Genomic DNA, 42,031 nt, shown 5'->3' with positions numbered 1-42,031 from the left:
ACGGGAAAGTCGAACGGTTCCACCGCACCCTGACCGACGAATGGGCCTACGCCCGCCCCTACCGGTCAGAACACGAGCGACGAGCCGCCCTCCCGGCATGGCTGCACTGGTATAACCATCACCGCGGCCATACCGCACTCGGAGGCAACCCACCCGCCACCCGCGTTCCCAACCTCACGGGGCAATACAGCTAGCGCCGCCTGGCGATGTAGACCACGTCCGTGGCCCACTTCGACATCGGCGAGGCCAGCGCCGCGTCGGCGGCCTTCGAGGCCCAGCCCCACGGCGCGCGGTAGCAGCCCTGCGTGAACAGCGTGAAGCCCTGCACGCCGACCAGCTCGAAGCCGTGGCGCGCGAACAGGTCCCGCATCTCGTGGTGCGAGAGCTCCTGGAACCACGTGCTCGCGTCCAGCCGCCCGAAGGTCTTGCGCAGGTGCCGCAGCGACGAGGCGTTGCCGTGGTTCTCCACCAGCAGCAGCCCCGCGTCCGCGTTCGGCAGCGCCATCGAGGCGAAGTCCATCAGCTGGTCCCGCAAATGCAGGTCCACATTGAGCACGAACCGGAACGCCGTCACCAGCGCCGGCCGGCCCGGATCGACCTCGGGCGCGGCCAGGCCCGGCCGCACCAGGTGCGCGTACCCGGGCGTGCCCAGCTCGCGGCCCTTCTGGAGCATGGCCTCCGAGGTGTCGTAGCCGTGCGAGACCGCGACCATCCCCGCGAGCATCCGCGACACGCGGCCGGTGCCGCACGCGAAGTCGTGGTGGGTCGGCTTGGTCCCGAACGCGTTCGGGACGAACCCGCGCAGCCAACCGGCTTGGCGGTTGGAGACGATCGATGAGAACGTCCCCGGAGCGTACGTGCGCTCGGCGTACTTCTCTACCGCGGTCGGATCCTGGAACACCTCGGTGTAATTGCTGGCCACGAAGTCCCTTTCGAAGTCAAATCCTGTGGCGGTAGCGCAGCAGCGCCACCGCCCACGAGAAGCCCGCGGCCGCGAGCGCGGCCGCCGTCCACAGCGGGCCGAGCGGTGCGACCGCCAGCGGCAGGACCCCGAATCCGAGGCCGGCCGCGAACAGCGCCCGCCTCGTCAACGCCCCGAACGGGTGCAAGCCGAACGTGCGCCACAGTTGCGCGAGTGGAATCAAATTATTGACCAGAACGGCCGCCGACCACGCGATCGCCGCGCCGACGACCCCCATGGAAGGGATCAACACCAGGTTCAACCCGACATTGACGACGAGTGAAATCGAGACGTCGATCAGCTGCCACGAGGTCTTCCCGGCCATCGCCAGCATCGAGTCGACCACGCCGCACGCCGAGCTGACCATCATGGCGGGCAACAGGATCCACACCACCAGCCGCGCGTCCCCGCTCACGTACTCCCCGCCGAACAATCGCAGGTACCAGTCGGCGAGCAGGCCCACCCCGAGGTACACCGGCCATGTGAGCGCCACGATCCACGCCGTCGACTCCTGGTACAGCGACCGGGCCGACGCGGGCCTCCCGGCCGCCATCGCCGCGGCCGCGCGCGGCTGCACCGACTGCCCGACCGCCCCCGAGGCCATCTGCCCCACGATCACGAACCGCGTGGCCACCGTGTACACCGCCGCCGGGCCCAGCCCGGCCAGCGCCGCCACCATGATGATGTCGAGCCGCTGCAGCCCCAGCTGGGCCACGCCCGCCGCGGCGCGCGGCGCCGTGAACCCCCAGAACGCCCGGGCCGAGACCCGGTCCGGGAACCCCTGATCCGGCCGCGACCTCCGGTGGCGCCGCGCCAGATACCAGGCCGCCGCCAGCGCCGCGGGCAGGTACGGCAGCACCCACGCGAACGTGATCGTGAACGGCGAAGCCGTGCCCGCCAACGCGATCGCACCCAGACCCGCCAACTGCGCGACCGTGCGCCCGAACTTGTCGATGAGGACCGAAGGCCCCATCAGCCGGTACCCGCGCGTCGCCGCGAGCAGCGCCTCCATCGCGACCGACGCGGGCAGGAACACCGCGATGAGCCGCACCAGATCCGGGCTCTGGAACATCGGCGCCGCCAGCAGCATCCCGAACGCCGTCGCCATCGACACGATCGCCGCGGGCCACAGCCCGAGCTTCAGCACCGACCCGACCGCGCCGTCGCGCCCGTTCTGATGCAGCCGCGCCACCCAGTACACGAGCCCCGTGGGCGTCCCGAGGCGGGCGATCGCGCCCGCCAGCAGGAACACCGAGGTCGCCGCGAAGAACGCGCCCGCCTCGGCCGGCGAGAGCGCCACCGCCGCCAGCCACGTGACCGCCAGGCCCCCGAGCCCGGAGACCGCCGCGCCCACGAGATTGACCAGCCCGCCGCGGGCGGTGCCGCGCAGCTCCTCGCGCCCGGCCTCCTCCGCGGTGAGAGCGGCCGCTACCGCCGCCAACTCGGCACGCTCCCGAGCCAGTCCGCGAGCCGCTCGTCGTAAGGCCCGTAATGCGCCGTCAACTGCTCCCGCAGCGCCGCGGACATCGGGGAGGGACGCCCGCGCGCGTTGTGCCGCGCGAAGGCGAACTCGGTGACCCAGGGCAGGCCCAGGAACCGCAGCACCCGCTCGAAGGCGTCCTCCGGTCTGGAGAAGAACTCCCCGGAGTCGATCACCAGCACCCGGTCCCGGCCCACCTGCTCCGCGAGCGGCTCGAGGTAGTCCGTGTACCGCCCCCGCGCCGTGTACGCGTGGTGCTGGTGGTCGAAGCTGTAGAGCGAAGGATCGGCCCGCAGCCGCTCCTCCACGCCGTCGAGCCGCGTCTCCTCGGCCGCAATAGCCTCCTCGAAGTCCGCGATCGGCTCGAATCCGCGCGCCACCTCGTGCGCGTGGTGCGACCACGCCCGCTCCACCGGGTCGCGCACCAGCACGATCACCTTGACCCCCGGCAGGTCCCGCGCGAAGCGCGCCGCCGCCAGCGGGTGGTACAGGTAGTACGGGCTCGACTCGAAGCCGATCGGCGCGAGGCCGGTGTGGTCGGCGATCCGCCGCGCCGCCGCCTGCGTCGGGAAATGCCCCCGGTACCAGGCCATGCCCTTGTCGTAGCCCGTGTCGAAGTAGTGCACGCCCTTGTGGAACACCGGCTTCAAGATCGCCGGATGCTGGGCCAGCGCCCGGTACAGCGACGTGGTGCCGCAGCGCTGGCCGCCGCAGATCAGCAGCCCCGGCAGGATCCGGGACGAGGCCGTCAGGCGCCCGAACGTGCGGGACGAGTGCCCGACGACGGCCTTCAACTGGCTCGGGAAGCGTTCCCGGAGCGTCCGCTGGGTCACGACTGCCCCCCTGCTTCAGAATTGGTGCGCTGGCGGGCGATGTGGCGCAGCAGCGTCGGCAGGAGCCAGCGGCCGAGGGCGCCGAGCGCCGCGCCCGCGCGTTCGGCCTGGTCGCCCATGTAGCGGGCGGCGAGGTCCACGAGGTACAGCAGCGCGGTCGGCTCGGCTTCGCCGGGCGCGATCCCCATGGGCGCCAGGACGGCCGGGGCGTCGGCGACGAGGCCGAGCACGGCCGTGGTCGGGTCGGCCCCGCGCGTGACGATGTGGTCCTGGAGCCGGTAGTGCGCGGCGTCGAACCCGTAGGGGACGCCGGTCTCGAAGCGCTCGAGGTCCCACAGGTACACCAGGGACTCGGTCTCGCGGGTGTTCCACGGCGACCAGTCGCCGTGCCACGCGCCGAAGGTCAGCTCGGTGCCCGCGTACCGGTCGAGCAGGGTCTCGCCCGCGGTCTGGAGGGTGTCGGCGTCCGTCTCGCCGTGGGCGGTGAGGTCCTTGAGACGCGTGCGCAGCCGTGCGGCGTAATCGGATTCGCCGAGCGGGGAGCGCACGGTGCCGCAGGCGTCGGCGAGCTCGCGCATGGCGGCGACGCGGCGGTTGGTCCCGAGGTCGGCCGGGGCGTCCCAGGACGGGAGCGCAGAGGCCACCATCAAGGTGTGCCCGTTCCAGTTCCCGGCGTGCAGGAGCCGCGGCACGCGCAGCAGCTTGAGGTCGCAGAACTCGCTGAGTCGCCTCGTGGCGTTCGCCTCGGCCGCCACCAGCTCGCGGGTGAGCGGGTTGACGCCGAGTTTGGCGAACGCCACCGTGGCCGCGTCCCCGTCGAGGATCTGCAGCACCGGCTTGCGGTTCGCCCGTGCCGGTCCGATGTGGATACTCAAGTGCACTTCGTGGCCGAGCACGGCCGCGAGGTGGTCGTCGATGCCTTCGGCGCCGCCGACCTTGATCCGGTGCGGCAGCAGCATCCGGTCGAGGCCGAGGCGCAGCGCCCACACGGCGGCGTCGCGCTTGAGGCGCGCGCCGCGCGCGGCGGGCCGGGCGTAGCGGTGGAGCGCGGCCGCGGCGACCTTCCGGTCGGCGGCCGGGATGAGCACGCGCGGCTTGCGGCGACCCGGCACCACGATGTACGGCCGCGGCGCGTCGCCATGCGCCGCACCGGGATACAGCTGATCGAGCACCTCCGTGAGATACGTGGCGCGCCGTCGCAGGTCGTCGCTGGTCTTCAAGGCTCGGCTCATCGGTTCTCCGTCTCTGGGCCGTGGTGTGACACCTCGGGCAGGCGGCCCGCGGCGAGGAGGACGTAGCTGAGCAGGGTGAACAGGAGGGGCGTGACGAGGGCGTTGTAGTAGAACATCGTGATCAGCGAGAAGCCGACGACGGCGCTCCCCCCGACGCCGACCGCGGTGTGGTCGTGGCGGAACCGCCACAGGACCGCGAGCGCGAACCCGAGGTACGTGACCGTCCCGAGGATGCCGTGGGCGAACATGACCTGCCAGAGCTGGCCGTTCCCGCCGAGCGTGCGCCCGCCGCAGCGGGGGCACTCGGGGGTGGGGCCGACGGCGATCGACTCGCCCGAGCCGAGGGTCTTCCGCGTCGACCCGAAGCCGATCACGGGGGAGTGCTCGATGACGAGCTCGGCGGCGCGTTCCGAGGAGAACGCGCGGCCCTCGTCGGAGTGCCCGTTGTCGAGCCGGGTCTGCACCACCGTCCCCAATGGCGTCAAGACCACCAGCAGCACCGCGGCGCAACCGGCGCCGCCGAGCGCGAGCATCCCGCCGGGCCGCCCGGAGACGAGCAGCCGGAGCGCCGCGAACACCGCGATCGCGGCGAGGCCCAGCCACAGGCCGCGGTTCATCGAGTACACGGCGGGCACGAGCGAGGCGACCAGCAGCACGAACGCCGCGACCCGCCACTTCGTCCTCAGCGGGGTGCAGAACGCCGCGACGACGAACCAGACCGCGGTGATCGCGAAGTTGTTGCCCCACGTGTTGGTATAGCCCCAGGGCGCGGCCGGGCGCGGCGTCTCGTAGCCGAGGAAGTCCATGGTCTGCGCGGCCGCCGGGTGCACGAGCGACTGGACGAACCCGTCCTTCGCCACGGCCTTCGGCAGCAGCGCCTCGACCGGGGACGTGTACTCGAAGGAGCCGAGGAAGGTCCCGAGGAACCCGCCCGCCACGGTGACCGCGAACAGCCACGCGAGCAGGCGGATCAGCGTGTCCCGCTCGAGCTTTCCCTCCACCAGGAGGTTGAACGCCCACAGGGCGATGAGCGTGCAGCAGCAGTAGAAGCCGAACCGGAAGGTCGCTCCGGGCAGGCTCGAGAACCAGGTCTCGCGCACGGTGCCCGGCGGGTCGAAGCCGAGGTTCGCGAGGCTCAGGGTGACCGCGAGCAGGAACAGCAGCCACCAGCCGAACGCGGGCGGGACACTGATCGACCTGCGGCGCACCAGTTTCACCGCTGCGACGGCGGCGACGAACGGGATCACGAGGACCCCCATGCCGAGCGCCCACCACAGCGGGAAGCCCGCGAGCAGCCAGGTGAGCGAGGCGCCTTCGCCCGCGCCGCGCGCTTCCGGGTCGATCCGGCCGCGCCCGGCGGAGCGGGCGGCCGCGAGGAGCGTCATCGCGACTCAGCTGAAGGGAACGCAGCGGGCACGACCGGCATCACCTGCGTCGTAGCCTCCTGCGAGTTCATCAGCGCCTTCCGCTCGACCGCCCCGTCCTCGACGGGCTCGAGCGAGTCCGTGGGCGTCTCGTCCTGGGAGACCTCGCCCGGCGCCGGAGCCTCCCGCCGCGCGGTCGGCAGCGGGACCGTGTTCATCGGCCCGAGCCCGCTCGGCAGCAGGACCGCGCCGAGCAGCGGCGTGTCGATCTGCCGCATCGCCAGCGCGGCGGCGGCGGTCTCGCCGATCGCGTCGCGCCCGGACTGGACGGCGAGGATCACCGCGTCCGCGTGCCCGGCGAGCAGCTGCGCGTCCGCGCTGCACGACAGCGGCGGGGCGTCGACGACCACGAACCGCCCGGCTTCGGCGAGCTTCGAGAAGGTCTCGGCGGCCGCTTCGCTGGTGGGGCCGGCGGCCCGGGCGGCGGCGCCGGGGCCGATCACGCTGAGGCTCGGCTGCCTCGGCGCGGCGTGCGTGGCCACGCCGAGGTCGACCCGGCCGGACCAGACGTCCGCGAGACCCGGTACCGAGTCCGTGCCGAACAGCTCCGGCAGGCCCACGGTGGTGCTCGGGTTGGCGGCGACGGCGGTGACGCGATCGCCCGCACGGGCCATCGCGGTGGCGAGGTTCGCGGCGACGACGCTCGCGGCGGGCCCGGGGGCCACGCCGGCGACGACGATGACGCGCTGGTGGTGCGTCAACTGGGAGGCGACCACGTTGCGAAGCTGGGAGAAGACCCGGCCGCCGGGGCTGTAGGCCCCGAAGACCTCGCGGCGCTGGAACTTCACGGCCGGGGGCACGGAGGCCAGCACGTCGAGTTCGCACCGTTCGACCAGGTCGGTCGGGTAGGCGACCTTGCGGGCCAGGCGGTGACGGGCCCAGGCGAGGATGAGGCCGAGCGGCAGGCCGAGGCCGAGCGCGGCGGCGAGGTTGAACATCGCGTTCGGGCTGACCGGGGTTCCGGGCACGGAGGCCTGGTTGATGACCCGGCCGGGGGAGATCGCGCCCAGCTGGGCGTCGAGTTCGGCGATCTGGGCCTCCAACTCCTCGGCGTCCTGCCGCAGCCCGTCGAGTTCGGATTCGATCGCGGACCGGCCGTTCTCGCCGGAGTACATCTGGGACAGCTCGTCCTCGGCGGCGGCGATATCGGCCTTGACCCCCTTGAGCGCGGCGGTGGCGCCGGCGATGGCGCTGTCGACCGATGCGGTGGCCCCGGAGCGGCGGTGCTCGAGATAGGCCTCACTGAACGCGATGGCCCCGGCCTGAGCGGCCTTGGGATCTCCGGCGCGGTAGGCGATCTCGAGCACGGCGGTGTTGGGCGGCACGGTGACCGACACGCGCGAGACGAGGCCGTCGGGGTCGTCCGAGCCGAGCGCTTCGGCGGCGGCGGCGGCGACCTCGGTGGACTTGACGAGCTGGGCTTCGGTGTCGAGGTTGACCTGCCCGGCGGTGCGGGCGCCCGCGACGGCGGTGTCGCTCGCGGTGGGCAGTACCAGGATCGAGGAGGTGGACTCGTAGACTTCCTCGCTCAGCGAGGTGTAGGCGAATCCGCCGGCCAGCGCCGCGGCCACCGTTCCGATGATGAGCCACCAGGAACGGCGGACGATGACGCCGTAATCGGCGAGCGTGCGGGCGGCAGGGGTCCTCAACGCGAAGGCCTTTCTCGTTCTCGGTATCTCGGTTGAGTAACGAGCGACGCGACCTTGAGGTGACGGGCGCGACGCGCGCCCGCGCCGCGGCGGAGGTTGCGTTTGCGGGAGGAAGCGAGTAAAAACCATTACGGTCGCTAATATGGAGGATTGTGGCGATTCGTCGAAGATCACATTGGATGAAAGAGGGTGAATGATGGGCGACACTGACACGCGCCAGAGCCTGCGGGCGGGCCGCGGCATCGTGACCGCCCTGGCGGTGCTCCCGCTCCTGTTGGCGGGCTTCGTGATCGGCTACGGGGTCGGCGCGGGCGGGGACCGCCTCGGCGACACCGTCGGCGAGGCCTGGCAGGACGGGAACGGCACCTTCGACCACGAGCCGCTCGCGGCCTCCTTCACGGCCACCGAGTTCGCGAACCCGGCGCCCCAGTCGCCCTCGGTGCTGCCCGTCGGCTTCTCCGCCGACCTCGGCATCGCCGTCGCGCACCTCCAGTTCTTCGTCGACGAGGCCACGCTCCGGCCCGATCACACGGCTGAGCTGCGCCTGCCCGTCGTCGTCCCGCCCGATGGCGAGGGGATGACCGTCGAGGTCGTCTCCGTCCACCCGGTGAGCTGCCTGTGCTCGCTGACGGCCGCCACCGCTCCGCCGTACGGGACCGTGTGGGACGCGGTTGAGGTCGACGCCGGCGCGACAGAGGTCGTCTTCGACGTGACGGGCGCGATCGACGCGCCCGGCCGCTACGGATTCGCGGTGACCTCCCCTGACCGCGATGCGTACCTCGAGCTCGCGGGCACCGCATTCGGCGCCGGACCGAGCCTGCGCACCATCTCGCAGGTGCCGCCGGTGAGCCCGGTGTCGCCGAGTCCGGACCCGACCACGCCCTCACCGGACGCGCCTTCCGGCCCGACGCTCCCGCCGTATCCCAGCGCCGGCCAGTCGCCGACCCCGCCCGCCTCCGGCCCGCCGCTGCGGCCGGAGTCCGGCCAGGCCGAGGACACGCTGTCCGAATGCTCCACGGACGAAAAGCTCGTGCCCGAGTGCGGGGCCCTGATCGGCGCCGCGGCCGGGGGGAAGACCTCGCTGGACAAGGAAGACGCCTTCCTCGATTTCGAGGCCACAGTAGAGCGAACGCAGCAGATCTACCACGCGTATGAGCGAGCCGACGAACGGCTGTTCCCGACCAGCGAGCAGATCGGGCTGACCGAGGATCCGGAGCACCCGCGGACCCTGTTCATCAACTGGAAGCCGCAGATGGCGAAGTGGGCCGAGATCGCCGAAGGCGACCCGGAGGTGGACGCCTACCTCGACCGGCTCGCCGCGCACATCAATGCGAACTTCGACAAGCCGTTCTTCTTCACCGTCCACCATGAACCCGAGAACGACGTCGTGCAGCAGCCCGGCTCGGGCATGGAGGCCTCCGACTACCCGGCCATGTACCGCTACGTCATCGAACGCCTGCGCGCGAACGGCGTGGACAACCTGGTGTCGGTCATGAACTACATGGGCTATCTCAAGTGGGTCGAGATGCCGTGGCACGAGGAGCTGTACCCCGGCGACGACGTGGTCGACTGGATCGGGCTGTCGGGCTACGGCCAGGCCCTCAAGGACGACGGCCGGTTCGACTTCGGGGAGCTGCTGGACACGACCCACCCCGAATTCGGCTGGCCCGGTTACTACCACTGGGTCGCCGAGCAGCATCCGCAGAAGCCGATGATGCTCGCCGAGTGGGGCGTCTTCACCGACGACCAGCATCCAGGCCATCAGCAGACGGTGTTCGAAGCCGCGATGGAGCAGATGGCGCACTATCCGCGGCTGAAGGCGATCGTCTACTTCTCGTCCCCGAACGCCGAGGGTCGCAATTCCGAAGTGGATCAGGATGCGGAGGCGCTGGAATCCTTCAGGGCCTTGATGCGCTCGCCGTATCTCAACGTGAGACTCGATCTGGGTTTCGCCGAACCACCGAATTAAGGGAACGGCCGCGGAAAGATCAGCCCACTGGCGGCGGCGCCTTCGGGTGGCGCTTGTACGGCGACACGAACCGGTCGCCCGGGATCCAGAACCGCCAAGCGGTGTCGGCCGCCTTCGTGATGCCGGTCCGCGGACCGGCCGCCACGGCCGCCGTCCCGCCGCCTTGACGCACCGCGCCGATCATGTCCCTGCCGTCGTCTTCGCGGTCCCAGCCGAGCGCCTGCGCCAGCCGCGCCGGACCGCGCGCCAGGTCCCGGTCCGGGACCTTCGCGCCGCGCCGATCGCGTGCCGCCTCGAGGCCGTCCATGACCTCACCGGCCCGCAGCAGCACCGCCGCCCCCGAACCGTCCGGGCCGCACACCAGGTTCGCGCAGAAATGCATCCCGTAGGTGAAATAGACGTACAGGAACCCGGGCGGGCCGAACATGACCGCCGTCCGCTTCGTCTGCCCGCGAAAGGAATGCGAGGCCGGATCGTCCTCGCGGTACGCCTCGACTTCGGTCAGCCGCACGGTGACGCCGTTCGCGGTCACGGTGCAGCCCAGCAGCTCCGGGGCCACCCGCACCGAATCGCGCTCGAAGAACGAGCGGTCGATCACCCCGAGGCTTCGCGCCGGAGCAGAGCGACGGTCTCCTGCGGTCACGCGCAACCAGTCGGCGCTTCCGCGGCCGCCGGTACCTTCGCCGCGATCACCGTCGACAGATCGTTCAGCACGTCCACCGGCTGCTCATTGGACTCCGGCACGTTCACGGCCACCGGCACCTGCCGGTCGAGCGTCGTCCACTCCACGCCCGCCTCGTCCGAATACCAGCAGACCCCGTTGAGCTTGTAGACCAGCGCCGTGTCCTCTACCGCGACCGGCTCGACCCCGCAGGTCGCCAGCACCGCCGGATCGCCGTAGGCCATGACGGCCTCGGCCGCGCTCGCGCCGCCCTCGCCGCCCGACACCGGGCGCGCCTGGAGGCCGCCCGCGGTCTCAGGCGCGGTCGCCGTGAGCGCGAGGCAGATCACCGCGTCCTCCTCGCTCAGTGCGGGCACCTCGACCGACACCGGCGACAGGTCCTGCGGCGCAGGATCCTCGGCCCGGGGGGCGATCGCGTTGAACACCAGCACGCCAGCGACCACCGCGACCGGCACCGCAACCGCGGTCGCCACGATCGCCGGAAGCCGCGACTTCTTCTCGGAACCCACCAGGACCGCGCTCCTCAGTCGTTGAGAATCGAACAGGTCAACGTGCGGGTTATGCCCGGCACCCGCTGGACTTTACTCACCACCAGCGTCCGGAGATGGTCGGCGGAGGCGGCCTCGGTGAGCACCACCACGTCGTACGGACCGGTCACGATGTCGACCCGGATCACGCCCTCGATCGCCGACACGCCTTCGGCCACGTGATCGGCCATGCCGACCTCGGTCTGGACCAAGATGTACGCCTGCACCATGTGACAGGCCTCCTCCGGAGAACGGGCAGAAAGGGATCGTGGGGCCTAACCCGACACGGGCGGGCCTGACCGCATCGCGATCGCCGTTGAGCGAAGATTACCCAGTGATCCACCGACCTTCAAATGCCCGAGGAATGATCCGCACGTGAGTGAGACCGTCGCCGAGGTCGGCGAGTTCCGCCTCATCGAGCGCTTCACGCGCCATTTCGCGACCACGCCCGCCGTCGTGCTCGGACCCGGCGACGACGCCGCGGTCGTCACCGCCCCCGACGGGCGCGTGGTCGCCTGCACCGACATGCTCGTCGAAGGCAACCACTTCCGCCGCGACTGGTGCTCCGCCGCCGACGTCGGCCACAAGGCCGCCGCCGCCAACCTCGCCGACATCGCCGCCATGGGCGCCCGACCCACCGCGCTCCTCGCCGCCGTCGCCGCACCGCAGGACCTCCCCGCCGAATGGCTCGAAGGCCTCGCCTCAGGTCTCGCCGCCGAAGCCGCCGCCGTCGGCGCGGCCGTCATCGGCGGCGACACCACTCGCGGTGAACTCCTCACCGTCACCGTGACCGCCCTCGGCGACCTCGAAGGCCGCGACCCGGTTCTGCGCTCCGGCGCGAAACCCGGGGACGTGCTCGCGCTCGCCGGCCGGATCGGCTGGGCCGCCGGAGGCCTCAACGTGCTCTCGCGCGGCTTCCGCTCCCCGGGCGCCCTCGTCGGCGCCTACCGCAGGCCGCAACCGCCGTACCCGGCCGGACGTGACGCCGCCCTCATGGGCGCGCGCGCCATGATCGACGTCTCCGACGGGCTCCTCGCCGACGTCGGACACATCGCCGACGACTCCGGCGTCGCGATCGACGTCGACACCGCGGCCCTTCCCGTTCCCGAGGCCATGCGCAACGCCGCCGAAGCCCTCGGCGCCGACGCCCGCGGCTGGCTCCTCACCGGCGGCGAAGACCACGCGCTCGCGGCCGTCTTCCCGCCCGACGTGCTCCTCCCCGAAGGCTGGCGCCGCATCGGCACGGTCAGCGAAGGCGCCGGCGTCACCGTCGACGGCCACCGCTGGACCGGCCCGACGGGCTGGGACCACTTCGCGAAGGACTAGCGGTCCTCCGGGCACGACAAAGCGCCGCCGGGGCACAGCCCCGGCGGCGTAAGACTTCGCGGCGTCAGCCCTTAGCGGGTGACCTTGCCGGCCTTGATGCACGAGGTGCAGACCTTGGCGCGGCGCTTGTTGTCACCGGAGCCAGTCGCGATGCGGATGGTCTGCAGGTTCGGGTTCCAACGACGACGGGTCTTCTTGTGGGACCACGGGACGTTGTTGCCGAAGCCCGGGCGCTTGGCGCAGACTTCACACACGCTCGACATAATCCAAAACTCCTGCATTGACGTTCATTCGGCCCACCCCGACGGCGGGCAACCCGGTAATTCTAACGGACCCGGCGGACCGCCGACCATCCAGGTGGCGGGACCTGCGCCACAGCCGCCGGGGCTTCGTCCCCGGCAGCCGGGCCGACCCGGGGCCGGGTCCGGTCCCACCTGGGCGGAACGCCTGTGCCGCAATCGGACCCAGGCCCGTATCGCGCCGGTTCGTCGGTCCTCCCAGGACGCTCCGCGGCGGCTCTGTGCTGTGGCGGCTGCCGCGGTCGGCTACCGTTGGTGACTCTAGGATGGGTTCAGATCCCGTAGGCTGGCCGCATACACATGATGTGCCGATGCCCATATCTTCTTTGGTGAGTCGAACATGAGCCACACCCCGCAGCAGCCTGCCGACGGCTGGCAGCCGCCGCAGCAACAGCCCCCGGTGTACCGCCCGAACGAGCAGCCTCCTCAGGAGGACGCGCCGTGGTCGCCGGAAAGCCAGCGCATGGCGCAGTCAGGCCAGCAGGGCCGCCCGGTCGAAGAGGACGGGACCGTCAAGTACGTCGGCGGCCCCGGCCAGCCCTCGCCGCAGCAGTTCGGCCCGCCCCCGGGTGTCCCCGTCTCCCCGTTCGACGCGCCGCCGCAGCAGAACTTCCAGGGCATGCCCCCGCAGGCCCAGCAGCCCTTCCAGGCGTCCCCGCCGCCCCAGTCGGTCTCGGACCCGTTCGGGCCCTCCGGCGGGTACCCGGTCTCGGGCATGCCGGTCTCCGGGATGCCGCCCGTGTCCTCGATCCCCGCGTCCGGAATGCCGGTCTCGGGCATGCCCGTGTCGTCCCCGGTCGGCCAGCCGCCGTTCGGCGGCGGCCAGTTCGGACCCCAGGGCGGCCAGCTCGTCCCGGTCTCGGGCGGCGGCGCCCAGCCGTGGGGCGCCCCTGACACGATCCAGCGCAAGAACAAGAAGAAGGGCGGCAAGGGCCCGATGTGGCTCATCGTCGCCGGCATCGTCGTCGTCGCGCTGGCCCTCGGCGTCGGCGGCTTCATCCTCTTCAACCCGCTTGACGGCGACGGGGGCGGAGGCGACCCGACCGGCACCATCTCCAGCGGTGCCGCAGAGGAGCCCACGGGAGTCTCGGTGTTCGCCGACGCCTCCGGTATCAGCATCCTCGCTCCTCCGAACTCGGCAGCGGCGGAGAATCCGCCCGGCGGCTTCACCGCGGCGACCGGACTCGTCCTCGGCGACGCCGGACCGACGGTCTTCATCGGTGCGCTCGACCCGGCCGCAATCGGCGCGGGCGAGGACGTCTCCTACAACGACCTGGGCACCAATCTTCAGGCGCTGGCCGCGACCTGGGCCGGTGGCGCCCCGGTGAACCCTGTGGCCGCTCCGTACCGGGTCGACGCCCGCGAAGCCATGTTCAACACCTTCACCGTCGGCGAGATGACCGTGATGACCGCGGTCATCGAGAACGGCGACGGCTACGTGGGCTTCGTCGGCTCGGCCACCGCCGACCAGGTCGAAGCGCTCGATGCGGCCCGAAAGAGCCTCAGCTTCGGTTCGTGACCAGCGCATAGGCATCGACCGGCCCGCACGTGAACACGTGCGGGCCGTTTCGTTTCCCGCGCGGCTCGGCCACTTGCGCTACCGCTGGACGCCGCGGGGGCGTATTCTCATGGCCCGTGGCCGAAATCCCTGAAACCGGACGCCAGGTCCTCGACGCCGACATCATGCGCGAGTGGGCGGCGCGCGGCATCGACACGTTGACCCGCCACCGGCGCGGCGTCGACGAGCTCAACGTGTTCCCCGTGGCCGACTCCGACACGGCGACGAACATGGTCGCGACGCTCCAGGCGGCCTTCCAGGGCGCCACGCCCGGGCTCCGCCTCGAAGCGCTCCTCGACGAGGCCGCCGGGCGCGCCCTGCTCTCGGCCCGCGGCAACTCCGGCGTGATCCTCGCGCAGATGCTGCGCGGCCTCGCCGACGTCTGGAACAGCGACGAGATCGACGCGAAGGGCTTCGCCGCCGGACTGCGCTCCGCGACTGACGCCGCGACCGCCGCCGTCGCCGTGCCCACCGCCGGCACGATCCTCACCGTCGCCGAGGCCGCCGCCTCCGCCGCAGGGAAGGCCGCCCCGTTCGGACTCGTCTCCGCCGCCCGCGCCGCCGCCGAGGCGGCCGCGGAGGCCGTCGCGGCCACGCCCGGCCAGCTGCCGGCACTCGCCCGCGCCGGGGTGGTGGACGCGGGGGGCCTCGCGCTCACCGTGATCCTCGAAGCGCTCGTCGAGACCCTCACCGGCTCGGTCTCGACCGGCGCGCTCGACCTCCTCGAACGCCACCGCGTGCGGGCCGTCTCCGAGGTCGAAGAGGTGCCGCGCGAGACCGGCTCCGAGGTCTACGGCTACGAGGTCCAGTACCTCCTGGAAGCGAACGCGGCGGCGGCCGCCGACCTGCGGCACAGCCTCACCGCGCTCGGCGACTCGGTGGTCATCATCGGCTCGCGCGCCGCCAAGGACGTCACCACGTTCAACGTCCACGTGCACGTCAACGACATCGGCGCGGCGATCGAGGCCGGGATCGAACGCGGCCGCGTGCACCGCATCTCCGTGACCCGCTTCGACGACACCCTCGGGGGCCACACGAGCGCCCGCATGCACGCCGCGCCCGCGCGCCGACCGGTCCCGGAGGCCGAGGCGCCGGCCAGGGCCCTCGTCGTCGTCACCGCCGCCACGCGGATGCGCGAATTCCTCGCGGGCGAAGGCTGCCGCACCGCGACCGCCGCCACCGTCGGCGCCGAGCTCGCCGTGGCCCTCGCCGACGGCATCGGCAGCGCGGTCGTGCTCGCCGACCGCCCGGACGCCGAGCGCGCCGCGCACCGCGCCGTCGAATCCGTTCGGAGCGAAGGGCACCGGGCGACCGTGCTCGCCACCGGCACCCTCGTGCAGGCGGTCGCGGCCGTCGCCGTCCACGATCCCGAGCGGCAGTTCGACGACGACGTCGCGGCCATGGCCGAGGCGATCAAGGCCTGCCGCACCGGCGAGCTCCGCTCCGGGACCGAGGGCATCGCGGTCGTCGTCGGCGAGGCGGACTTCGGCGTGTTCGACACCGCGCACGAAGCGGCCCGCGAACTGGCCGACCGGCTCTGCTCGACCGGAGCGGAACTCCTCACCGTCCTGCCCGGTGCCGGTTCGAACGCCGGGATTGTCACAGCCTTGAGCGATCATGTGCGTGAGGCGTGGCCGCTCGTGGAGATCCAGCAGCTGCCCGCCGGAGACGACGAACCGCTGCTGCTGCTAGGAGCCGAATGACCATTGGGCTGGACACCCGGCTGCGAGAAGTCCTGGGCAAGAAGACGTCGGAGGCCCTCAGCGAGGGACTGGGCCTCGACACCGTGGGCGACCTCCTCGGGCACTACCCGTTCCGCTACGCCCAGCGCGGCGAGCGCACGGACCTCGGCGCGCTCGAGATCGGAGAGGAGGTCACGGTCGCCGCGCAGGTGCGCGCCGCCATCCCGAAGTCGTTCGTCCCCAAAGGACGCGGACGCGGCGGGAGGCCGGGCGGCAAACCCCGCGACCTCCTCGAAGTGATCGTCGCCGACGAGGCCGGGCGCACGCTCACCCTCACGTTCTTCAACCAGGCCTGGCGGGCGAAGGAACTCGTCGCCGGACGCTGGGGCCTGTTCGCGGGCAAGGTCGCCCAGTTCCGCGGCCGCCTCCAGCTCAACTCGCCGCAGTACCAGCTCCTCGCCGAGGACGCCGTCACCGGGCCCGCCGACAGTGCGGCGAGCGCGATCGAAGAGTTCGCCGGGACGCTCATCCCCGTCTACCCCGCCACCGCCGAGATCCCGACCTGGAACATCGCCAAGGCCATCCACACGGTCCTCGACATGGTCCCGGACCCGCCCGACCCGCTGCCGCGCTCGCTGCGCGAAAGGCTGAGCCTCCTCGGCTACGGAACCGCGCTGCGCCAGGTCCACCGCCCCGACTCCCACGAGGCCCTCGGCGCGGCCAGGAGACGCCTCAAATGGCAGGAGGCCCTCGTCCTCCAGGCCGTCCTCGTGCGCCGCAAAGCCGAGGCCGCGGGTGAGGCCGCCACCGCCTACCCGCGCGGCGGCGTGCTTCCCGAGGCCTTCGACTCCCGTCTCCCGTTCGCGCTCACCGAGGGCCAGCGGCGGGTCGGCGACGAGATCGCGGACGAACTCGCGGGGGAGCACCCGATGCACCGGCTCCTCCAAGGCGACGTCGGCTCCGGCAAGACCCTGGTCGCGCTGCGCGCCATGCTCCAAGTGGTCGCCCACGGCGGCCAGGCCGCCCTTCTCGCACCTACCGAGGTCCTTGCGGCCCAACATCACCGGTCCATCGTCGAGATGCTCGGCGACCTCGCCCGAGGGGGCGAGCTCGGCGCACCGCCCGAGGCCACCCGCGTCGCGCTCCTCACCGGCTCGGCCACGGCGGCGCAGCGCCGCACCGTGCTCGACGAGGTGAAGACCAACACGGCCGGGATCGTCGTCGGCACGCACGCGCTCCTCTACGACGGCGTCGACTTCGCCGATCTCGGCTTCGTCGTCGTCGACGAGCAGCACCGGTTCGGCGTCGAGCAGCGCGACGCCTTGCGCGCCAAGGCCGACCGGCCGCCGCACACCCTCGTCATGACCGCCACCCCGATCCCGCGCACCGTCGCCATGACCGTCTACGGCGACCTCGAGACCAGCCGACTCACCGAGCTCCCGGCCGGCCGCACCCCCATCGCCACGCACGTCGTGCCCTACACCGACCAGCGCTGGATGGCCCGCACCTGGAACCGCGTCCGCGAAGAGGTCGCCGCCGGACGCCAGGCCTATGTCGTGTGCCCCCGCGTGGGTGAAACCGACCAGAAGACCAACGGCGGCGACGAGGCCGCGGCCTTCGCCGAAACCGACGGCGACAAGCGCCCGCCGCTCGCCGTGGTCGACGTGATCGAGCAGCTCCGCGGCAGCGCCCTCAGCGGCCTGCGGCTCGGCCTCCTGCACGGCCGCCTCGACGCGGACGAGAAGGACCGCGTCATGCGCGGCTACGCCGTGGGCGAGATCGACGTGCTCGTGGCGACCACCGTCATCGAAGTGGGCGTCAACGTGCCCAACGCCACCGCCATGGTCGTGCTCGACGCCGAACGCTTCGGCATCTCCCAGCTCCACCAGCTCCGCGGCCGCGTCGGCCGAGGCTCCCACCCGGGCCTGTGCCTGCTCGTGAGCGAAGCCGCCGAAGGCTCCTCCTCACGCGAGCGCCTCGACGCGGTCGCGTCGACCACCGACGGGTTCGCGCTGGCCGAACTCGACCTGGAGCAGCGGCGCGAAGGCGACGTGCTCGGCGCGGCCCAGTCCGGCATGAAGTCGCACGTGAAACTCTTGTCGCTGTTGAAGGACGCCGACATCATCGAGGCGGCCCGCGCCGAAGCGACCGAGCTGATCGGGGCAGACCCTGAGCTCAAAGGCGAGCCGGGCCTGGCCGTGCTCGTCGACGACCTCGCGGCCGACCGCGGTGAGTTCCTGGAGAAGGGCTGACCGGGAGCGACTCGGGAGGGGCCGGGCGCCTTCGCCGCGGCTCGGGGCCGACACGTGCCGCATCGGGCCGCACCGTTCCAAGGCGACTTCCGCGGACGCCTGCGGGGCGCCCGCCTCGCTCCTCGGCGCGACTGCGCCTCCACTGCGGCTCGCGCCGCGCCGGATTATTGTTGTGGCAAATGACTAGGATCATCGCCGGCAGCCTCAAGGGCCGCCGCCTCGCCACGCCCCCGGGGGACCGCACCCGGCCCACCTCCGACCGCGTCCGCGAAGCGCTGTTCAACTCGCTCGCGCCCGGCGGCGACCTCGACGGACTGCGCTTCGCCGACCTCTACGCCGGCTCCGGCGCGGTCGGCCTCGAAGCGCTCTCGCGCGGGGCCGCGTCGGCGCTCTTCGTCGAGTCGCACGTGCTCACCGCGAAGCTCTTGCGCCGCAACATCGCCGATCTCGGTGTGACGGGCGCGGAAGTGATTTGCGCCCCTGTCGAGAAGGCCCTCCAGAACGGCCCGGCCGAGCCGTTCGACATCGTCTTCGCCGACCCGCCCTACGCGGTCACCGACGCCGCCATCGCCGATGTACTGGAAGCGCTGGTCGCGAACGGATGGCTCGCCGAGGACGCCGACGTGGTGGTCGAACGCGGCGGCAAGGACGCCTCCGTCCCGTGGCCGGACAAGATCGCAGAAGACCGCGTCCGGCGCTACGGCACCACGGCCCTTTGCTACGGTCACGCCCTGTGAAACCTGAAGCTCGCATCGCCGTGTGCCCCGGTTCATTCGATCCGGTGACCTACGGTCATCTCGACATCTTCGGACGCGCCGCCCAGCTGTACGATGAGGTCTGGGTCGCGGTCTTCCACAACGCCTCCAAGAACGCTCTCTTCAGCGTCGAGGAGCGGGTGGAACTCCTCCGCGAGACCACCACGGACATCCCCAACATACGAGTGGCGTCCTTCCGGGGGCTCGTCGTCGACTTCTGCCAGAAGCACGGCGCCGGTGTACTCGTCAAAGGCGTCCGCGCGGTCTCGGACTTCGACTACGAACTGCAGATGGCCCAAATGAACTACGGGTTGCGAGGCATCGAGACGGTCTTTATTCCGACCAACCCCCTGTACTCCTTCCTGTCGTCCTCGATGGTCAAGGACGTGGCGAAATGGGGCGGCGACATCTCGCCCTACGCGCCTGAAATCGTCCAATCGCGACTGATCGAGCGTTTGGGGCAGGATTAGCCACGTTTCACACCCTCATCCGGGACAATGTCCCCATGACTGACATCGACGGGAGCAAATCGGTGGGTGCGCTCGACCGGATCGAAGAGATCATCGCCTACGTGGAGCAGGCCAAGGCCGTGCCCATGTCCCGGGCCTGCAAAGTGGACCGGGCCGAGATGATCGCCATGCTCGAAGAGCTCCAGAACGAACTCCCCGGCGACCTGCGTCGCGCCGAGGCCATGCTCCAAGAGCGCGACAAGATCATCGACGCCGGCGAACGCGAGGCCGAGCGGATCATCACCGAAGGCGAGACCGAGCACGCGCGGCTCGTCTCCCGCCACGAGATCACCGTCTCCGCAGAGCACGAGGGCAACCGCATCATCGCGGAGGCCCGCGGCGAGGCGCAGCGGCTGCGCGACGAGGTCGACGAGTACGTCGACACGACGCTCGCCAACTTCGAGCAGTTCCTGCACCGCGCCCTCTCGGGCGTGGAGCGCGGCCGCGACAAGATGCACACCCTCCGGGAGATCGGCACGTTCGCGCCCTCGCCGCAGGAACCCGTCGAAGAAGAGAAGCCGCTCCCGCAGCTCTAGCGCAGGCGCCGACCGGCCACGGCCGGCGCTCCCGCGCGCCTGCAAGCAGGGTGAGGCAGCGCGGATCCGTATGAGTGCGAGGCGGCGTGGATCCCCGCACCCCCGGCAAGCAAGACGCGGTGGCGCGGGTTCCGGTGCGAGGGCGGGCGCGCCCACCTACCCGCCCAGGGTGGGTAGGTCCCGTCGGCGCCAAGTCTCGCGCCCGGGTCAGACAAGAACGCCCCTTCCGCCGGTCGTGTGTCGGCGAGATCACTCGGTTCTTCCGCCGCACTCGTGCCCGCAATGGCCGCCTAAGCGCGAGTCACGGTGCCCGCAACCTGGGTTGGGGCCGCTGCCGCCGTTGATGTAGCATTACCGGTCGGCCTCGATCGAGGCGCACCTCCCTATCGAAGGACCGCAGAACACCCATGACGAAGACCGCTCTGGATCCCGCCGCGCCGCTGGTGTTCGACACCGCGGAGCTGCGCGGCGCGGGCACGACGATGCACGTCGCGCGCGAGATCCCCGCACCCGAGGCCTACGGCCTCGAAGCGGTGTACGCGGTCCCCAAGGGTGCGGTCCTCGACCTCGACATCCACCTCACCGGCGTCAGCGAAGGCGTGCTCGCCACCGGCCAGGTCGAGGCGGTCGCGGAAGGCGAGTGTGCGAGGTGCCTCGCACCGGTGCAGGACGCTCTCAGCGTCCAGGTGCAGGAGCTGTACGCTTATGAAGGCTCCGTCACCGAAGCGACCACAGAAGCCGACGAGATCATGCGGCTCGAGGGGGATCTGCTCGATCTGGAGCCCGCGGTCCGGGACGCGCTGGTGCTGGCGATGCCAGTCACCCCGCTGTGCCGACCTGACTGCCCGGGATTGTGCGCCGAATGCGGCGTGCCCTGGGACGAACTGCCCGACGACCACGTTCACGAGACCGTGGACCCCCGTTGGGCGGGCTTGGAGAAGCTTCGACTCGCCGACAATGACGGCGAATCGAAATAGCACAGCGTAAGCGTATAGGTATGGAGTTCTGAAGTGGCTGTTCCGAAGCGTCGTATGTCGCGCAGCAACACCCGACACCGTCGGTCGCAGTGGAAAGCTGCCCCGATCCAGTTGATCGAGTGCCCGCAGTGCCACGCCAAGAAGCGCGGCCACCAGGTCTGCGAGACCTGCGGCACGTACAGGGGCCGTCAGGTCCTCGAGGCCTAAAGTCCTCCCGCACATGGGCGACAAGGCAGTACAACATTTCGAAGCGGTGTTCGGGGTCCGAGATATCGACCCCGAACTGCTGCGTCTCGCCCTGACACACCGGTCCTACGCCTACGAGCACGGCGGCCTGCCCACCAATGAGCGCCTGGAGTTCCTCGGGGACTCCGTGCTCAGCCTGGTGGTCACCACCGCGCTCTACCAGGATCACCCCGACCTGCCCGAAGGGCAGCTCGCGCGCCTGCGCGCGTCCGTGGTGAACATGAAGGCGCTGGCCGGAGTGGCGCGTCGCATGGGCGCGGGCGGCATCGGCCCGCACCTCCTGCTCGGCAAGGGCGAGGAGACCTCGGGCGGGCGCGGCAAGAACTCGATCCTCGCCGATGCGGTGGAGGCGCTGCTCGGCGCCGTCTACCTGCAGTACGGCGTGGAGACCGCCAAGGTCGTGGTGCACCGGTTCTTCGATCCGCTCATGGAGGCCGCGGCCGGTCAGGGCGCCGCCCTGGACTGGAAGACCAGCCTCCAGGAGCTGACGGCCGACTCCGGACTCGGCGTGCCCGAGTACCGGATCAGCGAGTCAGGTCCCGACCACGCCAAGCAGTTCACGGCCTGGGCGGTCGTGGCGGGCGAGGAGTTCGGCGAGGGCTCCGGCGGTTCCAAGAAGGACGCCGAGCAGATCGCCGCTCAGCTGGCCTGGCAGGTGCTGTCAGAACGCCTCGGCGTGAAGCAGCGCTAAGCAGAACGTATTCGCGGGGGGCGGAACCGGTTTTCGGTTCCGCCCCCCGCGTTTGCGCTGCGGTCGAAACCCCCGTCCACAAACCCCCACCCGCCACGAGAGGGGAACGTAGCCTCCAGCGTGGCGCGGGGGTATGACAAGACCCGGGGGCAGCGGCCGTCGTGTCACCCGAAAGTGTGGCTCAACGCTGGCATTTCGGGCAGTAGTGGGCCGATCGGTCGCCGATCACTTCGCGTTTGATCGCCGTGCCGCAGCGTTTGCACGGTTGGCCCGCGCGGCCGTAGACCGCGAGTTCGCGGGCGAAGTACCCGTTCTCGCCGTTGGCGTCGACGTACAGCTTGTCGAACGAGGTCCCTCCCGCGTCGAGCGCCTCGGCGAGCACGTCCTTGACATGGCCGATCAGTTCCTTGGCCTTGCGCTTGGAGATCGAGTCGCCGGTCCTCCTGCCGCGCAGCCGGGCGCGCCACAGCGCCTCGTCGGCGTAGATGTTCCCCACGCCGCTGATCCAGCCCTGGTCGAGCAGGGCCTTCTTGACCTCGATGCGCCGCCGCAGGAGCTTCTCGACGCAGGCGTCCGCGTCGAACTCGTCCTCGAACACGTCGGGGGCGATGTGCGCCAAGGTGGCCGGGACCGGGCCGTCCATCTCGGCCAGTTCCAGGAACCCGAACGTCCGCTGGTCGACGAACCACAGTTCGCGCCCGTCGGCGAAGCGCAGCCGGACCCGCAGGTGCTTGTGCGCTTCGCGCTCGTGCGTGATCACCAGGAACTGGCCGCTCATGCCGAGGTGACACACGAGGGCCCTGCCGTCGTCGAGTTCGAGCCACATGAACTTGCCGCGGCGCCCGCTGCCGGTGATCTGGAGGCCTTGCACGTGCTGGCGGAAATCATCGATGCCGGGGGCGTGGCGGCGCACGGTCCGCGGATTGTAGACCTCGACGGCCTGGATGCGCCCGCCGCGGAAGGCCTGGTCGACCCCACGGCGGACGGTCTCTACTTCGGGAAGTTCTGGCACCGTACAAGTATGGGCCTCCGGGAGGACGGAGCCGCCGCGGCTCAGCTGAGCTGCGGGTGCTTCTCCCTGACGGTGTCGATCCCGTAGTTGATGGCGAAGGCGATGGCCGCGAGCCGCGAGTTGACGCCGAGTTTGCCGAGCACGTTCTGGACGTGCGAGCGGACGGTCGACACCGAGACGCCCATCTGCGTGGCCATCTGGGCCGTGGGCTCGCCCCGCACGATGCGGCGCAGCACGTCGTCCTCTCTCGGCGTCAGGTGGTGCGCGAGTTCGAGTGCGTCGTGCTCGCCGAGGAGCGGCGCGGGCTGGAGTGCCGCGCGCAGGAGCTGCGGATCGTAGTAGGGCGGACTCAGGAGCCCGCGGTCGATGGCGTCGAGCAGGTCGCCCGGCATGATGTGGGTGTTGGCTATCCCCGCGGCCGAGACCGAGACGGCTTTGCGGAGGACTGAGCCGTCGTCGCGGTCGGTGATGAGGAAGAGCGGTCGCTTGCAGTCGGTCAGGACCCGGTTCCGGGAGACCGCCTCGAGTGCGACCAGGCAGCAGTCGATCTGCGCATCCGCCGCCACGAGCGCTTTCGCGGTCCTGGCCTCGACTGGGATGTCACCGCGTCGGTGGAGCAGGGGTCGAATGCTGGCGGAGAAGACCTGATTCGGGTCGTACAGCATGACACGCACGGTTGGCACCTCGTCCTTCAGGTTTTTTGGTCGCCTCCCCAGATGCGCGCCTCAACGGGCGGCCATCCCAGCATGACTGTTGGTAATCATTCAGTCCAGCGTTGAGTCGGATGGACGACAGTAAGAGGTTCCAGCGCAGTTCACCTGCGATAATGCTGGGTCTCTACCCGAAATTCTGGACCCAGTAGAGGGTGCCGTCGCGGTCGGCGACGCCCACGCCGAGCACGCTGTAATCGCAGTTGAGGATGTTGGCGCGGTGCCCTTCGGAGTTCATCCAGCCCTCCATCACGGCGGCGGCGTCCGGGTATCCCGCGGCGATGTTCTCGCCGACGCCGCCTTCGTAGCCCTGCTCGGCGGCCCGTTCGGTGGGGCCGCGGCCGTCCTGCGAGGTGTGGTCGAAGTAGTCGTTGACGGCCATGTCCTCCGCGTGGAGGCGGGCGGCCGCATCGAGGCGGGAGTCGCGTTCGAGATCGCCGCAACCGGCTTCGGCGCGTTCGTCGCTCACGAGGTCGGCCACGGCGGCTTCGAGGTCGGCGTGCGGACTGGATTCGGCCTCGTCCTCGCCGCCGCCCGATCCGCCGTCGTCGGCTTCGGTCGGCGCTTCGGTGGTCGCCTCGGGCGTCTCGGTGGTGGGGACCTCCTCGGCCTCCTGCGTGCGCATGCCGGCTTCGCCGGGCGCTTCCTGCACGGGGGTCTCGGGGGTGGAGGGGTCTTCCGCGTGGGTGGTCCCGACTACGGCGGTGGTGGGGGCGTCGTCCGAGGCGGCGAGGCCGTCGAGTGGCGATCCGAGTGCCCACAGTGAGGTCGCGCCCGCTGTGAGGCCGAAGATCGCCGGGATGAGCATGAGCATCCGGCGGCGGTGCTCGGCGCGGTCGCGGTGGCGTCCGCCCTGGAGTCTTCGCATGGGGGTACGGCCTCGTCACGTGGGGTTACGTGTAATTCGTTCGGATTTTCCGGGACCCTACCAGGTTCGCGCGGACCTTGCACGGACCAGATGGGCCGCGTTCGGGCGTGAGGCACCCCCCTCAGGTGTGACCCCCGTCGAATCCAGTGGGCAAAGCATGTGCAAAGCTTGACGAGAACCGTCGATCAGGCGGATGATGTCAGGAGACGGCCAGTGTTCACGAGCCGTGCTCCACTGGTCCGGCTAGGGGCAATCGGCCCCAGCGGCTAAAAAAATTCACTCAGCAAAATGCGACGTTTTCATGGTGCGTACGCCAACGCCACCAGTCGACGTGATCGCAAGGAGAAACCATGGCGAAAGCCCTCTACGGCCACATCGGCCAGGCTCCCAACAAGCGCCTGCTCGAAGAAGTGGTCCAGCTACGCGCGCGAGTACGCAACCTCGAGTCCGAGCTTGCCGAGCTGCGGGCCCGCGAGGACGAGATCGAGCACGATCATGTCGAGGAGTTGATGCGGCTGCAAGAGCCCGCGTTGACTTAGGTTTCGTCTCGCGACAACGGAACATCAGCGCGCCTGCTGCGGGACAGCCGGCGCGCATTGTCATGTCCAGGCACGGTCACGCCCGCCGGACCTCCTGAAACCCCTGCCGATCCCTCCCCGGTTCGCCCTGTTTGGGGCCTTTGATATACCACGCTCCGCGACGGCGGCCTTGTAGGCTGGGACGGTCCCCACACCCGAACCGACGCACATCAGCCCGGAGCGACCGTTGTACCTGAAGAGCCTCACGCTGAAGGGCTTCAAGTCCTTCGCCTCGGCCACGACCCTGCGTTTCGAACCGGGGATCACGTGCGTCGTGGGTCCGAACGGCTCCGGGAAGTCCAATGTCGTCGACGCCATCGCCTGGGTCCTCGGCGAGCAGGGCGCGAAGTCCCTGCGCGGCGGCAAGATGGAGGACGTCATCTTCGCGGGCACCACCGGCCGCCCCGCGCTCGGCCGCGCCGAGGTCACCCTCACGATCGACAACTCCGACGGCGCGATCCCCATCGACTACTCCGAAGTCTCGATCACCCGCCGCATGTTCCGCTCCGGCGAGGGCGAATACGAGATCAACGGGGACCGCTGCCGCCTCCTCGACGTGCAGGACCTGCTCTCCGACGCCGGCATCGGCCGCGAGATGCACGTCCTCGTCGGCCAGGGCAAGCTCGACTCCTATCTGCACGCCCGGCCCGAGGACCGCCGCGCGTTCATCGAAGAGGCCGCGGGCGTCCTCAAGCACCGCAAGCGCAAGGAGAAGGCCCTCCGCAAGCTCGAAGGCATGCAGGGCAACCTCGACCGCCTCGCCGACCTCACCGGCGAACTGCGCCGCCAGCTCAAGCCCCTCGGCCGCCAGGCCGAGCTCGCCCGCCGCGCCCAGGCCATCCAGATGGACCTGCGCGAGGCCCGCCTGCGCCTCCTCGCCGACGACCTCACCTCGCTGCGCGGCAACATCGCCAAGGACCTCGCCGACGAGGAGGCCCTGCGCGAGCGCAAGGAGGTCCTCGCCGACGAGCACGAGCGCCTCACCGTCCAGGTGAACGAGGTCGAGGCCGCGCACGCCGCCGACAAGCCGCGCCTCGCCCGCCTCCAGGAGACCTGGTACCGCCTCCAAGCCGTGGCCGAGCGCCTGCGCTCGACCGCCCAGCTCGCCGCCGAGCGCCGCCGCTACCTCTCAGAGGACGCCGGGGACGACCGAGCCGGGCGCGACCCCGAGGTCCTCGAGACCGAGGCCGAGCGCATCCGCGAGCAGGAGATCGAACTGCGCGAGTCCATCGCGGAGGACTCCGAGCGCCTCTCGTCCGCTGTGGAGGCCCGCGAGGAGACGGAGGCGGCGCTGTCCGAAGCCGAGCAGCGCATCGTCACCGCCGTGAAGGCCGCCGCCGAGCGCCGAGAAGCCCTTGCGACCCTGCGCGGCCGCGTGGACTCCCTGCAGACCCGCACGGCCGCCGCCGCCGAGGAACTCGAACGCGCGAACATCGCGCTCGCCGAGGCCCGCGAACGCGCCGAAGCCGCCGCCGAGGCCCACGCCGAAGCCGAGGCCGAGAACGAAGCGGTCGAGTCGAACACCGAGTTCGACGAGGCCGTCGCCGAAGCCAAGGCCCGCGTCGCCGCCGCCAAGGCCGAAGCCGACCGCCTCCAGGCCGCCGAGCGCGAGGCCGACCGCGAGGCCTCGCAGTGGGCCGCCCGCGAAGAGGCCCTCGCCGTCGGCCTGCGCCGCAAGGACGGCGCCGCCGCGCTCCTCGCCCGCGACGACGCCATGCCCGGCGTCCTCGGGTCCGTCGCCGCGCTCCTCACCGTCGAACCCGGCTACGAGGCCGTGCTCGCCGCCGCGCTGGGCCGCCTCGCCGACGCCATCGCCGTCGCGAATCCCGCCAGCGCCGCTGAAGCGCTGCAGTTCCTTCGCGACGAGGACGGCGGCCAAGCCGGATTCCTGGTGGCAGGTGCCCGGTCGCATGTGGATATCCCGAGCGAATGCAAGGCCGTCGCCGACACCGTCTCGGCCCCGGCCGAACTCGCCTCCACCGTCCGCGCCGTGCTGGCGGGGATGGTCGTGGCCGACGACCTCGACGCCGCCCGCGCCATCGTGGACGCCTACCCGCAGCTCACCGCCGTCACCCGCGCGGGCGACGTGCTCGGCGCCGCGACCGCGTTCGGCGGCTCCGCGAAAGCCCAGTCCTATATCGAGATCCAGGCCGCCGTCGACGAGGCCCGCGACCGCAAGCTCGGCTCTGAATCCCTGGCCTCCCAGCTGCGCGAGCAGTACGAGGCCGCCCGCGGGGCGCACGCCGAAGCCGAGGCCGCCGCCGAGGCCGTGCGCACCGCGCAGCGCCAGGCCGAGGCCGCGCACAGCGTGGTCGCCCGCCGCCTCGCCGAACTCGGCGCCGCCGCCCGCAGCGCCGAAGCCGAGGTCGCCCGCCTCCAGCAGGCCAAGGACCGCGCCCAGGCCGCCCGCGAGACCGACACCGCCGGACTCACCGAACTCGAAGCTCGCCTTGACGCACTCGAATCGCTCCCCGCGATCGAGGAGCCCTCCACCGACGAGCGCGACGTCCTCTCCCGGGCCCTCGACGCCGCCCGCCAGAACGAGATGGAGACCCGCCTCTCCGTCCGCACCGCCGAAGAACGCGCCTCCGCTCTGGCGGGCCGCGCCGACGCCCTCGCCCGCCAGGCCCAGTCCGAACGCGCCGCCCGCGCCCGCGCCGAGGCCCGGCGCGCCGCCCGCGCCCGCGGCGCCAAAGTCGCCGCGCTCGTGGCCGAGGCCGCAGAGACCACCGGCGTCCAGATCACCGATTCGCTCGAAGCGGCGGCGATCGAACGCGACCGCATCGCCTCCGAGCAGGCCCGCCGCGAAGCCGCCCTCGCCGATCTCCGCACCCGCGCCGCCGCCACGGCCGCCGAGCTCGAACGCATCACCTCCGCCGCGCACCGCGACGAGGTGGCCCGGGCCGAGCAGCGCCTGCGCATCGAGCAGCTCGAGGAGAAGGCCGGGGCCGAGTTCGGCGTCGACATCGAGACCCTCCTGGCCGAGTACGGCCCGGACCAGCTCGTGCCGCCCAGCACCGAAGAGGTCAACGCCGCCTTGGAGAAGGGCAAGCCCGAACCGGAGCCCTACGAGTTCGACCGCCCCACGATGGAGAAGCGCGCCGCCCGCGGCGAACGCGAACTCAAGCTCCTCGGCAAGGTCAACCCGCTCGCGCTCGAGGAGTTCGCCGCGCTCGAGGAGCGCTACAAGTTCCTCAACGAGCAGCTCGAGGACGTCAAGAAGACCCGCGCCGACCTCACCACCGTCGTGAAGGAGGTCGACGACCGCATCCAGCAGGTCTTCGCCGAGGCCTTCGCGGACACCGCGCGCGAGTTCGAGAACGTCTTCCAGACCGTCTTCCCCGGCGGCGAGGGCCGGATCCTGCTCACCGACCCGGACGACCTGCTGCACACCGGCGTCGAGGTCGAGGCCCGCCCGCCCGGCAAGAAGGTCAAGCGGCTCTCGCTGCTCTCCGGCGGCGAGCGGTCCCTGACCGCGCTGGCGCTGCTGGTCGCGATCTTCCGCGCCCGCCCCAGCCCGTTCTACCTGATGGACGAGGTGGAGGCGGCGCTCGACGACGTGAACCTCGGCCGCCTGCTGGACCTCCTGCGGCGGCTGCAGGAGAACTCGCAGCTGCTCATCATCACCCACCAGAAGCGCACGATGGAGATCGGCGACGCGCTGTACGGCGTGACGATGCGCGCGGGTGTCACGCAGGTCATCAGCCAGAAGTTCTCCCGCGAAGAGGACTGAGCGCCTGCCAGTACAGTGGTTGCACGCGTGCGACTGCCCGGTGTCGCATCCGTGCGACTGAAGCTCTGGTGGAGGACTTACCTGTGGACAACCTGTGGATCTGGCTGGTCGCGGCCGTCGTCGTGATCGCCGCGATTGCCGGCATCGCGTTCGGCGTCCGCGCGTCGCGCTCGAAGTCAGCGGAAGTCGAGGCGCCCGCTGGAGAGCCGCAGGTCGAGGCCCCGAAGGCGGCCGAGCCGAAAGCCGAGGCGGCGAAACCGGCCGCTCCGGCCGTCGAGGTGCCCGAGCCCGTCGAGGGCCGCCTGGTGCGGCTGCGCTCGCGCCTGGCCCGTTCGAACAACGCGCTGGGGAAGGGCCTGCTGGCGCTCCTGGCGAGCGACAAGCTCGACGACGACGTGTGGGACGAGGTCGAGGAGACCCTGCTGACCGCTGATGTGGGCATCGCGGACACGACCGCGGTCGTCGAGAGCCTGCGCGAGCGGGTGAAGGTCCTCGGCACCCGCGATCCCGAAGAGCTGCGCCGCCTGCTGAAGGCCGAGCTCACCGCCGTCCTGGAGCCGGAACTCGACCGCTCGATCGCCACCGTCTCGCCTTCGGGCGAGGGCCCGGCCGTGATCTTGATGGTCGGTGTCAACGGCTCCGGCAAGACCACGACCTGCGGCCGCGTGGCCCGCGTGCTCATCGCCGAGGACAAGACCGTGCTCATGGGCGCGGCGGACACGTTCCGCGCCGCCGCCGCCGAGCAGCTGGAGACCTGGGGCTCCCGGGTGGGCGCGAAGGTGGTGCGCCGCGACGCGGGCGCCGACCCCGCCTCGGTCGCGTTCGACGCCGTGAAGGCCGGGGCCGAGGAGGGCGCCGACGTCGTCCTGATCGACACCGCCGGGCGGCTCCAGAACAAGGCCGGCCTGATGGACGAGCTCGGGAAGGTCAAGCGGGTCGTCGAGAAGCAGGGCCCGGTGGCCGAGACCCTGCTCGTGCTCGACGCCACGACCGGCCAGAACGGGCTGCAGCAGGCGAAGGTCTTCGGCGAGGTCTGCGACGTCACCGGCATCGTGCTCACCAAACTCGACGGCAGCGCCAAGGGCGGGATCGTGATCGCGGTTCAGCGGCAGTTGGGGGTACCGGTTAAGCTGGTCGGACTCGGGGAGGGGCCGGACGACCTGGCCCCGTTCGAAGTCGGAGCGTTCGTCGACGCGATTGTCGACGGCGCCGAGTCCTGACACCCCTCAACCAAGACGCCAGGCACTGCGGGGACCGGTGAGCCAAGACGAGATTCCGCTGATCGGCGGCAACACGAGCACGGTCGTCCGGCTGGGCGACACGGTCCGCCGGAACACGGGACCATGGACGCCCGCCGTCCACGCGCTGCTGCGGCACCTCGACGGCGCCGGTTTCACCGGTGCGCCGCGGGTGCTGGGCGTCGACGAGCACGCCCGCGAGGTGCTCTCGTTCGTCGAGGGCGAGCCGGGCAAGTATCCGCTGGCACCGCATTGGACGACCGACGAGACCATGAGCGCGGTCGCGAAGATGCTGCGCATGTTCCACGACGCGCAGTACGGCTTCCGGCCGCCGCAGGGGGCCACTTGGCGGTCCTTCGGGCCGCCGCCGCCCGACACCGAGGTCATCTGCCACCACGACGCCGCGCCGCACAACGTGGTGTGGCGGCCGGACGGGACGCTCTCGCTCATCGACTTCGACCTGGCGAGCCCCGGCGCGCGGATCTACGACGTCGCGTACGCGGCCTGGACCTGGGTGCCGATCTTCACGGACCGGGACTCGATCACGTTGGGCTGGAAGAAGCCCGATCGGGCGCGGCGGCTGCGGATGTTCGCCGACGCGTACGGGCTCTCCGACCGCGACCGGCAGCGCTTCATCAAGGTGATCCGCAAGCGGATCGTGGACCACATCGAGGGCATCCGGCGGATGGCCCAGGCTGGCGATCCCGCGTTCGAGCGGATCGTCGAGAAGGGGCACCTGCGCCGCCCAGCCCGGGACCTGCGACTGCTGGACGCCGAGCGCTACATCCTGGACGAGGCGCTGCGTTAGACGTCGCCCGCTCGGCGCGGGTGTTCCTCCACGACGAAGACCCACCGACGAGCCGGGAGCCGGGGGTCTTCGCCGAAGCCGCAAGGCCTGAGGCCAGACGGGTCGCACGGATGGAGCGCTCCCAACGATGCTCGAGCGATGGGTCGCCGTTCATTGTTCTGGGGAGCGCCGCCAAGTGCGGCTTCTTGATGGTTTTCGAGGGAAGTGCAGCAAATCTATCGTGCGAGCGCTTGCCTGTCAATAGATAGGCAAATGTCAATATCAAGGGCGTGCGAGCGCCCCGACCGCATCCGCGATGCCGCCGGAGCGCTCGTTCTCCTCGACCCCGAGGCTTTACTCGAGCAGGTCGTCCGACCTGCTCAGCACATGCGCGGCCACCGTCCGGCTCAGCTCCACACCCGCCACGTCGGCCGTGCGGGAGTGGATGCCCGACCAGACCCGCGCGTCGACGTTCTCAGTCGTCAGCGGATGCCAGGTCGTGTACGTGCGGGTCACGCCCGGCGCACTCGGGCTCGGGATGGTGAACGCCGCGCCCGGCCCGTCGCCGACCAGCTGCGTGAGCACCTCCTCGGCGGAACCGGAGTACGTGTTGTGCCCGCTCGGGTAGTCCGGGTGCGACGGCGTGGTGTGCAGGGGCGCCCACGACGGGTCCTGCGCGGTCTGCGGGTCGCCGTCGTCCAACGGCCCGGCGATCGCCGTCACCGGCCGCCAGAGCACGTGGGCGTACTTGCTGTCCGAGGTGGCGATCTGCGTGTCCACCGAGGCGACGTGGAACAGCGCCACCAGCTCGACCTGCTCGCGCAGCGAACCCCGGTGATGCTCCAGCGCGGCCCGCAGCACCGGCGTGTACAGCGTGAACGAGCTGCCGAGCCAGAACTGCGCGGTGTCGGTCTGCGCCTGGGTCCGGACGGTGCTGTGCAAAGCGCCGTACACGCGGACCTCTTCGACATCGGCCCGGTACGCGGCCGAACCGAGCGCGGGCGGCGCCGGCAGACGGAACTGTTCCCCGCTGTCGAGCGCGAACGGCACCGCGTGGCGCGTGCCCGCCTGCAGGCCGGGGCCGAAGGCCGTCGGCGTCGGCTGCCAGACCCCGGGCGCGGCGGCGGGCGGCGTCCAGGCGACGTTGACCGAAGCCGGATCGAGGCCGTCGCCCTCCCGCTCGGTCAGCAGCGCGTCGGCGCGTGCGACGCCTGCCGCGGCTCCCCTGCGCTTGGCGCTTCCATCCGGAATCGCGGCGAGCGCTTCGGCGAGGGCCGCATCGAGTTCGGTGGCCCGCGCGGGCGTGATGACAGTCAGCGCACGATGCACCGCCGTGGCGAGCGCGGCCTCGCGGTAGTGGGATGCGTTGGCGCCGTGGGGAACCCGCCGGACGGCGCGGGCGGCCGCGAGCCAGGCGACGGCCCAGGTGCGGCTGTTGGTGACCTGCGTCGGAGCGGGCGCGGCGGTGACCGTGGCGTCGGTCGTATCGAACCAGCGCAGTGCGGCAGCTGAAGCTGCGGGCCCGGCCGAGCCCGGAGCGGCGACGCCGACGGCGCCCGCGGCGGCGACCGGTGCGGCGGCGAGGATCGCGCGGCGGGAGACGGCGGTGCGACGGGTGGAGGACATGGTGCTCCTTGTGGTGTGCAGTACGAATGAAGGCGTGAAGCAATAGGTCGGACGCGTGCGTGCGGACGGCCCTGTCGCGGCGACTGCGGCGCCGACCTGCGGTATCGGCGGGAATTCGGGATCGGCAGTGCCGTGCGAAAGCCTTTGCGGCTCAGAGGGAAGTGGATCCGGGGCGCTCAGGGGGAGCGGGCGGCAAGGACCGGCGGGATCGGGTCAGCGACAGAGGGCGCTGGCGACGCGCATCTGGTCTACCTCGCGCCGCTGTGCGAGAGCGTTGGCGGGCTTCATGACTCGAATATAACAGTACTCCTACCGGAATACTAGACATTAAACCGCATCGTATTTCAGCACGGTTCTCTCAGCTCGCGGTCCAGCGAAGTTCGCGGGACGCCAAGGGCCCGTACGGGGTCACGGCGGCCAGCGCCGCCCGGTGCTCGCCCGGCTCGCGGTCGAGTACACGCGCGAACCGCTGCCGCCCTTGCACAGTGATGGTCTCGCCGTTCCAGGACCCGGCGACCGCATACGGGTGCACGGGTTTCAACTCGACCGCCGGTGCGCCGCCGATCGCGGTGACGCCGATCGCGAGGTCGGAGAGCCGCGGGTAGGCGTCGGCGCTGTCGCGGACGAGGCGCTCGGTAGCGAGGACCTGGCCGTCCTGGAAGACCGGCACGAATCCCTTCGGCTCCCAGGCGATCCCGGAGACCGAGGCGTGCGCGAAGTACGCCGCCCACAGGGCCGGGTCCTTCATGAGCTCGCGCGCGCCGACGTGCACCGGCCGCGCGGGGTGTCCGCGCGCTTGCAGTTCGGGCAGGCTCAGCGGCTTGCCGTGCTCATCGGCCCAGTACGCCCCGTGCTGGCCGTCGAGCAGCACCCACTGGTCGAGGTCGTCGATCCAGGCCTCGGCCACGGCGTGGCCCTGCCCGATGCCGTCGTGGTAGTCCCCGCGTCGCAGCCAGACCCTGCGGGCCGGGACGCGGAGCGCGTTGAGTCCTTGGGCGAGCACGATCGAGTACTCGACGCAGGAGTAGCGCGCGCCGTTCGCGACCTGTTCGAGCACGTCCAGGGCGTCGCCGGCGTTGATGCGGGCGTTGGCGTGCCGCCACAGCCCGGCCGTCCACCCCAGGAGCGTCTTGGCGGTCTCCCAAGCGCCCTCGCCGGGCCGGGGGAGGCGCGGCAGCAGCTGCGGCACGCGGTGGGCCTCAGCGCGGTCGAGGCGCAGCGGCGCGGCCGGTCCGGGCTCGGGCCAGGCGGTGAGCCGCAGCGCGGGCACGGGAACGTTCGCGCGGGCGCGCTCGATCACCCGCTGCCAGTCCGGGTCCGCGCCGAACGCCGCCGAGAGCTCGGGTTCGAACAGGTCGGTCTGGTGGAACCCGGCGTCGATCGCCTCGTCGAGCCGCGACCGCGCATTCCTGAGCCCGACCTTGTGGGCGGCGATCGCGAGGGAGGGGGCCCACAGGTCGCGCCAGAACTCGGTGTCGGCGCGGAGGATCCGCTCGAGGTCGAGGAGGGTCCACCAGCGGGCGCCGCGCATGGCGTCCTGGGCGACCGTGCGCACGCGCGCGAGCTTCGCCGGGCTGGGCGCCGGGTCGGCCTGCGAGCTGCGACGGCTGGGCTGTGTCATGCGTATGAGGGTAGAGTCACTCGGCCGCCACTCGCAAACGCTGTTGTGCCGCGTCAGGGCCTCCGCTAGAGTGGGCGGCATGATCTTTTAGAAGAGATTCGGCCGCCTCCTGCGATGAGGCCGCCAATACGACTGAGTGCCAAGTTCTCGAGACGTCGAGTCAGACTCCGTTTCGCGCTCACGTCTCTTCACTCTCTACCCGAAAAGGGGAAGCGTATGACCGCCGAAGCTCCCAAGGCCCAAGAAGCCGCAGAAGAAGCAACCGAAGGCACCGCCGAGGAGCCGCTGAACCGCGAGCAGCGCCGCGCGCTCGCCCGCGGCAAGAAGGCTGAGAAGACCGGCCACCAGCCCATCGGCAACAAGAAGGGCGGCGTCCGCTCCCAGATGCCTAAGGGCGGGCCCGCCAAGTTCCAGCTCCCGACCAAGAACGGTTAAGGAGCGCGGCTAGCACGCACACGAGACGGGCGGCGAACCGAGAGGTCCGCCGCCCGCTTTTTCATTGCCCGATCAGATCGCTTCGCAGGTCACGGCCGGCATCTCGGTCGGACTGGACGCGATGAAGCCGAAGACCTCGCGGCTCTGGCCGCTGGCGACGGAGGCGTTCCAGCCCACGTCCTGCGCGGTCACGCCCGCACCGGAGGCCGTCAGGTCGGCGTTCCAGCTGCTCGTGATCCGGGTGGCCCCGGCCCACGTCCAGGTGAGCCGCCAGCCGTCGACGGCGCCCTGGTCGGCGGTGACGGTGACGTTCCCCTGCCAGCCGCCGCCCCAGGAGCTGACCACGGCGATCTTCGCGGTGCAGTCGCCCTCGGCGGGGCCGCCGGTGGTCGGATCGTCGCTGGGGGTCGAGGTCGGCGTGGTCGGGTCCGGGTCGTCGCCGTAGACCGAGGCGCGCTCGGCGGTGTTCCCGATGCCGTAGGTGGACTCGAAGATCCGCTCGCCGTAGGTGGTCATCTGGTTCGGGTCGAAGCTGAGCACCTGGTCGAGGATCGGATCGCTGTTGCCCGAGTACGACCAGCCGATCCAGCCGATGCCGCGCGCGTGCGCCTCCGACTGGATGGTCTCCCAGGCGACCGTGGAGCCCTGGTGGGTGTCGGCGTACTCGCCGACGATGAGCGGCAGGTTCATCGCCTCGAACGCGTCGAAGTAGTCGATGACGGTCTGCGGGGAGCTGTAGACCTGGTACATGTGCACCGAGAACAGCGTGTTGCCGAGCGGGTCGGCCGCCGCCACCGCGGGGGCGTTGTCCCGCATGGTGTTGGTCCAGTCCTGGCCCCAGTTCGGGGCGTCCACGACCAGGGTGTGCTCGAAGCCGATGTCGCGCATGCGGTCGACGGCGTTCACCGTGGCCTGGGTCCACTGGGCGGGGTTGGTGTTGCCGATCGGCTCGTTCCCGATGTTGATGAGCACGTAGGCCTCTTCGCCCTCCAAGACGGAGTACAGGCCCTCCCAGTAGGTGACGGCCTGGTCGAGGCTGGCCGCGCCGGCCTCTTCGCCGTAGCCGGTGGTGTCGTGGACTTCGAGGACGCAGATGAGGCGCTGGGCCTTGCATTCGTCCACGATCTGCTGCACGCGCGCTCCGCTGGTGGTGCCCCAGTTGCGTTGGCCGGAGCCGAGGACGACGCGGACGGTGTTGGCGCCGAGGTCGCTGATCTCGCCGAAGCTCTCGAACTCGCCCTGGTACCAGACGTCGGGGTGGGTGGAGCCGCGCATGATGAACGGGTTGCCGTTGGCGTCGATGAGCCGCGTGCCCTCGATCGAGAATCCGCCGGTCTGCTGCGCGCTCGCCGGGATCAGCTGCCAGACCCCCGCGAAGGCGACGGCCAGAGCGGCGGCGGTTGCCATGAGCCACTTGCGCATGCGGCGGCGGCGTGTCAGTCGACGCCGTGCCGGGGCGGCGTCGGGTGAGCCGGTTTCCATGTCGATCCCATCTGTAGATCCGGGTGGGAGGTGAATCGGTTAATCACCGCTTCAACATAGAGAACCATAAATATTGATGGGGTTCAAGATGTGCCGCGAGATTGGTCCGTGGGCGGGCCGGAACTGCGAGGACCGCCGCGGGCCGCGGCTCAGGCCTGGGCCAGCCCCGTCGAGCCGCGCGGCGAGAGCTGCGCGGGCCTGCACTGAACCGAGAAAGTTCGCGATTCGGTGCTCGGCGGCTCGCTCACTTTGTTCTCGCCGATGAGCGTCAGGAGGACTTCGGCGCATTTGGAGCCGTATGCCGGGATGTCCCGGGTCAGCGAGGTGAGGGCCGGGTGGGTGAGGCGGCACAGCGGCGAGTCGTCCCAGGCCACGACCGACAGCTGCTCGGGGATTTCGAGGCCGAGCTCGTGCGCGACGCCGAGGCCGGCCACGGCCATCACGTCGTTGTCGTAGACGATCGCGGTGGGGCGCTTGGACGAGGAGAGCAGCCGCCTGGTGATCTGGGCGCCCTGCTCGCCGGTGTAGTCGCTGTGGATGGTCGTGACGGTTTCGAAGTCGAGTTCGGCCGCGGTGTCGGCGTACGCCTGGTCGCGGATCGCGGTGTGGAGCAGGCCCGGGATGCCCGCGACGCGGGCGACGCGGCGGTGGCCCAAGGTGTACAGGTACTCGAGGATGTCGCGGCACGGCTCGACGTCGTCGTGCCAGACCGCCGGGACCCGCGCGCCCTCGACCGGACCGCCCACGGCCACGGCGGGAAGCCCGAGGTCGGCGATGAAGTCGAGGCGGCGGTCGCTGGTGCCGATGTCGCACAGCAGCACGCCGTCGACGCGCCGCTCGGCCCACCAGCGCCGGTAGACCTCCAGCTCCTCCTCGACGGTGCCCACGATCTGGAGCGTGAGGCCGAAGGACCCGGCCGAGAGGGTGGCCTCGATGCCGCTGATGAGCTCCATGTAGTACGGCTCGATGCCGATGGTGCGCGCGGAGCGGCGCAGCGCGATGCCCACGGCCTGCGCGGAGGAGACCGAGAGGGAGCGGGCGGCCCGGTTGGGGACGAAGCCCATCTCGGCGGCTATGGCGAGGATCTTGGTCCGCGTGGCCTCCGAGACCCCGGGCCTCCCGTTGAGGGCGTAGGAGACCGCGCCCTTCGACACTCCCGCCGCGGCGGCGATGTCGGCGATGGTGACTCGCCTGGTCATCGGTGGTCCTCTCAGGTGGCTTCGGGTACGGCCCGCGTTAGGGCCTGGCCTGTGGATCAGGGCGAGGCGCCGGTTCCAAGACTCTAGCGCACGGTTTCGGCGAACCGGTTCAGCGTGCTTCTTCGATATATCGACAACCATAATTTCAATTGGGTCACGGTGCGGTCAAGTCATTGCCTGGGTGTGAGATGAGATATAGGTTCGGGTCACTTACTCGGTTAAGCGCTGTCGTCCCACGAGTCCCGTAAGCCGCGCTGTGCCCCGCCGGTGGACCCCTTACCCGAACGGAGTGAACGTCACCGTGATCTCGAAGCATGGGGTCCCTCGCGATGCCCTTGATGAAGCAGCGGTGCAGCATCATGGGCATCGCCCTTTCGGGTATCAAGGCATGAGTACGTTCGGACCGGGACGCTCTAGGGCGAGCGTCCCGCGCCGTGCCCATCGCTCGCTAACCAAGGCATAGGAGTCTCTTTGAGCGCCAAGCGAACCCTGCACGAAGGCTGGACCGTCACCGGCGACCCCGGGGCCCCGGTGGCCGTCGACGCGATCCCGGCGTCCGTGCCAGGCGAAGTGGTCGCCGACCTACTGGCCGCAGGCCTCACCGGCGACCCGTACGTGGACGAGGCCGAGCGCGACCTGGCCTGGGTCGGCCGGCACGACTGGACCTACCGGACCTCGTTCGCCTATGAAGCGGGCGACTGGGACGGGATCGACCTGGTCTTCGACGGGCTCGACACGGTCGCCCGGATCAGTCTCAACGGCACCGTCATCGGCGAGACCGCGAACATGCACCGCCGCTACCGCTTCAACGTGCGCGAGCGCATCCGCCAGGGCGCCAACGAACTCGAGGTGCACTTCACCGCGCCGTACACCTACGCCGAGGCCCAGCGCGACCGGCTCGGCGACCGTCCGAACGCCTACCCCGAGCCCGGCAACTTCATCCGCAAGGCCGCCTGCAACTTCGGCTGGGACTGGGGTCCGAACCTCGCGGGAGCCGGGATCTGGCGGCCGGTGCGCCTGGAGTGCTGGAAGACCGCGAGGATCGCCGAGGTGATCCCGCGGGTCGACGTCGCCGACGGCCGCGGCATCCTCGACCTCGCAGTGCGCCTTGACAAAGCGGCCGAGACGGACCTGGAACTCGTCTGCACGGTCGAGGGCCGGGGGCAGGTGGCCCGAGTGCCCGCCGGGACGGACACCGCCGAGATCCGCTTCGAAGTCGAGGACCCCGAGCTGTGGTGGCCGCGCGGCTACGGGAGCCAGCGCCTCTACGCGGTCAGCGTCGACCTGGTATCGCGGCCTGACGTGCTCGACTCCTGGCGCTGGAGGATCGGATTCCGCACCGTCGAACTGGACACTGAACCCGACGGGCACGGTCGGCCGTACCAGCTCAAGGTCAACGGTGCGCCGATCTGGGTCAAGGGCGCCAACTGGATCCCCGACGACGTCCTGCCCTCCCGGGTCGGCGCGGACCGCTACGCGCGGCGGCTCTCCCAAGCGGCGGCGGCCAACATCAACTGCATCCGCGTGTGGGGCGGGGGGATCTACGAGTCGGACGACTTCTACGCCCTGTGCGACCGTCTCGGGCTCCTCGTCATGCAGGACTTCCTGTTCGCGTGCGCCGCATACCCCGAAGAGGAACCTTTCTGGTCCGAAGTAGAGGAAGAGGCGCGGGACAACCTGGTCCGCCTCGCACCGCACCCGAGCCTGGTCACCTGGACCGGCAACAACGAGAACCTCTGGGGCTGGCACGACTGGGACTGGCAGGGCGACCTCGGCGAGCGCACCTGGGGCGCGGGCTACTACCACGACCTGCTTCCGAAGCTCGTGGCCGAAGTGGACGGCACCCGACCGTACTGGCCCGGCAGCCCCTATTCCGGCACACGCGAACTGCACCCGAACGAGCAGGCGCACGCGTCCGTCCACATCTGGGACGTCTGGAACGACCTCGACTACACCCGCTACCGCGACTGGAAGCCGCGGTTCGTCGCCGAGTTCGGCTACCAGGCCCCGCCCACCTGGGCCACGGTGCGGCGCATGGTCAGCGACGAACCGCTCGAAGCCGCGAGCCCGGCGATGCTGTGGCACCAGAAGGCCGCGAGCGGCCAGGAGAAGCTCCAGCGCGGCCTCGACGCCCACCTGCCGCCCGTGCGCGATTTCGATGACTGGCTGTATTTCACGCAGGTCAACCAGGCCCGCGCGATCCGGCTCGGCATCGAGTACTTCCGCTCGCTCCAGCCCTACTGCTCCGGCGCGATCATGTGGCAGCTCAACGACTGCTGGCCCGTCACCTCGTGGGCCGCGATCGACGGCGAGGAGCGGCTCAAGCCGCTCTGGTACGCGCTGCGCGACGTCTTCGCCGAGCGCCTCGTGACCTTCCAACCCGAGGGCGACGGCCTGAACATGGTGGTGGTCAACGACTCCGCCGAGACCTGGGCGGGCGTGATCGGCTTCTGGAAGTGCAACGCCGAGGGCCGCATCATCGGCCGGGCGCTCGTGCAGATGGAGATCGACCCGCGCGACACCGCCGTGCTCGAACTCGAGCCGGGCGCGATCCCGAAGGACGGCGAATTCCTGATGACCGGCCGCGAGGACTTCCCGCGAGCAACCTGGTTCACCAAGGAGGACAAGGACATGGACTGGCCGAAGGCCCGGTTCACGACCGAAGTCGCCGCGATCGACGGCGGCGTCGCCGTCACCGTCCACGCCGAGAGCGTGCTCCGCGACCTGTGCCTGTTCGCCGACCGCCTCGACTCGGACGCGGTGGTGGACAAGGCCCTCATCACGCTCGTCCCCGGTGAGCAGGTCACCTTCACCGTCCAGAGCGAGGCGATCGCCGCCTCGCCCGAACTCCAGCGGGCGCTGACCGCGAAGCCGGTCCTGCGGGCCGTCAACGACTAGAGCAGCCCGGGCACACGAATGCGATTTGCGGGCCTGGGCCAAGTCCTGGAACGCCGACTCGAACTGATCGAAGGATCGGGCAGAATCTCACTCATGGTCTCGAATCTGCAGAACGTCGCGATCGACAGTGCGAATGCCTATGAGCTGGCCCGGTTCTGGAGTGCGGTGTTCGACGCTCCGATGCATCCGGAGGACAAACCCGGTGACCATGAGACCGAAGTGCTCCTGCCGGGCGGCCCGGCCATCTTCTTCAACCAGGTGCCGGAGCCGAAGACGATCAAGAACCGGCTTCACCTTTGCCTGCGCCCGGAGGCCACTCGCGAGGAAGAGGTCGCCCGGCTGATGAAGCTCGGCGCCACCCAGGTCGCCGATCACCGCGGACCTGACGGCGGTGGCTGGATCGTCCTCGCGGACCCCGAAGGCAATGAGTTCTGCGTCCTCCGCGGTGACGCCGAACGGGCATCGGACGCTTCCTGAACCCGACATGGGCGGATAGGCCCACGCAGGGTGGTCGGTCGGAGATCATCCCCGACACTCCGCCATCGGGGGCCAGCCACCCATCACCCGACTGACCAACCTCCCCGAACATCACATCTAGGACGGTCCCGCGGCTGCTGCCGTGGGACCGTTTCGCATTGCATCCCAGCAAGATCAACTTATCGAGGTACTTGAATATAAGAAGGCAATCGGTTACCGTACTCGAGGTAAGCGCTGTCACTCCCTCTTGAAAGCAGTTCGCCATGGCCCCTCTCTCGCGCCGAATCCTGCTCGCCACCGGTGCCGCCACAGCCGCCGCCGTCGCGATCCCCGCTGCGGCCCAAGCACATCGAGGCCATTTCGGCCGCTACGGATCCCCCGACGACCGCCTCAGCGCCGACACCTTCTACGTCCACGCGGGCGGCCGAGGCGACCACACGACAGTGCAGGCGGCCGTGGACGCCGCCGCACCCGGCTCCACTGTCGTGATCGCCGCGGGCACCTACCGCGAACTCGTCCAAGTGACGATCGCCGACCTGACCTTCATCGGCGCGACGGACGACCCGCAGGACGTCGTGATCGTCTACGACCTGGCCGCAGGGACGCTGAACCCCGACGGCACCACGGTCGGCACCTCCGGTTCCGCCACCGTCAAGCTCGACGGCGCCGGTTTCACCGCCCACGCCGTCACCTTCGCCAACGACTGGCTCCGCGCCGACCACCCCGGCGTGAGCGGCACCCAGGCCGTGGCCTGCCGCGTCCGCGGCGACCGCTCGGCGTTCTACCGCTGCCGCTTCCTCGGCCACCAGGACACGCTCTACGCCGACTCCTCGGCGGTCGCGGTCGCCGCCCGCCAGTATTACCGCCGCTGCCACATCGAAGGCGACGTCGACTTCATCTTCGGGCGCGGCACCGCGGTCTTCGACCGCTGCGAGATCCACTGCGTCGAACGCGACGTGACCTTCACCCCGAAGGGCATGCCGTGGGCCCCTTCCACGTCCAGGGAGTTCGAGTACGGCTATCTGGCGACCGGCTGCCGTGTCACCTCCGCCGCGGGCGACGCCGAGTACAAGCTCTCCCGGCCGTGGGTCCCCGGCTCGAACCCGTCCGCCTGGCCCTCCCTGACGATCCGCGACAGCTGGCTCGGCCCCGGGATCGACGCCGCCGCGCCGTATACGGTCATGAGCAGCGGCTACCCCTGGCAGGATCAGCGGTACGCCGAGTACGCGAACATCGGCCCGGGCGCCGCGATCATCGACCCTTCCACCAGGCCGCGCCAACTCGCCGAAGACGAAGCGGCCGAACACACCACGGAGGCCTACTTGGGCGACTGGAATCCGCAGCACGCACCGGACGCGCCGGCCCCGAAGACCCGCGACTTCACGATCTTCGTCGCCGGGGACTCGACGGCCTCCACCTATGCCGGCTGGCGCTCCCCGAGAGCGGGCTGGGGCCAGGCGCTGGAGGTCTTCACCACCGGCGTTGTCTCCGTGGAGAACCGGGCCTGGTCGGGAGCGAGCTCCAAGAGCCACACGGACAGGGGCGTGCTCGATGCGATCGCCGCGAAGATCGAGCCGGGCGACTGGCTCCTGATCTCCTTCGGCCACAACGACTCGAAGATCGAGGACCCGAACCGCGGCACCGACCCGTACACGACCTACCAGCAGTACCTGCGCGGCTACCTCGAAGTCGCCCGCCTCCGCCGCGCGAACCCGGTGCTGGTCACCTCGGTCGAACGCCGCCGCTTCAAGGACGGCAAACCGGTCGAGTCCCTGGGCG

At 70.7% G+C, this 42,031-nt stretch carries 37 protein-coding genes (1 of these 37 only partly in view); 20 read left to right on the top strand and 17 right to left on the bottom strand.

Annotation, left to right across the window (positions count from 1 at the left end; translation table 11 throughout):
• A partial coding sequence (locus O1R50_RS14755; protein WP_270110841.1) for an integrase core domain-containing protein occupies positions 1–194 on the top strand: 194 nt, incomplete at its 5' end.
• On the opposite strand, the gene O1R50_RS14750 is transcribed toward O1R50_RS14755, so the two are convergent.
• From O1R50_RS14750 to O1R50_RS14725, 6 genes are read right to left on the bottom strand one after another with little or no spacing between them, the layout of a single operon-like run.
• Complete coding sequence (locus tag O1R50_RS14750; protein WP_270110840.1) at positions 191–922, bottom strand: class I SAM-dependent methyltransferase; 732 nt, start codon at positions 920–922, stop codon at positions 191–193. The genes O1R50_RS14755 and O1R50_RS14750 overlap by 4 nt on opposite strands.
• Positions 923–938: 16 nt before the next feature.
• Entirely contained in the window at positions 939–2,402 is a 1,464-nt protein-coding gene (locus O1R50_RS14745; protein ID WP_270110838.1) for an MATE family efflux transporter, read from the bottom strand.
• Positions 2,390–3,274, bottom strand: a complete 885-nt coding sequence (locus O1R50_RS14740; protein ID WP_270110837.1) for a sulfotransferase family protein — start codon at positions 3,272–3,274, stop codon at positions 2,390–2,392. The genes O1R50_RS14745 and O1R50_RS14740 overlap by 13 nt, the downstream gene beginning before the upstream one ends.
• On the bottom strand, positions 3,271–4,506 hold the full coding sequence (locus O1R50_RS14735) for a hypothetical protein (RefSeq protein WP_270110836.1): 1,236 nt from the start codon (positions 4,504–4,506) through the stop codon (positions 3,271–3,273). The genes O1R50_RS14740 and O1R50_RS14735 overlap by 4 nt, the downstream gene beginning before the upstream one ends.
• Positions 4,503–5,891 carry a hypothetical protein gene (locus tag O1R50_RS14730; protein ID WP_270110835.1) on the bottom strand — a complete coding sequence of 463 codons (1,389 nt, stop codon included), beginning with the start codon at positions 5,889–5,891 and terminating at the stop codon, positions 4,503–4,505. The genes O1R50_RS14735 and O1R50_RS14730 overlap by 4 nt, the downstream gene beginning before the upstream one ends.
• On the bottom strand, positions 5,888–7,579 hold the full coding sequence (locus O1R50_RS14725) for a Wzz/FepE/Etk N-terminal domain-containing protein (RefSeq protein ID WP_270110833.1): 1,692 nt from the start codon (positions 7,577–7,579) through the stop codon (positions 5,888–5,890). The genes O1R50_RS14730 and O1R50_RS14725 overlap by 4 nt, the downstream gene beginning before the upstream one ends.
• Positions 7,580–7,772: 193 nt before the next feature.
• Between O1R50_RS14725 and O1R50_RS14720 the strand changes: the two genes are divergently transcribed.
• Positions 7,773–9,548, top strand: coding sequence for a glycosyl hydrolase (locus O1R50_RS14720; RefSeq protein ID WP_270110832.1), 1,776 nt, complete (start codon positions 7,773–7,775; stop codon positions 9,546–9,548).
• 19 nt (positions 9,549–9,567) lie between these two features.
• Here O1R50_RS14720 and O1R50_RS14715 read toward each other — a convergent pair whose 3' ends face one another.
• The 3 genes from O1R50_RS14715 to O1R50_RS14705 are packed head-to-tail and all read right to left on the bottom strand — an operon-like array spanning position 9,568 to position 10,987.
• Positions 9,568–10,146: a DNA-3-methyladenine glycosylase gene (locus tag O1R50_RS14715; protein WP_270110831.1), complete on the bottom strand. Its 579-nt coding sequence runs from the start codon at positions 10,144–10,146 to the stop codon at positions 9,568–9,570.
• 41 nt (positions 10,147–10,187) lie between these two features.
• Entirely contained in the window at positions 10,188–10,739 is a 552-nt protein-coding gene (locus O1R50_RS14710; protein WP_270110830.1) for a DUF3515 family protein, read from the bottom strand.
• Between the two features lie 14 nt (positions 10,740–10,753).
• The gene (locus tag O1R50_RS14705; RefSeq protein WP_270110828.1) at positions 10,754–10,987 is read right to left on the bottom strand and encodes an Lrp/AsnC family transcriptional regulator; all 234 of its coding nucleotides are present in this window, start codon (positions 10,985–10,987) and stop codon (positions 10,754–10,756) included.
• Between the two features lie 145 nt (positions 10,988–11,132).
• On the opposite strand from O1R50_RS14705, the gene O1R50_RS14700 reads away from it, so the two are divergent.
• A complete protein-coding gene (locus O1R50_RS14700; RefSeq protein ID WP_270110827.1) occupies positions 11,133–12,083 on the top strand; it encodes a thiamine-phosphate kinase in 951 nt (316 codons plus the stop codon).
• A 71-nt stretch (positions 12,084–12,154) separates the two neighbouring features.
• Here the strand turns inward: O1R50_RS14700 and rpmB are convergent, their stop codons facing one another.
• Complete coding sequence (rpmB, locus tag O1R50_RS14695) at positions 12,155–12,346, bottom strand: 50S ribosomal protein L28 (RefSeq protein ID WP_030157716.1); 192 nt, start codon at positions 12,344–12,346, stop codon at positions 12,155–12,157.
• A gap of 376 nt (positions 12,347–12,722) precedes the next feature.
• On the opposite strand from rpmB, the gene O1R50_RS14690 reads away from it, so the two are divergent.
• From O1R50_RS14690 to rnc, 9 genes are all read left to right on the top strand, one after another.
• Positions 12,723–13,901 (top strand): hypothetical protein, encoded by a 1,179-nt coding sequence (locus O1R50_RS14690; protein ID WP_270110826.1) that lies wholly within the window; start codon positions 12,723–12,725, stop codon positions 13,899–13,901.
• A 116-nt stretch (positions 13,902–14,017) separates the two neighbouring features.
• The gene (locus tag O1R50_RS14685; RefSeq protein WP_270110825.1) at positions 14,018–15,643 is read left to right on the top strand and encodes a DAK2 domain-containing protein; all 1,626 of its coding nucleotides are present in this window, start codon (positions 14,018–14,020) and stop codon (positions 15,641–15,643) included.
• On the top strand, positions 15,640–17,874 hold the full coding sequence (recG, locus tag O1R50_RS14680) for an ATP-dependent DNA helicase RecG (protein WP_270110823.1): 2,235 nt from the start codon (positions 15,640–15,642) through the stop codon (positions 17,872–17,874). Before O1R50_RS14685 ends, recG begins: the two co-directional genes overlap by 4 nt.
• 179 nt (positions 17,875–18,053) lie before the next feature.
• A complete protein-coding gene (gene rsmD / locus O1R50_RS14675) occupies positions 18,054–18,611 on the top strand; it encodes a 16S rRNA (guanine(966)-N(2))-methyltransferase RsmD (RefSeq protein ID WP_270110822.1) in 558 nt (185 codons plus the stop codon).
• Between the two features lie 20 nt (positions 18,612–18,631).
• Positions 18,632–19,099: a pantetheine-phosphate adenylyltransferase gene (gene coaD, locus O1R50_RS14670; protein ID WP_374199511.1), complete on the top strand. Its 468-nt coding sequence runs from the start codon at positions 18,632–18,634 to the stop codon at positions 19,097–19,099.
• A gap of 35 nt (positions 19,100–19,134) precedes the next feature.
• Entirely contained in the window at positions 19,135–19,674 is a 540-nt protein-coding gene (locus O1R50_RS14665) for a hypothetical protein (RefSeq protein ID WP_270110821.1), read from the top strand.
• A gap of 407 nt (positions 19,675–20,081) precedes the next feature.
• Positions 20,082–20,651, top strand: coding sequence for a YceD family protein (locus O1R50_RS14660; protein WP_270110819.1), 570 nt, complete (start codon positions 20,082–20,084; stop codon positions 20,649–20,651).
• A gap of 33 nt (positions 20,652–20,684) precedes the next feature.
• Positions 20,685–20,858, top strand: a complete 174-nt coding sequence (gene rpmF, locus O1R50_RS14655; protein ID WP_205325184.1) for a 50S ribosomal protein L32 — start codon at positions 20,685–20,687, stop codon at positions 20,856–20,858.
• Between the two features lie 13 nt (positions 20,859–20,871).
• Positions 20,872–21,588: a ribonuclease III gene (gene rnc, locus O1R50_RS14650; protein ID WP_270110818.1), complete on the top strand. Its 717-nt coding sequence runs from the start codon at positions 20,872–20,874 to the stop codon at positions 21,586–21,588.
• A gap of 181 nt (positions 21,589–21,769) precedes the next feature.
• Here rnc and mutM read toward each other — a convergent pair whose 3' ends face one another.
• The 3 genes from mutM to O1R50_RS14635 all read right to left on the bottom strand — a co-directional run bounded on the left by mutM (position 21,770) and on the right by O1R50_RS14635 (position 24,178).
• Complete coding sequence (mutM, locus tag O1R50_RS14645; protein ID WP_270110817.1) at positions 21,770–22,600, bottom strand: bifunctional DNA-formamidopyrimidine glycosylase/DNA-(apurinic or apyrimidinic site) lyase; 831 nt, start codon at positions 22,598–22,600, stop codon at positions 21,770–21,772.
• Positions 22,601–22,641: 41 nt separating this feature from the next.
• Positions 22,642–23,265 carry a helix-turn-helix transcriptional regulator gene (locus O1R50_RS14640; protein ID WP_270110845.1) on the bottom strand — a complete coding sequence of 208 codons (624 nt, stop codon included), beginning with the start codon at positions 23,263–23,265 and terminating at the stop codon, positions 22,642–22,644.
• Positions 23,266–23,437: 172 nt separating this feature from the next.
• Entirely contained in the window at positions 23,438–24,178 is a 741-nt protein-coding gene (locus O1R50_RS14635) for a CAP domain-containing protein (protein ID WP_270110816.1), read from the bottom strand.
• Between the two features lie 350 nt (positions 24,179–24,528).
• Here O1R50_RS14635 and O1R50_RS14630 point away from each other — a divergent pair, with 350 nt between their 5' ends.
• From O1R50_RS14630 to O1R50_RS14615, 4 genes are all read left to right on the top strand, one after another.
• The gene (locus O1R50_RS14630; RefSeq protein WP_205325179.1) at positions 24,529–24,717 is read left to right on the top strand and encodes a hypothetical protein; all 189 of its coding nucleotides are present in this window, start codon (positions 24,529–24,531) and stop codon (positions 24,715–24,717) included.
• A gap of 226 nt (positions 24,718–24,943) precedes the next feature.
• Positions 24,944–28,489, top strand: coding sequence for a chromosome segregation protein SMC (gene smc, locus O1R50_RS14625; protein ID WP_270110815.1), 3,546 nt, complete (start codon positions 24,944–24,946; stop codon positions 28,487–28,489).
• Positions 28,490–28,581: 92 nt separating this feature from the next.
• Complete coding sequence (gene ftsY, locus O1R50_RS14620; RefSeq protein WP_408612701.1) at positions 28,582–29,709, top strand: signal recognition particle-docking protein FtsY; 1,128 nt, start codon at positions 28,582–28,584, stop codon at positions 29,707–29,709.
• Positions 29,710–29,746: 37 nt separating this feature from the next.
• Entirely contained in the window at positions 29,747–30,535 is a 789-nt protein-coding gene (locus tag O1R50_RS14615) for a phosphotransferase enzyme family protein (RefSeq protein WP_270110812.1), read from the top strand.
• Between the two features lie 333 nt (positions 30,536–30,868).
• Here O1R50_RS14615 and O1R50_RS14610 read toward each other — a convergent pair whose 3' ends face one another.
• Both O1R50_RS14610 and O1R50_RS14605 read right to left on the bottom strand, forming a co-directional pair.
• Positions 30,869–32,140, bottom strand: coding sequence for a vanadium-dependent haloperoxidase (locus tag O1R50_RS14610; protein ID WP_270110811.1), 1,272 nt, complete (start codon positions 32,138–32,140; stop codon positions 30,869–30,871).
• 358 nt (positions 32,141–32,498) lie between these two features.
• A complete protein-coding gene (locus O1R50_RS14605) occupies positions 32,499–33,761 on the bottom strand; it encodes a hypothetical protein (protein WP_270110810.1) in 1,263 nt (420 codons plus the stop codon).
• A 216-nt stretch (positions 33,762–33,977) separates the two neighbouring features.
• On the opposite strand from O1R50_RS14605, the gene O1R50_RS14600 reads away from it, so the two are divergent.
• Positions 33,978–34,196, top strand: a complete 219-nt coding sequence (locus O1R50_RS14600) for a hypothetical protein (RefSeq protein WP_270110809.1) — start codon at positions 33,978–33,980, stop codon at positions 34,194–34,196.
• A 72-nt stretch (positions 34,197–34,268) separates the two neighbouring features.
• Here O1R50_RS14600 and O1R50_RS14595 read toward each other — a convergent pair whose 3' ends face one another.
• Both O1R50_RS14595 and O1R50_RS14590 read right to left on the bottom strand, forming a co-directional pair.
• The gene (locus O1R50_RS14595; RefSeq protein WP_270110808.1) at positions 34,269–35,678 is read right to left on the bottom strand and encodes a cellulase family glycosylhydrolase; all 1,410 of its coding nucleotides are present in this window, start codon (positions 35,676–35,678) and stop codon (positions 34,269–34,271) included.
• Between the two features lie 149 nt (positions 35,679–35,827).
• Positions 35,828–36,877, bottom strand: coding sequence for a LacI family DNA-binding transcriptional regulator (locus O1R50_RS14590; protein WP_270110807.1), 1,050 nt, complete (start codon positions 36,875–36,877; stop codon positions 35,828–35,830).
• Between the two features lie 471 nt (positions 36,878–37,348).
• On the opposite strand from O1R50_RS14590, the gene O1R50_RS14585 reads away from it, so the two are divergent.
• The 3 genes from O1R50_RS14585 to O1R50_RS14575 all read left to right on the top strand — a co-directional run.
• The gene (locus tag O1R50_RS14585) at positions 37,349–39,775 is read left to right on the top strand and encodes a glycoside hydrolase family 2 protein (RefSeq protein ID WP_270110806.1); all 2,427 of its coding nucleotides are present in this window, start codon (positions 37,349–37,351) and stop codon (positions 39,773–39,775) included.
• 93 nt (positions 39,776–39,868) lie between these two features.
• Positions 39,869–40,252: a VOC family protein gene (locus tag O1R50_RS14580; RefSeq protein WP_270110805.1), complete on the top strand. Its 384-nt coding sequence runs from the start codon at positions 39,869–39,871 to the stop codon at positions 40,250–40,252.
• A 263-nt stretch (positions 40,253–40,515) separates the two neighbouring features.
• Positions 40,516–42,031, top strand: the 5' portion of a protein-coding gene (locus O1R50_RS14575; protein ID WP_270110804.1) for a pectinesterase family protein. 329 nt of this gene lie beyond the right edge of the window; the window shows 1,516 of its 1,845 coding nt (coding positions 1–1,516); it begins with the start codon at positions 40,516–40,518; its stop codon lies off the right edge, out of view.

Source organism: Glycomyces luteolus (genome assembly GCF_027622875.1).
Taxonomy (GTDB): Bacteria; Actinomycetota; Actinomycetes; order Mycobacteriales; family Micromonosporaceae; genus Glycomyces; species Glycomyces luteolus.
The sequence above is the reverse complement of the archived record's forward strand: the minus strand, read 5'-3'. Positions and strand labels throughout refer to the sequence as shown.

What these genes read in the sequence shown, in the direction of transcription:
- O1R50_RS14735 (WP_270110836.1), bottom strand. Translation starts at nt 4,506, where the DNA reads ATGAGCCGAGCCTTGAAGACCAGCGACGACCTGCGACGGCGCGCCACG.
- O1R50_RS14730 (WP_270110835.1), bottom strand. Translation starts at nt 5,891, where the DNA reads ATGACGCTCCTCGCGGCCGCCCGCTCCGCCGGGCGCGGCCGGATCGAC.
- O1R50_RS14720 (WP_270110832.1), top strand. Translation starts at nt 7,773, where the DNA reads ATGATGGGCGACACTGACACGCGCCAGAGCCTGCGGGCGGGCCGCGGC.
- O1R50_RS14705 (WP_270110828.1), bottom strand. Translation starts at nt 10,987, where the DNA reads ATGGTGCAGGCGTACATCTTGGTCCAGACCGAGGTCGGCATGGCCGAT.
- rpmB (WP_030157716.1), bottom strand. Translation starts at nt 12,346, where the DNA reads ATGTCGAGCGTGTGTGAAGTCTGCGCCAAGCGCCCGGGCTTCGGCAAC.
- O1R50_RS14690 (WP_270110826.1), top strand. Translation starts at nt 12,723, where the DNA reads ATGAGCCACACCCCGCAGCAGCCTGCCGACGGCTGGCAGCCGCCGCAG.
- recG (WP_270110823.1), top strand. Translation starts at nt 15,640, where the DNA reads ATGACCATTGGGCTGGACACCCGGCTGCGAGAAGTCCTGGGCAAGAAG.
- rsmD (WP_270110822.1), top strand. Translation starts at nt 18,054, where the DNA reads ATGACTAGGATCATCGCCGGCAGCCTCAAGGGCCGCCGCCTCGCCACG.
- O1R50_RS14665 (WP_270110821.1), top strand. Translation starts at nt 19,135, where the DNA reads ATGACTGACATCGACGGGAGCAAATCGGTGGGTGCGCTCGACCGGATC.
- O1R50_RS14660 (WP_270110819.1), top strand. Translation starts at nt 20,082, where the DNA reads ATGACGAAGACCGCTCTGGATCCCGCCGCGCCGCTGGTGTTCGACACC.
- rnc (WP_270110818.1), top strand. Translation starts at nt 20,872, where the DNA reads ATGGGCGACAAGGCAGTACAACATTTCGAAGCGGTGTTCGGGGTCCGA.
- O1R50_RS14640 (WP_270110845.1), bottom strand. Translation starts at nt 23,265, where the DNA reads ATGCTGTACGACCCGAATCAGGTCTTCTCCGCCAGCATTCGACCCCTG.
- O1R50_RS14635 (WP_270110816.1), bottom strand. Translation starts at nt 24,178, where the DNA reads ATGCGAAGACTCCAGGGCGGACGCCACCGCGACCGCGCCGAGCACCGC.
- O1R50_RS14630 (WP_205325179.1), top strand. Translation starts at nt 24,529, where the DNA reads ATGGCGAAAGCCCTCTACGGCCACATCGGCCAGGCTCCCAACAAGCGC.
- O1R50_RS14610 (WP_270110811.1), bottom strand. Translation starts at nt 32,140, where the DNA reads ATGTCCTCCACCCGTCGCACCGCCGTCTCCCGCCGCGCGATCCTCGCC.
- O1R50_RS14605 (WP_270110810.1), bottom strand. Translation starts at nt 33,761, where the DNA reads ATGACACAGCCCAGCCGTCGCAGCTCGCAGGCCGACCCGGCGCCCAGC.
- O1R50_RS14600 (WP_270110809.1), top strand. Translation starts at nt 33,978, where the DNA reads ATGACCGCCGAAGCTCCCAAGGCCCAAGAAGCCGCAGAAGAAGCAACC.
- O1R50_RS14595 (WP_270110808.1), bottom strand. Translation starts at nt 35,678, where the DNA reads ATGGAAACCGGCTCACCCGACGCCGCCCCGGCACGGCGTCGACTGACA.
- O1R50_RS14590 (WP_270110807.1), bottom strand. Translation starts at nt 36,877, where the DNA reads ATGACCAGGCGAGTCACCATCGCCGACATCGCCGCCGCGGCGGGAGTG.
- O1R50_RS14580 (WP_270110805.1), top strand. Translation starts at nt 39,869, where the DNA reads ATGGTCTCGAATCTGCAGAACGTCGCGATCGACAGTGCGAATGCCTAT.